Annotated in this window: 60 protein-coding genes, 1 tRNA gene and 2 pseudogenes (1 of these 63 only partly in view); 51 read left to right on the top strand and 12 right to left on the bottom strand. The window is 59.1% G+C overall.

Features of this window, described 5'->3' with window-relative positions:
* The 40 genes and pseudogenes from DTF_RS23260 to DTF_RS26125 all read left to right on the top strand — a co-directional run.
* Positions 1 to 343: the 3' portion of an ABC transporter permease gene (locus DTF_RS23260; protein WP_051361253.1), read on the top strand. Its footprint begins 458 nt before the window's first position; 343 of the gene's 801 nt are visible here — the last part of the coding sequence; its start codon lies off the left edge, out of view; the stop codon is at positions 341 to 343.
* A gap of 16 nt (positions 344 to 359) precedes the next feature.
* Entirely contained in the window at positions 360 to 1358 is a 999-nt protein-coding gene (locus DTF_RS0111810; protein WP_155890803.1) for an MlaD family protein, read from the top strand.
* 4 nt (positions 1359 to 1362) lie between these two features.
* Positions 1363 to 1992 carry an ABC-type transport auxiliary lipoprotein family protein gene (locus tag DTF_RS0111805; RefSeq protein WP_027715492.1) on the top strand — a complete coding sequence of 210 codons (630 nt, stop codon included), beginning with the start codon at positions 1363 to 1365 and terminating at the stop codon, positions 1990 to 1992.
* 126 nt (positions 1993 to 2118) lie between these two features.
* The gene (locus DTF_RS0111800) at positions 2119 to 3135 is read left to right on the top strand and encodes a fatty acid desaturase (RefSeq protein ID WP_027715491.1); all 1017 of its coding nucleotides are present in this window, start codon (positions 2119 to 2121) and stop codon (positions 3133 to 3135) included.
* A 147-nt stretch (positions 3136 to 3282) separates the two neighbouring features.
* Positions 3283 to 5934, top strand: a complete 2652-nt coding sequence (locus tag DTF_RS0111795) for a chemotaxis protein CheB (protein ID WP_027715490.1) — start codon at positions 3283 to 3285, stop codon at positions 5932 to 5934.
* Between the two features lie 23 nt (positions 5935 to 5957).
* On the top strand, positions 5958 to 7682 hold the full coding sequence (locus DTF_RS0111790; protein ID WP_035056948.1) for a sigma-54-dependent Fis family transcriptional regulator: 1725 nt from the start codon (positions 5958 to 5960) through the stop codon (positions 7680 to 7682).
* A 359-nt stretch (positions 7683 to 8041) separates the two neighbouring features.
* Positions 8042 to 8680, top strand: coding sequence for a hypothetical protein (locus tag DTF_RS0111785; RefSeq protein WP_027715488.1), 639 nt, complete (start codon positions 8042 to 8044; stop codon positions 8678 to 8680).
* Positions 8681 to 8701: 21 nt separating this feature from the next.
* Positions 8702 to 8914, top strand: coding sequence for a CsbD family protein (locus DTF_RS23255; RefSeq protein WP_051361340.1), 213 nt, complete (start codon positions 8702 to 8704; stop codon positions 8912 to 8914).
* Between the two features lie 62 nt (positions 8915 to 8976).
* Positions 8977 to 9198, top strand: coding sequence for a hypothetical protein (locus tag DTF_RS0111775; RefSeq protein ID WP_027715487.1), 222 nt, complete (start codon positions 8977 to 8979; stop codon positions 9196 to 9198).
* Between the two features lie 148 nt (positions 9199 to 9346).
* The gene (locus tag DTF_RS26580) at positions 9347 to 9493 is read left to right on the top strand and encodes a lmo0937 family membrane protein (RefSeq protein WP_155890802.1); all 147 of its coding nucleotides are present in this window, start codon (positions 9347 to 9349) and stop codon (positions 9491 to 9493) included.
* A 223-nt stretch (positions 9494 to 9716) separates the two neighbouring features.
* Complete coding sequence (locus DTF_RS26135; protein ID WP_035056945.1) at positions 9717 to 9872, top strand: DUF3309 family protein; 156 nt, start codon at positions 9717 to 9719, stop codon at positions 9870 to 9872.
* Between the two features lie 138 nt (positions 9873 to 10010).
* A complete protein-coding gene (locus DTF_RS0111760; protein ID WP_027715486.1) occupies positions 10011 to 10202 on the top strand; it encodes a Thivi_2564 family membrane protein in 192 nt (63 codons plus the stop codon).
* A 32-nt stretch (positions 10203 to 10234) separates the two neighbouring features.
* Positions 10235 to 10558: a putative quinol monooxygenase gene (locus DTF_RS0111755; protein WP_027715485.1), complete on the top strand. Its 324-nt coding sequence runs from the start codon at positions 10235 to 10237 to the stop codon at positions 10556 to 10558.
* A gap of 142 nt (positions 10559 to 10700) precedes the next feature.
* A complete protein-coding gene (locus DTF_RS0111750; protein WP_027715484.1) occupies positions 10701 to 11015 on the top strand; it encodes a BON domain-containing protein in 315 nt (104 codons plus the stop codon).
* A gap of 173 nt (positions 11016 to 11188) precedes the next feature.
* The gene (locus DTF_RS26945) at positions 11189 to 11512 is read left to right on the top strand and encodes a hypothetical protein (RefSeq protein WP_027715483.1); all 324 of its coding nucleotides are present in this window, start codon (positions 11189 to 11191) and stop codon (positions 11510 to 11512) included.
* Positions 11513 to 11647: 135 nt separating this feature from the next.
* On the top strand, positions 11648 to 12391 hold the full coding sequence (locus DTF_RS23245) for a PAS domain-containing protein (protein WP_051361252.1): 744 nt from the start codon (positions 11648 to 11650) through the stop codon (positions 12389 to 12391).
* Positions 12388 to 12879, top strand: coding sequence for an ATP-binding protein (locus DTF_RS23240; RefSeq protein WP_051361251.1), 492 nt, complete (start codon positions 12388 to 12390; stop codon positions 12877 to 12879). Before DTF_RS23245 ends, DTF_RS23240 begins: the two co-directional genes overlap by 4 nt.
* A complete protein-coding gene (locus tag DTF_RS0111730) occupies positions 12876 to 13166 on the top strand; it encodes a hypothetical protein (RefSeq protein WP_027715482.1) in 291 nt (96 codons plus the stop codon). Before DTF_RS23240 ends, DTF_RS0111730 begins: the two co-directional genes overlap by 4 nt.
* Positions 13167 to 13266: 100 nt before the next feature.
* Entirely contained in the window at positions 13267 to 13500 is a 234-nt protein-coding gene (locus DTF_RS0111725) for a hypothetical protein (RefSeq protein ID WP_027715481.1), read from the top strand.
* A 323-nt stretch (positions 13501 to 13823) separates the two neighbouring features.
* Positions 13824 to 15008 carry a class I SAM-dependent methyltransferase gene (locus DTF_RS0111720; protein WP_027715480.1) on the top strand — a complete coding sequence of 395 codons (1185 nt, stop codon included), beginning with the start codon at positions 13824 to 13826 and terminating at the stop codon, positions 15006 to 15008.
* 42 nt (positions 15009 to 15050) lie between these two features.
* A pseudogene (locus tag DTF_RS0111715) lies at positions 15051 to 15350 on the top strand (amino acid permease); the annotation flags it as partial.
* A 250-nt stretch (positions 15351 to 15600) separates the two neighbouring features.
* Positions 15601 to 17064: a TrkH family potassium uptake protein gene (locus tag DTF_RS0111710; RefSeq protein ID WP_027715478.1), complete on the top strand. Its 1464-nt coding sequence runs from the start codon at positions 15601 to 15603 to the stop codon at positions 17062 to 17064.
* A complete protein-coding gene (locus tag DTF_RS0111705; protein ID WP_027715477.1) occupies positions 17061 to 17753 on the top strand; it encodes a TrkA family potassium uptake protein in 693 nt (230 codons plus the stop codon). Before DTF_RS0111710 ends, DTF_RS0111705 begins: the two co-directional genes overlap by 4 nt.
* 36 nt (positions 17754 to 17789) lie before the next feature.
* A pseudogene (locus DTF_RS26130) lies at positions 17790 to 17999 on the top strand (hypothetical protein); the annotation flags it as partial.
* 326 nt (positions 18000 to 18325) lie between these two features.
* The gene (locus DTF_RS0111700) at positions 18326 to 18961 is read left to right on the top strand and encodes a hypothetical protein (protein ID WP_027715476.1); all 636 of its coding nucleotides are present in this window, start codon (positions 18326 to 18328) and stop codon (positions 18959 to 18961) included.
* 58 nt (positions 18962 to 19019) lie between these two features.
* Positions 19020 to 19199 carry a CsbD family protein gene (locus DTF_RS0111695; protein ID WP_027715475.1) on the top strand — a complete coding sequence of 60 codons (180 nt, stop codon included), beginning with the start codon at positions 19020 to 19022 and terminating at the stop codon, positions 19197 to 19199.
* A 6-nt stretch (positions 19200 to 19205) separates the two neighbouring features.
* Complete coding sequence (locus DTF_RS0111690) at positions 19206 to 19580, top strand: putative quinol monooxygenase (protein WP_226989309.1); 375 nt, start codon at positions 19206 to 19208, stop codon at positions 19578 to 19580.
* 86 nt (positions 19581 to 19666) lie between these two features.
* A complete protein-coding gene (locus tag DTF_RS23235; protein ID WP_051361250.1) occupies positions 19667 to 19909 on the top strand; it encodes a helix-hairpin-helix domain-containing protein in 243 nt (80 codons plus the stop codon).
* 78 nt (positions 19910 to 19987) lie between these two features.
* Positions 19988 to 21265 carry an ATP-binding protein gene (locus tag DTF_RS25510; protein WP_051361249.1) on the top strand — a complete coding sequence of 426 codons (1278 nt, stop codon included), beginning with the start codon at positions 19988 to 19990 and terminating at the stop codon, positions 21263 to 21265.
* 214 nt (positions 21266 to 21479) lie between these two features.
* Positions 21480 to 22571: an ATP-binding protein gene (locus tag DTF_RS0111675; protein ID WP_162148635.1), complete on the top strand. Its 1092-nt coding sequence runs from the start codon at positions 21480 to 21482 to the stop codon at positions 22569 to 22571.
* A gap of 76 nt (positions 22572 to 22647) precedes the next feature.
* The gene (locus DTF_RS0111670) at positions 22648 to 24126 is read left to right on the top strand and encodes a B12-binding domain-containing radical SAM protein (RefSeq protein ID WP_027715472.1); all 1479 of its coding nucleotides are present in this window, start codon (positions 22648 to 22650) and stop codon (positions 24124 to 24126) included.
* A 49-nt stretch (positions 24127 to 24175) separates the two neighbouring features.
* A complete protein-coding gene (locus tag DTF_RS0111665; RefSeq protein ID WP_027715471.1) occupies positions 24176 to 24412 on the top strand; it encodes a DUF1049 domain-containing protein in 237 nt (78 codons plus the stop codon).
* A 439-nt stretch (positions 24413 to 24851) separates the two neighbouring features.
* Positions 24852 to 24927: transfer RNA gene (locus tag DTF_RS0111655), tRNA-Asn, on the top strand.
* Between the two features lie 578 nt (positions 24928 to 25505).
* Positions 25506 to 26141, top strand: a complete 636-nt coding sequence (locus tag DTF_RS0111650) for a PHP domain-containing protein (RefSeq protein WP_027715470.1) — start codon at positions 25506 to 25508, stop codon at positions 26139 to 26141.
* A gap of 108 nt (positions 26142 to 26249) precedes the next feature.
* Positions 26250 to 27560, top strand: coding sequence for an alkaline phosphatase family protein (gene apgM / locus DTF_RS0111645; protein ID WP_027715469.1), 1311 nt, complete (start codon positions 26250 to 26252; stop codon positions 27558 to 27560).
* A 5-nt stretch (positions 27561 to 27565) separates the two neighbouring features.
* Positions 27566 to 28123: a nicotinate-nucleotide adenylyltransferase gene (locus DTF_RS0111640; RefSeq protein WP_155890801.1), complete on the top strand. Its 558-nt coding sequence runs from the start codon at positions 27566 to 27568 to the stop codon at positions 28121 to 28123.
* A 314-nt stretch (positions 28124 to 28437) separates the two neighbouring features.
* Positions 28438 to 30417, top strand: coding sequence for a sulfurtransferase (locus tag DTF_RS0111635; RefSeq protein WP_027715467.1), 1980 nt, complete (start codon positions 28438 to 28440; stop codon positions 30415 to 30417).
* 93 nt (positions 30418 to 30510) lie between these two features.
* Complete coding sequence (locus DTF_RS0111630; protein WP_027715466.1) at positions 30511 to 31347, top strand: hypothetical protein; 837 nt, start codon at positions 30511 to 30513, stop codon at positions 31345 to 31347.
* A gap of 15 nt (positions 31348 to 31362) precedes the next feature.
* Positions 31363 to 33177, top strand: a complete 1815-nt coding sequence (locus DTF_RS23225; RefSeq protein ID WP_155890800.1) for a VTT domain-containing protein — start codon at positions 31363 to 31365, stop codon at positions 33175 to 33177.
* The gene (locus DTF_RS26125; RefSeq protein WP_081702934.1) at positions 33174 to 33917 is read left to right on the top strand and encodes a glycosyltransferase family 2 protein; all 744 of its coding nucleotides are present in this window, start codon (positions 33174 to 33176) and stop codon (positions 33915 to 33917) included. The genes DTF_RS23225 and DTF_RS26125 overlap by 4 nt, the downstream gene beginning before the upstream one ends.
* Here the strand turns inward: DTF_RS26125 and DTF_RS25505 are convergent.
* The gene (locus DTF_RS25505; RefSeq protein ID WP_162148634.1) at positions 33808 to 35226 is read right to left on the bottom strand and encodes a glycosyltransferase 87 family protein; all 1419 of its coding nucleotides are present in this window, start codon (positions 35224 to 35226) and stop codon (positions 33808 to 33810) included. The genes DTF_RS26125 and DTF_RS25505 overlap by 110 nt on opposite strands.
* Here DTF_RS25505 and DTF_RS0111615 point away from each other — a divergent pair.
* From DTF_RS0111615 to DTF_RS0111605, 3 genes are read left to right on the top strand one after another with little or no spacing between them, the layout of a single operon-like run.
* On the top strand, positions 35177 to 35992 hold the full coding sequence (locus DTF_RS0111615; protein WP_027715464.1) for a sulfurtransferase: 816 nt from the start codon (positions 35177 to 35179) through the stop codon (positions 35990 to 35992). The two genes, DTF_RS25505 and DTF_RS0111615, sit on opposite strands and share 50 nt — an antisense overlap.
* Positions 35989 to 36459 (top strand): hypothetical protein, encoded by a 471-nt coding sequence (locus tag DTF_RS0111610; RefSeq protein WP_035056936.1) that lies wholly within the window; start codon positions 35989 to 35991, stop codon positions 36457 to 36459. Before DTF_RS0111615 ends, DTF_RS0111610 begins: the two co-directional genes overlap by 4 nt.
* A gap of 48 nt (positions 36460 to 36507) precedes the next feature.
* Positions 36508 to 37956 (top strand): glycosyltransferase, encoded by a 1449-nt coding sequence (locus DTF_RS0111605; protein WP_051361247.1) that lies wholly within the window; start codon positions 36508 to 36510, stop codon positions 37954 to 37956.
* 355 nt (positions 37957 to 38311) lie between these two features.
* Here the strand turns inward: DTF_RS0111605 and DTF_RS0111600 are convergent, their stop codons facing one another.
* The 6 genes from DTF_RS0111600 to DTF_RS0111575 form a co-directional block, all read right to left on the bottom strand.
* On the bottom strand, positions 38312 to 38815 hold the full coding sequence (locus DTF_RS0111600) for a rhodanese-like domain-containing protein (protein WP_027715461.1): 504 nt from the start codon (positions 38813 to 38815) through the stop codon (positions 38312 to 38314).
* A gap of 60 nt (positions 38816 to 38875) precedes the next feature.
* Positions 38876 to 39328 carry a DoxX family protein gene (locus DTF_RS0111595; protein WP_035056933.1) on the bottom strand — a complete coding sequence of 151 codons (453 nt, stop codon included), beginning with the start codon at positions 39326 to 39328 and terminating at the stop codon, positions 38876 to 38878.
* Positions 39329 to 40200: 872 nt separating this feature from the next.
* A complete protein-coding gene (locus DTF_RS0111590) occupies positions 40201 to 41520 on the bottom strand; it encodes a type II toxin-antitoxin system HipA family toxin (protein ID WP_027715459.1) in 1320 nt (439 codons plus the stop codon).
* Entirely contained in the window at positions 41520 to 41771 is a 252-nt protein-coding gene (locus DTF_RS0111585; RefSeq protein ID WP_027715458.1) for a helix-turn-helix transcriptional regulator, read from the bottom strand. The genes DTF_RS0111590 and DTF_RS0111585 overlap by 1 nt, the downstream gene beginning before the upstream one ends.
* Before the next feature lie 423 nt (positions 41772 to 42194).
* Entirely contained in the window at positions 42195 to 43751 is a 1557-nt protein-coding gene (locus DTF_RS0111580) for a Ppx/GppA phosphatase family protein (protein WP_027715457.1), read from the bottom strand.
* A 43-nt stretch (positions 43752 to 43794) separates the two neighbouring features.
* Positions 43795 to 44316 (bottom strand): helix-hairpin-helix domain-containing protein, encoded by a 522-nt coding sequence (locus tag DTF_RS0111575; protein ID WP_027715456.1) that lies wholly within the window; start codon positions 44314 to 44316, stop codon positions 43795 to 43797.
* A gap of 280 nt (positions 44317 to 44596) precedes the next feature.
* On the opposite strand from DTF_RS0111575, the gene ppk1 reads away from it, so the two are divergent.
* Genes ppk1 through DTF_RS0111550 form a run of 5 tightly spaced genes read left to right on the top strand, consistent with a single transcriptional unit; the run spans position 44597 to position 49528 of the window.
* Complete coding sequence (ppk1, locus tag DTF_RS0111570) at positions 44597 to 46867, top strand: polyphosphate kinase 1 (RefSeq protein WP_081702931.1); 2271 nt, start codon at positions 44597 to 44599, stop codon at positions 46865 to 46867.
* 12 nt (positions 46868 to 46879) lie between these two features.
* Positions 46880 to 48034, top strand: a complete 1155-nt coding sequence (locus tag DTF_RS23215; protein ID WP_051361246.1) for a CHAD domain-containing protein — start codon at positions 46880 to 46882, stop codon at positions 48032 to 48034.
* A gap of 42 nt (positions 48035 to 48076) precedes the next feature.
* A complete protein-coding gene (locus tag DTF_RS0111560) occupies positions 48077 to 48556 on the top strand; it encodes a CYTH domain-containing protein (RefSeq protein ID WP_027715454.1) in 480 nt (159 codons plus the stop codon).
* Between the two features lie 4 nt (positions 48557 to 48560).
* On the top strand, positions 48561 to 49034 hold the full coding sequence (locus DTF_RS23210) for an NUDIX hydrolase (RefSeq protein WP_051361245.1): 474 nt from the start codon (positions 48561 to 48563) through the stop codon (positions 49032 to 49034).
* Positions 49031 to 49528: a histidine phosphatase family protein gene (locus DTF_RS0111550; protein WP_027715453.1), complete on the top strand. Its 498-nt coding sequence runs from the start codon at positions 49031 to 49033 to the stop codon at positions 49526 to 49528. The genes DTF_RS23210 and DTF_RS0111550 overlap by 4 nt, the downstream gene beginning before the upstream one ends.
* An 83-nt stretch (positions 49529 to 49611) precedes the next feature.
* Here the strand turns inward: DTF_RS0111550 and DTF_RS0111545 are convergent, their stop codons facing one another.
* Positions 49612 to 49788: a MarR family transcriptional regulator gene (locus DTF_RS0111545; RefSeq protein WP_027715452.1), complete on the bottom strand. Its 177-nt coding sequence runs from the start codon at positions 49786 to 49788 to the stop codon at positions 49612 to 49614.
* 56 nt (positions 49789 to 49844) lie between these two features.
* Positions 49845 to 50216, bottom strand: coding sequence for a pyridoxamine 5'-phosphate oxidase family protein (locus tag DTF_RS0111540; RefSeq protein ID WP_027715451.1), 372 nt, complete (start codon positions 50214 to 50216; stop codon positions 49845 to 49847).
* A 161-nt stretch (positions 50217 to 50377) separates the two neighbouring features.
* Between DTF_RS0111540 and DTF_RS0111535 the strand changes: the two genes are divergently transcribed.
* Together DTF_RS0111535 and DTF_RS0111530 are read left to right on the top strand one after the other, a co-directional pair.
* Positions 50378 to 51769 carry a PLP-dependent aminotransferase family protein gene (locus tag DTF_RS0111535; RefSeq protein ID WP_027715450.1) on the top strand — a complete coding sequence of 464 codons (1392 nt, stop codon included), beginning with the start codon at positions 50378 to 50380 and terminating at the stop codon, positions 51767 to 51769.
* Between the two features lie 126 nt (positions 51770 to 51895).
* Positions 51896 to 52225: a winged helix-turn-helix domain-containing protein gene (locus DTF_RS0111530; RefSeq protein WP_027715449.1), complete on the top strand. Its 330-nt coding sequence runs from the start codon at positions 51896 to 51898 to the stop codon at positions 52223 to 52225.
* A gap of 217 nt (positions 52226 to 52442) precedes the next feature.
* Here DTF_RS0111530 and DTF_RS0111525 read toward each other — a convergent pair whose 3' ends face one another.
* The 3 genes from DTF_RS0111525 to DTF_RS0111515 all read right to left on the bottom strand — a co-directional run bounded on the left by DTF_RS0111525 (position 52443) and on the right by DTF_RS0111515 (position 54354).
* A complete protein-coding gene (locus DTF_RS0111525) occupies positions 52443 to 52928 on the bottom strand; it encodes a VOC family protein (protein WP_027715448.1) in 486 nt (161 codons plus the stop codon).
* A 328-nt stretch (positions 52929 to 53256) separates the two neighbouring features.
* Positions 53257 to 53724, bottom strand: a complete 468-nt coding sequence (locus DTF_RS23205) for a VOC family protein (RefSeq protein WP_051361244.1) — start codon at positions 53722 to 53724, stop codon at positions 53257 to 53259.
* A gap of 33 nt (positions 53725 to 53757) precedes the next feature.
* A complete protein-coding gene (locus DTF_RS0111515) occupies positions 53758 to 54354 on the bottom strand; it encodes a YceI family protein (RefSeq protein WP_027715447.1) in 597 nt (198 codons plus the stop codon).
* A gap of 133 nt (positions 54355 to 54487) precedes the next feature.
* Here DTF_RS0111515 and DTF_RS23200 point away from each other — a divergent pair, with 133 nt between their 5' ends.
* Complete coding sequence (locus DTF_RS23200; RefSeq protein WP_051361243.1) at positions 54488 to 55396, top strand: LysR family transcriptional regulator; 909 nt, start codon at positions 54488 to 54490, stop codon at positions 55394 to 55396.
* Positions 55397 to 55640: the final 244 nt, after the last annotated feature.

The raw sequence follows: 55640 nt of genomic DNA, 5'->3' as shown, positions 1-55640 counted from the left end.
TCCGCGGGTACTCGCCCTTATGCTCGCCGGCCCCCTCCTCGCGATGATCACCATCGCCTCTTCCATTCTGGGAGGGATGGTCATCACCCTCTGGATTCCGCAGCTTTCTCCCCATGGTTATCTCAGAGGGGCGGCGGACGCCATGAACACGGGGTTTTTCTTCTTCGGGCTGGCCAAAATCGTCGTCTTTGCCGGCCTGGTCGGGCTCATCGGCTGCTTTCAGGGGATGCGCATCACGGGCCCCGGCGCTGTTGGGAAAGGGGCGACCTCTTCGTTCGTCGGCTCCCTGTTGCTCATCGGTCTGGTCGACGCCCTTTTCAATTTCATCTATCACATCTACTAGGCAGAGGGGTGGAACCGTGACGCCGGGGCGGGCAGGTGAGAAGATGGGAGATGGCCGGATTGCCCCCTTCAGGCTCGGCGTTTTCGTCCTTCTCGGTCTTGGACTAGGAATCATCGCCCTGGTCTTCGTGGGAATCATCGAACCTTCCAAAGCAAGACAGACTTACGTCAGCTTCTTCAACACCCCGATCGAGGGGTTGGAAAAAGGGTCGGCGGTCCGGTATCTGGGGGTCCAGGTCGGGAAAGTGGGGGAGATCGATCTCGCTCCCGGCGACCGGATGGTGAGAGTCCAGGTGAAAATCAGGAAGGATTTTCAGATGGATGATGCCATGTACCTGCAGGTCTCGCGGCAACTGGTCGCAGGACTGACCACCCTCACTCTGAGGCGCGCGAAGGACGCAGAAGCGTTGAAAAGTTCGGAACTTCCCTTCGACCCGGAGTATCCGGTTCTCCCCAACCGCCCCAGCGACATGGATCAACTCCTCGAAACGGCACGGCTGATGGCGGAGAAGGTGGGAGATGCTGATCTTGACGCCATCGGGGATGTGACGAAAGGGTGGAGCCTGGCCGGAAACCGACTTGCCGACCTTCTCGCCGATCCCGATCTGCGGCAGACCCTCGAAAACGTGCATGAAGCCTCCGCCGACCTGCAGGCGATCCTCCAGGCCCTCGGCGACGAAGGCGCTCCCGGCGAGTGGCGAAAGATCCTCCGAGACCTTTCCGCAACAGCCGGGGATCTGCGCCGCGCCAGCGAGACGCTGGCGGCTCAGTTGGACGGGATGCCGCCCGGGACCCTTGCGGAGATCTCCGGACGCCTGGAGGGCTTGGCTGCGACCGGAGAAGAGACGGTGCGCTCGTGGGACCTCCAGGTCGGCCGGTCCATGTCCCTTCTGGAGCGCAATCTTCAACAGTTCAATCGCCTGATGACCGAATTCGACCGGCTGATCCGTTCCCTGCGACGGGAACCCGGACAGATCCTCGAACGCCGCAAGGAGGATGATCCATTCGCGAGGTGATTCGATGCGCCGATCCGCTCGTTTTGTTCTTCTTTTCCTTGTCGTCGCCCTCTCGGCCGGAGGCTGCGGCGGGATCCTCCCTGAACCGGGGCCGGCACCGGTTTTTTACCGCCTCGACTACGACCCGCCGCCCGTCGATTGTCCCCGCCCCTTTGACAAGAGGGTGCGGGTCCGGGAATTCTCGGCCGCCAGCCCCTACGACCAGACGGAAATGACTGTTCTGGGGCCGGGAGGGGAAGTGAGCTTTTCGGGGACGTACCAATGGGTCGCCCCTCCCGGAAGGATGGTGGCGGAATCCCTGGGACGGGACCTGAGCGCGGGGGACCTCTTCCCGGCGGTATCCATGGACGCGGACCCCTCTTTCCCGCCGTTGGAGTTGACCGGGAGAATCCATGCCTTCGCCTGGGAACGGAACGGCGTGGAGGAGCGGGCGGTGCTGACGGTGGGAGTTTCGCTGACGGACACCGCTGGGGAATCCGGGATCCTCTTTAACAGGATCTATAGGTTCAGGAGTCCTCCCTGCCCTGAGGGGAAAGCGTCCTTGTTCGCATCGGCCATGAGCACGCTTGTCAAGAATCTGTCGGTCAGGCTTCGGCAGGATCTCTGTTCTCTGGGGAAGGCCGCGGAAGATTAGACCTTTGTCGACGACTTGACCTTTTGACTTGGGAATCCATCCGGGCTAAAATCGGCTTTGTCTTTTATAATGTGACCGTTGTTTCAACGGGTTGAACATCCCTTTTCAGACCTCGAGGGGGCCTGCATGTCCTTCAATCCAGTCGTTGTCGTCGCGAAAGCAGAAAAACCCCAGTGGTACCAGGCCACCGCCCCATTCGCCCAAAGGGACACCCGAACCGCGCTTCGCCAACTTCTCACCACGGTCTTGCCATATCTCCTTCTGCTAGCCCTGATGGCCTGGACCGTCCGCGACGGCTACCCTTACGGAATCACCCTGGCCCTCGGCTCTGTCGCGGCCGCACTTTTGATTCGCCTCTTCATCCTTTTTCACGATTGTACCCACGGATCATTCCTCCCCTCGCCTCGGTGGAACAGGAACGTAGGGTATCTCTGCGGCATTCTGGCCTTCACGGCGTTTCACGACTGGCGGCGCAGTCATGCCGGACACCACATCACGGCCGGCGATCTGGACCGGCGCGGGATGGGCGATATCTCGACCATGACCGTCGAGGAGTATCTGGCCGCACCGCCGCTGCGGCGGCTCGTCTACCGGCTGTACCGGCATCCCCTGATCCTGCTCGGCGCCGGTCCGCTCTATTATTTCCTTCTGCGAAACCGCTATCCGTCACCCGGGGCGAAGAAGATGGACTTTGTCAGCGTGGTCGTCACCAACCTGGTGATTGCGGGCATTGTCGCAGCGGCAAGCCTGACGGTCGGCTTCAAAACCTATCTCCTGGTCCAGTTGCCGGTTCTGTGGACAGCCGCGACGGGCGGGGTCTGGCTGTTTTATATCCAGCATCAGTTCGAGAGGGTCTACTGGGCGCGCCATGACGCGTGGGATCCGTGGCGGGTTCCTCTGGAGGGCGCTTCATATTATCAGTTGCCAAAGCTTTTGCAGTGGGTTACGGGCAACGTCGGCTTTCATCATGTCCACCATTCGCGCCCGGGTATCCCGAACTACCGCCTGCAGGAGTGCCACGAGGCCGTCCCGGAGCTGCGGGCGGTCAAACCGTTTACCCTTCGAAAGAGCTTGGGAACCCTGCGGTTGAACCTGTATGATGAACGCCGGCGCAGGATGGTCAGCTTCCGGTCGTTGAGTTGAAACAACACGCTTGAAATCACTGCGCTTGTTTAAGGGATAAGACCGCGATATATTAGTAACTCAGACACAACCCGGCCCATGCTCGGTCCATGAAAAAGCCGCCGAGTCGATCGACATCTTGTTTTTTTTAATCGGCGGAGAAAAAACGTGCCCACCAAAAAACAGAGAACGCAAAAGCCGGCGCCGACCGATCCGACCCTGAAAACTGCCGGTCCTCCCCCCGAGCCCGCAAAAGCTCCACCCTGCCCCATCGCCGGCATCGGAGCCTCCGCCGGCGGGCTGGAGGCGCTGGAGCAGTTTCTCCGGCACGTCCCCGAGAAGTGCGGAGTCGCCTTCGTCGTGGTCCAGCACCTGGACCCGACCCACAAGGGGATCATGCCCGAGCTGCTGCAGCGGGCGACAACCATGGAAGTCTTCCAGGCCCGGGACCGGATGCCGGTCCGGCCCGACTGCGTCTATGTGATCCCCCCAAACAAGGACATGTCCATCCTGCACGGCGCGCTGCACCTGTTCGAGCCGGCGGCTCCGCGCGGCCTGCGCCTCCCCATCGATTTTTTCCTGCGTTCCCTGGCCGAGGACTGTCAGGAGCGCGGCATCGGGGTCATCCTCTCGGGGATGGGCTCGGACGGCACCATGGGTTTGCGGGCGATCAAGGAGAAAGCCGGCGTGACATTGGTGCAGGAGCCGGCCTCGGCCAGATTCGACAGCATGCCCCGAAGCGCCATCGATGCCGGATTGGCCGACCTGGTGGCGCCGGCGTCGGAGCTGCCGGAGAAGATGATGGCCTATCTGCGGCACGCCCCCCGTATCGCCAAAGCCGAATCCTCCCTGGATGAAAAGGATCGAAGCGCCCTGGAAAAGGTGATCATCCTGCTTCGGGCGCACACCGGCAACGACTTCTCCCTGTACAAAAAGGCCACCATCTGCCGCCGCATCGAGCGGCGCATGGGGATCCACCAGATCGATGGAATGAACACCTATGTCCGGTACCTGCGGGAGAATTCCCAGGAAGTGGGGCTTCTTTTCAAGGAGCTGCTGATCGGGGTGACGAGTTTTTTCCGGGATCCGGAGGTTTGGGATCATTTGCGGGATGTGGTTCTGCCGGAGTTTCTCGTTCAATTCCCGCCCGGCCGGGTGCTGCGGGCCTGGGTGCCCGGCTGCTCGACGGGGGAAGAAGCCTATTCCCTGGCCATCGTCTGCAAAGAGGCGTTGGAGAAGCTCAATCGCAAGGAGGGGCTGCCGGTGCAGATCTTCGCCACCGATCTCGACGCGGACGCCATCGAAAAAGCCCGACAGGGGATTTTTCCCGCCAACATCGCCGCGGACGTGACGCCCGAGCGCCTGAGCCGGTTTTTCGTGCAGGCGGAGAACGGCTACCGTGTGGGCAAGGGGATTCGGGATCTGGTGACCTTTGCCCCGCAGAACCTCATCATGGATCCTCCCTTTACCAAGCTCGACCTCCTCAGCTGCCGCAACCTGCTGATCTACCTGGCGCCGGAGCTGCAGAAAAAACTTCTGCCGCTCTTTCACTACAGCCTGAATCCGGGCGGGCTTCTGGTTCTCGGCAGCTCCGAGTCGATCGGCGCTCACACCCGGCTCTTCGCCGCGCAGAACGGCAAATCGCGCATCTACCGTCGGCGCCAGGCGGCGGAGGGAGAAGTCGCGGTCGAGTTTCCGACCGCGTTCGCCGCCGTGGCAGGGGGGGCGGAATCGACGCCGATACCCCGGAAAGCTCCCGAAAGCCTTCAGTCTCAGGCGGACCGGCTGCTGCTGCAACGCTATTCCCCGGCCGCCGTGCTGACCAGCGAGCAGGGGGACATCCTCTACATCAGCGGGCGTACGGGCAAGTACCTGGAGCCCGCCGCCGGCAAGGCCAACTGGAACGTCTTCGCCATGGCCCGCGAGGGGCTGCGTTACGAGCTGACCAGCGCTTTCCAGAAGGCTGTGCGGCAGAAGGAGGAGGCCACCGTCCGCGGGATCAAGATCCAAGGCGAAGGCGCGGCGCAGACGGTGGATCTCACGGTTCAGGCCGTCACCGAACCGGAGGCGCTGCGGGGGATGGTGATGTTCGTCTTTCGCGACGTGGCCACCCCCCCGGAGGAGAAGGCGGCCGGCCGCGGCAGATCCCCCTCGATTCCGGGCGGCGAAGCGGCCGAGCTGAGGGAGGAAGTCCGGCGCGCCCAGGAGGAGGCCAGGGTGCTGCGCGAGGAGATGCAGACCTCGCAGGAAGAATTCCGGGCCGTCAACGAGGAGCTGCAGTCCGCCAACGAGGAACTGCAGTCCACCAACGAGGAGTTGACCACCTCCCGGGAAGAGATGCAGTCGATGAACGAAGAGCTGCAGACGGTCAACGCCGAGCAGCTCGCCCGCCTGGACGAACTCGCCTGGGCGACCAGCGACATGAACAATCTGCTCAACAGCACCGAGATCGCCACCGTCTTTCTGGACAAGGGGCTGCGCGTGCGGCGCTTTACCATCGGCTCGGAAAGGATTTTCAAGCTGATCCCGGCGGATGTGGGGCGCTCGCTCACCGACATCTCTTCGATCCTGCTCTATCCGGAGCTGGCCGACGATGCGCGCGAAGTGCTTCGGACCCTGACCTTCTCCGAGAGGCAGATCGCCAGCCGGGACGACGGCTGGTTCAGGGTGCGCATCATGCCCTACCGCACCCAGGAGGATGTGATCGACGGGGTGGTGATGACCTTTACCGACATCACCGCGACCAAGAAGCTGGAGGCGGAGCTGCGCGAGGAGATTGCAAGGCTCCAGGGGCTGCTGGAGGCGCAGGCGGAACGGTAACCGCCGCCCTTGACGAGGTGACCATGGGGAAAGACCAGGAGAAGCGCTTCTTCAGGGCAGCGGCCGAGCTGCGCCGCCAGGCGGAGGAACGGCTGCGTGCGAGAGCCGCGCAAGGCCCCGTTCCCATGGAGGAGATCGAAACGCAGCGGCTCCTTCATGAGCTTGAAGTCCATCAGGTCGAGCTGGAGATGCAGAATGAAGAGCTGCGCCAGACCCGGCGGGAGCTGGAGCTTTCGCTGCACAAGTATTCGGAGCTCTATGATTTTGCGCCCGTCGGCTATGTCGTCTTCGATCCGGGCGGGCTGATCTGCGAGATCAATCTGGCCGGCGCCCAGCTGCTGGGAGCCGAGCGGCAACGACTGGCCCACGCTCCCTTTCCCCCGTTCATCGCGGATGCCGAAGGGCGGAAGATTTTTTCCCGCCATCTCAGGGCGGTCCTGGAGCAGCAGACCGTGCTGCGATGCGAGCTCAGGCTCACTGCCAGAGACGGAGGGGTGATCTACGGGCAATTGCAGAGCGTCGCGGTCACGGACGGAAGCGGCGCGGGTCGCGTCCTGACCTCGATCGTCGACGTCACGGGGCGCAGGCGGCTGGAAGAGAAGCTGCAGCAGGGCCATGACCGGATGGAGGCAACCGTCCAGGAGAGGACAGCGGAGCTAACCCGGGCGAACGCGCATCTCCTGGAGGAAATCGAAGAGCGCAAGAAGGCGGAAGCCGCCCTGCGGGATGCGCTGGCGAAAATCAAGCAGTTGACCGACAAGCTCCAGGCCGAGAACGTCCATCTGCAGCAGGAACTTGCCCGGGAAGAGCGCTTCGGCGAGATCGTCGGCCAGAGCCCGGCCATCAGCTATGTCTTCTTCCGAATCGATCAGGTGGCGCCCCAGGATGCGACCGTTCTGCTGCTGGGCGAGACCGGCACCGGCAAGGGGATGGCGGCGCGCGAAATCCACCGCCGCAGCTCCCGCAGCAGCCGGCCCTTGATTACCGTCAATTGCACGGCGCTCCCCGCGAACCTCATCGAAAGCGAACTCTTCGGGCGTGAGAAGGGCGCCTTTACCGGGGCGCATGCGCGCCAGATTGGACGCTTCGAACTGGCCGACGGCGGCACCATCTTCCTCGACGAAATCGGAGAGATGCCGCTGGAGCTGCAGGTCAAGCTGCTGCGGGTCATCCAGGACGGCGAGTTCGAGCGGCTGGGCAGCCCCCGCACGCTCAAGGTCGATGTCCGCATCATCGCGGCCAGCAACCGGAACCTGGAAGAGGAGATCCGCGCCAGCCGGTTCCGCGAAGACCTCTTCTATCGGCTCAGCGTCTTCCCCATCACCATCCCCCCCCTGCGGCAGCGCAAGGAAGACATCCCGCTGCTCGTCGATTATTTTGTCGGCAAATTCAACAAGAAAACGGGCAAGAAGATCGGGAGCGTTTCGCAAGAAACCCTGAACGCCCTCCAGAATTACCACTGGCCCGGCAACGTCCGCGAACTGGAGAGCGTCATCGAGCGGGCGGTCATCACCAGCCAGGGCGCCACACTACAGGTCCTGGACCGGTTCGAGATCTTCCACAAGAGCGTGGAGGATAGCGAACAGGAGGTCAAGGTCCTCGCCGACCTGGAACGCGACCATATCCTCCAGGTGCTGCATAAAACCAACTGGCGCGTCGATGGAAAAAGCGGCGCGGCACTCCTCCTCGGCCTCAATCCCAGCACCCTGCGCGCCCGGATGCGCAAGTACGGCCTCCGCCGGCAATAACAAACCTCCCCGTTCAGCCATTCAAAGCGGTCGAAGGGAGCCGTCATACTTTATCTTGCCCAGTCCTTTTCTCCTGCAGTATTCCCGTGTATTACCGGCCTCTTGCATTCGTAGCAGCTAACGGTCATTTTCGGCACGCAAGTCTGTCCATGAAGGGCGGCCGTCGTATTTGACAATAATGTTAAATATAACGGATTCCGTTGAAGATCTCTTCTCACCCTGTCCCCTTTACTCTTGAATTTTCCCATTTTTATCAATTGCTTACCACTTTCGGCGCCTATCGTCCCCGCTGGCATGTTAGTTGCGATCTAGGAAGACAGGTTGTGCGATTACATCCATCACCTGAAAAGGAGAAAACAGTGAATCTGAAATGTCGCCTTTCCGTCTTCTTCCCTGCGGTGCTGCTCGGAGGCATTGTCTGCTTGAGCGGTTGTGCGACTACCGGCAGGGAGAGGGCCGCGGAAACCACAAGCTCGATGCGGGTCGTGGAAGAAGATTATCAAAAAGCCCTTGTGCAGATCGATGAGACCAACGCCTCGCTGGAGGAGCTTGTCAGAGCTCAGCAGGACGACACGAAAAAGGCCTTTGACGTCTACACTAAAAATGTCCGCAAGATGGAGAAGCTGGGAGAACAGCTGACCATGCATTCCGAAAAGATGTCGACCCAGGGCGACGCCTACCTGTCGGAGTGGGGACATTCCTACACGAACCCCGAAATCCGGGCGCTCAGCGAACAAAGGCGTCTCGAGGTGAGGGCGCTCTACGCAAAAATACCCGAGGCCAGCGTAGGGGTTAAGGGCGCTCTGCAATCCTATCTGACCGATGTCAGGGAAATTCAGATGTACCTCTCCAACGACCTGACGCCTCGTGGGGTCGACGCCATCAGGCCGGTCGCCCGGAAGGCCGTCGTGGATGGCGACAGCCTGAAAGAAGCCATCAGACCCGTGCTCATCGCCTTTGACCGGATCAGGACCGCGACTGCCGCGAAGGAGCAGTAACCGGAAGCTTTGCGTCCGGCGGTGGCCGAACGAGACAATCAGGGGAGGAAGACCAAGAAATCCAGCATAAAGGATAAAGCGGAAGGAACCTTCCACGAGGTGAAAGGCAGGCTCAAGGAGTCCGCCGGAAAACTGAGTCACAACAAAAACCTGAAAGCCGAAGGTACGATCGAAAAGGTCGCCGGCAAAGCGCAGAAAAAGATCGGTAAGGTCAAGAAGGTTTTGGGGAAGTAGAGTAATCCCGGGACCGGGGTGACGGATCATGCATCACACCGGGAACCCTGAGGAGGAACACCATGAAACCCTATACGTTGATCGGCATCATCCTGATTGTCATCGCGGTCGCGGCCTTTGCCTACCAGGGCATCAGCTACACGACCCGGGAGAAAGTCGTCGATATCGGGCCCTTGCACATGACGGCCGAAAAGACCAGAACGCTGCCGCTGCCTCCGATTGTGGGGGGAGTCGCCCTGATAGGCGGCATCGCACTGCTGGTCATGGGAAGCACAAAGAGCTGAGAGGAGTCAAGACGGCTGCGGGAGTCGCCTGCTTCAAGGGGACGACCACATTCCCTGGCACGATGTTGAGATTCAAAAATTTCCTTCCGGTTGGCGTGGCGTTGCAAGAGCCGGTCGCCGGAAACAACAATCGAAAAGGAGAATTACCATGTTGTGGACCATAGCCGTGATACTGATCATTCTGTGGGCCCTGGGACTGGTGAGCAGTTACACCCTGGGCGGCTTCATTCATGTCTTGCTGGTCGTTGCCCTTATTGTCGTGGTTGTCGGGTTCCTGCAGGGGCGAAGAGCATGACCAGACATAAACGGACTCGGGGATCCCACGCGGACCGTCCGTCACATATGGAATTTCAGTTAAATATGATGGACCGCGCTGACGGATTTCTCTTCGCCGCACCCTCCCACCCTTTCGTTTCACTAATTACATCGGGTGGTTGCGCACATGGCGCCGGCAGGTCTTCGCTGGCACGTTCGTTGCGCATTGGCTTTGCAGAAACCCTCATTTAAGGAGCAGAAGCATGTTAGGAACAATCTTGATCGTCGTCATCATTCTGCTGCTGCTGGGCGCCCTGCCCACCTGGCCCCACAGCCGGCAATGGGGTTACCTGCCGAGTGGCGGGCTGGGGTTGATCCTGTTGATTCTCCTTATCCTGATGCTGATGGGCCGGATTTAAGTCCGCTGTCACAAGAAAGCGGTTTTTAAGGAACGGTGGCAAGTCCGAACCTTAAAATCCGCCACACCTGACAGTGCATAAACGGGAGAGGACCGATGAGGCCGTTTTCCAAAAGCGAAAGAGGGAGGTGAAAAGGTCATGCCGTTAATTCAAGTGGTCATAGTCCTTGTCGTGGTTGGCGTTCTTCTCTGGCTCGTCAACCGATTCATCCCGATGGCGGGATCCATAAAGACGATTTTGAATGCCGTTGTGGTCATTGCGGTGATTCTGTGGCTCCTGAACGTTTTTGGACTTTTAAGCTCCCTTTCCACGATCCGCGTGGGGAAGTGAGCCGTCAACTTTATGTTTCAAGGTGAAAGCCCATGATCGTTGCCACGATCAATCTGACGGTGCCACCCGAAAAACGAAAAGAGGTCCTGCAAACCTTCAAGGCGATGCTCAGACTGATTCGGCGCGAGCAGGGCTGCCTGGGCTGCAATTGCTACGTGGACATCGAAGCTGAAAACAATATTTTCTTCAGGGCGGAGTGGAAGACCCGTGAGGACTTGAACTCCCATCTGGGGTCCAACCATTTCGGCGTACTGGTCGGAGCCATGAAGCTGCTCACCAAGGAACCGGAAATCAGGTTCAACACCATCGCCTCGACGGCGGGAGCGGAGGATGTAAAAGCGGCGCGAGCGCAATGAAAATTCGCACCTATGGCCGCTGCGCAAGGAATAACCGGGCGTTCCGGGGAAGCAGTTCTCAGGGGGGTTAGAGGCATCAATGTTACATCCCGGGAATGCTTCCGAACACTAACAATGGTCCACGAACAGAGAGGAGCGCATTATGTTAAAACTGCATCGCATTATGAAGTTCCTGGTTTGTGTTGTCCTGGTTACTTCATTCCTGGGGTGTGCATCGACGCAAAAAAGCTCAAGCGCAGGCGAGTATGTCGATGACACCGTCATCACAACCAAGGTAAAAACCGCAATCCTGGGAGATCCGGCGCTGAAGGTCTTTCAGATCAATGTCGAAACCTTCAAGGGCGAAGTTCAGTTGAGTGGTTTTGTTGATTCGCCGCAGGCCGTCACCAAGGCAGGAGAGGTAGCCCGCAGCGTCAAGGGGGTCGTAAAGGTAAAAAACGACCTGATTGTAAAATAGCCGCGGCAACTTGTCCGGTCATCCGGCTCCGATGCCCCGGTCAAGGAGCCGGATGACCGCCAGGGAGTCTCCGCAGGCTGCGTGTTCGCTGCCGGCTGGCGTAAGCATAAAGCAGCCGCCAGCCGACTTGATTTGCCCGGTCTGAAACAACATTCGACTGGGGGCGGAACATTATGACAATCGTCAAGCCTTCCCTGACGTCCCTTCTGTACATATCCATTTTGCGTCTCATCAATGGATGTGCGGTCTTGCCGAAGGGTTCCGGATGGATGAGGCCCCGACGGCGCAGGAACCCCGTCAAATCGTTCCGTTACGACAGCCTGGGCGGCATGAAAACCCGTCTGCTTTTTTCCAGCGCCTGCGCGACGGCGGAATACTTTGGCGAGTCCTTCATGAATACGTTGCGCTCTCCCGAAGAGAGTCGTTTCCGCAGGAGAATCGGCGAGTGGTACACTCTTATAAATCGCTGCCGGCAACAGCTAGATAACAGCGCATGAGAACCAGGTGATTCTCCAGCGGGGGATCGGAACGGCTCTTCAGTGAGAGCCCGGGCACTCCGGCCCTATGGAGCGTGGGGTGAAAGGGAGTAGATATGAATTTTCGTCAAATCCGGCGCAGAAGAGAGGTTGTCAATGGGAGTCGACAAGGACAAGAGCGTTTCAACTGACGCCGCCGAACTGCGCCGCCAAGCCGAAGAGCGGATGGGTGCAAGCACGCCAAAGGTGCATCCACCCCGGACCGAGGCAGCGACGCAGGGGCTCGTCCATGAACTCGAGGTCCACCAGGTCGAGCTGGAGATGCAGAATGACGAACTGCGCCAGGCCAGGGATGATGCGGAAAAGGCGCTGGAAAAGTACGCCGACCTCTACGATTTCGCCCCGGTCGGATACTTCACCCTCGACCGCGACGGGATTATCGGCGCCGCGAACATCACGGGCGCCACTCTCCTCGGAATTGAGCGCTCCCGCCTGATCGGCCGGCGTTTCGGGCTCTTTGTCGCGGCTGAAGCCCGTCCGGCCTTCACCGACTTTCTCGGCAAGGTCTTTACGAACCCGTCCAAAGAGGCCTGCGAGGTGCCGCTTCTCAGCGAAGGGGAACGTTCGCTCTTCGTACAGATCGAAGCCGTGGCCGGCGCTTCCGGGCACGAGTGCCGCGTTGCGATCATCGATATTTCCGCACGCAGGCAACTGGAAGAGGGACTCGAAGTTCTGCACACCGAACTGGAAGCCTTCAACTACAGCATCTCCCACGACCTGCGCATTCCGCTGACGGTCATCAACGCTACTGCCAGATGGTCAAGGAATTGTGCGGCGACAAAATCGATGCGCAGAGCCGAGGATGTCTCCAGGAAATATATGAAGGCACCCTGCGCATGAAACGGCTCATCGAAACCCTGCTCGATTTTTCGCGCCTCACTCACGTTGAAATTCGCCATGAAAAGGTTGACCTGAGCAAAGTGGCGCAGCCCGAGCGCGGGGTCGCCCTCCGGATCGCCGCAGGGGTAGTGGCCGACGGTGATCCGGACCTGTTACCGGTGGTCCTGGATAATTTTATCGGCAATGCCTGGAAGTATGCCGGCAGTCGGGAGGGTGCGGTCATTGAATTCGGCGTGACGGAGGTTGGCGGAAAGCCGGCCTTTTTTGTCCGGGACAACGGGCCGGGCTTCGACATGGCGCTGGCCGACAAGCTGTTCCGTCCTTTCCAGCGACTTCCCGGAACCAACGTCGAAGGGCATGGCATCGGCCTGGCTACGGTCGACCGGATCGTCCGGCGCCATGGCGGCCGGGTGTGGGCCGAAAGCGCCCCGGGCAAGGGAACGACTTTCTTTTTCACCCTGGAGCAAACGGTACGGAGGTTGCCATGAAGGACAAGAGAACAGAGTACGTCGAAAAACTCTCGGCACAGATTGTCGAATGGGATGTGCAGATCGAGCGTCTCAAGGAAAAAGCGGAAAGCGCCACGGCCGAAGAAAGGTCTGAATATTCCAAAACGATCTCGGCCCTGCAGCTGAAGCGGGACCAGGGTGCGGAAAAGCTGCAGGGGATTGCGATGGCCACCGATGACGAATGGGAAGACATGAAAACCGGAGCGGAACAGATCTGGAACGAGGTCAAGACTCTCCTCAGAGACGCTATCAAAAAGACCGGCTGAACTGGTCAGGCGCAGGTAACGACCTGGACAATTGTGACGGCCGACGAATCTTTTGCCGCCGCGGGTTGCTCCGGGGCGACCAAACCCTGTCGGGCAGGTCATGAAGATTTTCGAGATTACCGCTCTGTTGATGGTGCTGACGGCGCTGTTCAGCTTCATCAACTACCAGGCACTGCGCATGCCGACCACCGTGGGGGTGATGGTCATCGCCCTGGCGGTCTCGCTGGGGATTGTGGCCTTGGGCTGGATCGTGTTGAATTTCCCGAAGGCTTACGACACCGTTGGCAATGCCAGGAGGAAACGCGCCCTGAGCGTGACGATCACAAATGATTAGCAGGCCCGGCTGCGGGCGGACGAACCACAGCGTAACACTGCCGCGGTTCCAATTGGCGAGATTTGACGCATACCATACTGAGCGCCATCCCAAGAGCTTGGATCACACCATCCAAAGAGGGACTTTTTCGCCCCCTCCTTCCTCAAGAAACCCCTGGCGGGAGCGCCGGGCGAAGCGTTGTTCTTCGAACTTTTTTTGTTACGATTTAAATGGCTCCCGGGTGACGCGAGTGCGGTATCGGGCCAAACGGGGCAGCGCTGACGAAACTCAATCCGGCATTGGATTGAAGTGAACGCTTTCATTTTGGGAGGGAGGGATAATCGATGAAACAAGGTGCCCAGGCTTTATCGACAACGCGTTACGACAGACTCTTTCGGCTGATTCAAAAACGGGTCGCCGATCGGCTTAAGCACCCCATCGAGATCCAGCTCTGGGGAGATCACGTCTATCGGTTGGGGAAAGGCGACCCCACCATCAAAATCCTGGTGAAGGACCGGCAGGGGATGGCGGCACTGCTGAGACTGGATGAGGTGAAAATCTGTGAAGCCTATATGTCCGGCAGTCTGGATGTGAAGGGTGACATGCTGGGGTTCGCCAGTCTCCGCGGACTCTTGAGCGACCATCATCCCCTGCACTCTCTGTGGAGTCGCATAGCACCCTTGTTCAAAGGCCGGGTGCAGACCGACCGGCAGGCGATTGCGGGTCATTATGACTACAGCAACGAGTTTTATCTCAGCTTCATGGACCCGACCCGCTGCTATTCGCACGCCGTCTTCAAACGGGACGACGAGCCTCTGGAAACCGCCCAACGCCGCAAACTGAACTTTGCCATCAACGCCTGCCGGCTCAAGCCGGGAGACCGCGTTCTGGATGTCGGTGGCGGCTGGGGAAGCTTCACCGAGCACGCCGGACGACGCGGCATTCAGGTCACATCCCTGACGATTTCTCAACAATCCGAGGCCTTTCTGGCGAAATTGATCGAGCAGCAAGAAATCCCCTGCAAGGTACTGAACCAGGACTTTTGGGAGCACACCTCCCCTGACCCTTATGATGCGATTGTCATTCTTGGGGTGATGGAGCACCTGCCCGACTACCCGGCCGTATTGCGGCATCTTCAAGGCCTGCTAAAACCCGGCGGCCGGGTCTATCTCGATGCCAGCGCCTTCCGCGAAAAGTATTCCAAGCCCACCTTCGTCTCCCGCTACATCTTTCCGGGCGACCATGCCTACTTCTGTCTGCATGCTTTTCTGGCCGAAGTGGCCAAAAGCTCGCTGGAGGTACTGGAAGTCTATAACGATCGGCATAACTACTACCTCACCTGCAAGGCCTGGGCGGAGAATCTGGAGGCCGCGCAGGAGGATATTGTCAATTGCTGGGGAGAGATGCTCTATCGGCGGTTTCGGCTCTATCTCTGGGGTTCGGCCCAGGCTTTTATCAGCCGCGGCATGGAGGCGTACCGGGTCGTTCTGGAATATCCGGGCATTAACCCAGAGATCGGGAACGCGTAGATTCTGCTATGATCGACGGGTATTGGGCGACGGTACCGGCCGATGAACAAAGCAGACAACGGTAAAATCGGGTTTTGGGCGGTGGTGGCCATCGGCATCGGCGGAATGGTCGGAGGCGGGATTTTTTGCGGTGATGGGTCTGGCGGTGCAGCTGGCACACGGCGGCACACCAGTGGCCTTTGCGCTTTGGCGGGCGGCGTGGCGCTGACGACATATTCGTACGCGAAGCTTTCCGTCGCTTACCCGAGTCGCGGTGGAACGGTCACTTTCCTCGACCGCGCCTTTGGTGCAGGCATGTTCACCGGCAGTCTGAACCTGTTGTTGTGGCTCGGCCACGCGGTTCAGGACTGGCTCCAGGCAGAGCGTGAGGTTAGCGAACATAAAGCTCGGAAATGAGCCGCCGCCCGCAGAGTCCGACAATCTGCTGTCGCCGTTTTGCGATTGGGCGCGCAATGATTTTCATCGCCGATGGTATATTTAATTAATGAGTCAGGCTGAAACTCGAAGAAAAATTCGGCCATCCCGGGAGCAAATCTCAAGAAGTCGGCGGAATGATCGGTTCCCCCCTTGTAAAAGATGGGAAAATTCGTTCGTGGCTAAACAGGCAACCGAACTTCGCTACGCGGTCCGTTTTCGCGTGGTCTTCAAGTATTTCGGACAACTGTGTCTGGTCCTCGCCGTCCTGACCATGGTGCCTCTGGTGATGTCGCTGATTTTCGGCGAGAGGACCATCACGCTGAGATATGCCGTGGTGGTCTGTGGACTCGCAAGCCTGGGTTGGGGAACGTCCCGGCTGCGGGCGCCTTCCCGCGTGCAGGCCAACGAGGGGATGGTGCTGGTGGGCATCATGTTTCTCTTTACTCCGCTCGTCATGTGCTATCCGATGATGAGTTCGGGACTGAGCTTCCCGGATGCTCTCTTCGAAGCCGTCTCCGCGGTGACCACCACGGGCCTGAGCACCAAGGCGACGCTCGTCGGCGCTCCGAAGACCTTTCTTTTTGCGCGCGCCTGGATGCAGTGGTACGGAGGGCTGGGCATTGTCGTCCTCTCCCTGGCGCTTGTCATGGAGCCGGGACTGCTGGCAAAGGGCCTGGCCGTCGCCGAAGCGGAAAGCGACGATCTGGCTGGCGGCACGCGGGCTTATGCCCGGAGCGTCCTGAAAGTCTACGGCATCCTGACCGCCCTGGGCGTCATCGGTTCATTGGCGGTGGGCGTCGGGTTTTTCGATTCCCTGCTGTATACCTTTGCGGCAGTCTCGACCGGGGGCTTCGCCCCCCATGACGACAGCCTCGGGAGCCTGGGCTGGCTCGCGCAGGGGTGGATCACGCTGCTTTGCCTCGCGGGCGCGGTCCCGCTGCTGTTCTATCATCAAAGGTTCAAGAAGCAGCGGCGCGTTGCCGTGGGCAATCTGCAACCCAAGGCCGTCGTCATCGCGTGCGTGGTCGCTTCCCTCGCGGTGGGCGCCTCCATGCGGCTGAGTGGCGGGATGGCTTGGCCGCAAGTCCTCCATCACGCCCCCCTGCTGGCCTTTTCCGCGCAGACCACCGCGGGTTTTGCTTCGCTGCCCTGTGCGCATCTCGATGCCGGCTCGAAACTCATCCTGATCTTCTCGATGCTCGCGGGCGGCGGCATGGGATCAACTGCCGGCGGATTCAAACTACTGCGGCTGTTGATGGCCGTAAGCGTGTTCCGGGTGATCCTCCTGCGAACCTGCCTGCCGAAACATGCCGTCATCGAGCCTCGGCTGGCAGGCCGCCGGCTGCACGATGACGAGCTCCGCGCGGCCCTGCTGCTCATCCTGTTGTTCGTCGTCGTCGCATCCTTGTCCTGGCTGCCGTTTGTCGCCATGGGATATGGCCCGCTCGACTCCTTGTTTGAAGTGGGGTCGGCACTGGGGACGGCGGGCCTTTCAGTGGGGGTGGCGAGCGCAGGTTTGCCCGCACTGCTCAAGGGGATCTTATGCGTCGACATGCTGATGGGCAGGCTTGAAATCATCGCCTGGCTGGTGATGCTTTATCCCGGGACCTGGTTCGGCCGGAGAATGGAGGACACATGAGAACGGTTTTTATCGGCGCCGGAAAGGTGAGTATCGGAACCGCCAAGGCACTCATCAAAAAAGGTCACGAAGTGGTCATCATCGAGACCGACAAGGCCAGGATCGAAGAATTGTCCGAAGAGATGGACTGCAGCTTCCTGCAGGGCGATGGCAGCCAGCCGAACATCCTGCGCGAAGTCAATCCGGCCCAGACCGATATCCTCTATTGCCTTGCCGACAGCGACCAGGCCAACGTCATTGCCAGTCTCGTCGGCCGTTCCCTCGGTTTCAAGCGGATCGTGACAAGCATCGGTGATCCGCAGTTCGAGGGCATCTGCCGTGAGCTGGGGCTGGAGGACACGATCATCCCCTCCCGCACCATCAGCCGTTACCTGGAGGACATGGTCGGGGGCACGGAAAACGTGGATCTTTCCGCTGTCATCAAGGACGAGGCCAGGTTTTTCACCTTCACCGCCGGACAAGAAGACGCGGTCCCGATCAAAGAGCTGAAGCTGCCCGCCGAGGCCCGTGCCGTCTGCTACTACCGTGAGGGCCGGTTCGCGCTCGCCGACGAGGAGGCGAAACTGTTAGAAGACGATGAGGTCGTGGTACTCACGCACAGCAAGAATATGGCCTCTTTGCAGGAGCGTTGGCTGCCGAAGCCGGAGCAAGAAAAGTCGAATGATTCGGTTGCCATAAAAGACAAGTAAGACCCGCTGGGCGGCCTTCTGCCGCCTTGGGGCAGCGGACTCAACCTCTCGGTACTGGATGGCTGGTGGGCGGAGGCTTATACCCCTGAAGTGGGGTGGGCGTTGGGGGGCGGTCAGGAGCATGGCGATGATCCGGCCTGGGACGTAGCGGAAGCCGTAGCCCTTTACGAGCGGCTCGAACGTGAGGTGATCCCCGAGTTTTATGCCCGTAACGACCAGGGCATCCCCACCGCCTGGGTGGCGCGTAGTGGCGATTTCTCTCGAAGAGTCTCATATCCTCTGGCAGCGGTGACTGGGCGGTCATGGCGCATCTAGCCTCAACGTGATCCGTCAGATGTGACAGTAACGTCATATATGACGGACGCCTAGGGCGGATTGCCTTTACCCACCCCCCGCTCCACCTCTCTTTTTCCCGCAAAATCAATACCCTGCGCTCGCGGTATCTTCTCCCGCTCTCTGGCACGTTCGTTGCGATTTAAACTGGTTGGCGAAGAAGCGGGGACATCTTTGCTTTCGAGCGGTCCCCGCAGCCGGAAAAGATCCATCACCCTCTTGGGAAAGGAAACACAGCCGTGAAACTTGAATTTCGCCCTTCCAGCATTCTCCACACCGTGGTTCTCGTAACCATCCTCTTTCTGAGCGGCTGTGCAACTACCGGCAGGGAGCGGGCCACAGAGACCACCACCTCGATGCGGGCCGTGGAAAAAGATTACCAACAGGCCCTTGTGCAGATCGATGCGACCAACGCCTCATTGGAGGATCTCGTCAAGCCGCAGCAGGACGACACAAAAAAGGCCTTTGACGCCTACACTAAAGATGTCACCAAGATGGAGAAGCTGGGCGAACAGCTGGCCATGCATACCGAAAAGATGACGACCCAGGGCGACGCCTACCTGGCGGAGTGGGAAAATTCGTACACAAATCCGGAAATCCAGGCGCTCAGCGAACAACGGCGCATCGAGGTGAGGGAGATCTACGCAAGAATACCCGAGGCCAGTGTAGGAATTAAGGGCGCTCTACAATCCTATTTGACGGATATCAAGGAAATTCAACAGTACCTTTCCAACGACCTTACGCCTCGGGGGATCGATGCCATCAGACCGGTCGCCCGGAAGGCTGTCGTGGATGGCGACAACCTGAAGGAAACCATCAAGCCCGTGCTCAGCGCCTTTGCCAGGATCAGGGCCACGACCGCCGCGAAGGAATAATAACCGGAAGCTTTCACTCGGGCGGGGGGCCGAACGAGACAATCAGAGGAGGAAGACCATGAAATCCAGCATAAAGGATAAAGCGGAAGGAACCTTCCACGAAGTGAAAGGCAAGCTCAAAGAGACCGCCGGAAAACTGAGTCACAACGAGAAGCTTAAGGCCGAAGGGACCACCGAAAAGGTCGCCGGCAAAGCGCAGAGAAAGATCGGCCAGACCAAGAAGGTTTTTGGGAAGTAGCCTGAGATGGAGCCCATGGTTGACGTTACGATCAGGATGTCGGTGCCTTCTGACAAGCGCATGGAAGTTTTACAGACCATCAAGTCCCTGCTCGATCCGATTCGGAGCGAGCAGGGGTGCCTGAGCTGCTATTGCTGTGTGGATTCGGAGGCGGAAAACATCCTTGTCTTCAAGCAGGAGTGGAAAACCAATGAAGACCTGGCCGCCCATCTCAGGTCCGACCACTTCAGTATCCTGCTCGGAGCGATGAAACTGCTCAGCACCGAACCGGAGGTCAGGTTCAACACCATTGCCTCCACGGCGGGAGAAGAGGCAATAACAGCCGTACGGACGCCGATGAAACCCGGCTCGATGACCGCCAGAGGACAAAAAAAGCTATAATGATCGTGAAAGCCTGCTGACCTTAAAAAGAGGTTCACGAATCCCGCAGAAAGCACAAAATGCATATTCCTTGAAAGGGAATTACCATGAAAAAACAAACGAAAGAGTTGCAAAAACTAAAAGGGATAGGGGAAGTCCTGTCCCGGCGTCTGCTAGAAGCAAGCTATGACACGATTGCGAAGGTCGCTGCCGCAGAAGAAAAAGGGTTAGCGAGAATAGAAGGTATGAATCCCAAAAAGGTACGGTCTATCGTCACTCAGGCCAGGAAGATGACGGGGGAGGCCGAGAAAAGTCGACATACCTGGCTGGAGGAAAGGCATATCAGGTAAAGTCCATCAATCATTGGGTTCAGGGCATCATCCCGCCCGCGGTCCGTTGGTCGAAACCTTGGAAACGTAGGTCATGGAATGAAAAAGGATAAGAGATCGCTTGAACCGGCCGAACTGCGGCGCCGCGCGGAAGAGGCTCTGCGCGAGAAAGCGCCTGCCCGCCTCCTGCGAGCCGGTGATGATCCGGAGAAGCTCCTGCACGAACTGCAGGTTCACCAGATCGAGCTGGAAATGCAGAACCATGACCTGCGTCACGCCCGGGACGAGATGGAGGTTGCGCTGGAGAAGTATACCGACCTGTACGATTTCGCGCCTGTCGGCTACGCCACCCTCGATGATGCCGGGATCATCCGCGGCATCAACCTGACCGGAGCCGACCTTCTGGGGATGGAGCGGTCCCTGTTGATCGGCCGCCCTTTCGCCCTTTTTTTCGCTGCCGAGAGTCTCTCCGACTTCAAGGCCTTTCTCGGGCGGATAATGACGGGGCAGGGGAAGGAAGTCTGCGAGGGGGCGTTGGCCGGCAACGGCAAGGCGCCGCTCATCGTCCGGATTGAGGCGGTGGCCGGCGCGTCAGGTCAGGAGCACCGGATGGCATTCTTTGATATCACCGAGCGCAAAAGGATCGAGAAGGAAGTCCTGAGGCTGCACGAAAAACTTGAGCGCCGCGCCTATGAACTCGAAGCCGCCAACCTGGAGCTTGAGGCTTTCAGCCATACCGTTGCCCACGACCTGCGCAGTCCCCTGACGGTGATCGGAGGCTACTGCCAGGTGATCCAGGAATTAGGCGGGGAGAGCCTGGATGAGCGGTGCAGGGGATATCTGCGCAAGGTCGGACAGGGAGTCCAGCGCATGAGCGAACTGATCGATACCCTGTTGAATTTTTCCCGTCTGACGCACAGCAAACTGCGCCCGGAGACGGTGGATCTCAGCGAAATGGCCCGGTCGGTCGCCTCTGAACTCGGTAAGGAGCACCCCGATCGCCTAGTGGCCTTCCGCATCGAACCAGGGGTGAGCGTTCAAGGCGATCCGAAACTGTTGCAGGTCGTTCTGAATAATCTTCTCGGCAACGCCTGGAAGTACACCGGCAAGAAGGACGATGCGGTTATCGAATTCGGCGCTACGGAAGCGGCGGGGAAGAGCCGCGTCTGTTTCGTCCGGGACAACGGACCGGGTTTCGACATCGCGCACGTCGACCTGCTGTTCAGGGCGTTCGAGCGGCTTCCCGGCAGCCAGGAATTCCAGGGCTTCGGTCTCGGCCTCGCGACGGTGCAGCGGATCGTCCAGATGCATGGCGGCCGGGTCTGGGCCGAGGGGGAGGTGGAGAAGGGCGCCACCTTCTACTTTACCCTGGACTGATTTCCATATCTTTTATGCAAAAGCTGGCACTAAGAAGCGATTTGATGCTGCGCCGCAAACTGGTCAATCCTCCCCGATGCTGACCATTCAACGGCCATCACCTTCTCACACAGGGGCTTCGAATTGAACAAACCCTCTTCTTTGATAATGTTGAATATCTCTCAGTGAGATGCCCAGGCGTTCCGCCTGGCAGACCGACGCCGTGAGGTTCGAGATGTCGAATTCTGAAACGACCAGCGAGGCACTCCGTTCCAGCAGATTCGAAAGGATTCTGGAAGCGGCCACCGACGGAATTGTCATGTTGGACAAGGAGGGGAGGTATATCTACGCCAATCCCGCGGCCGAGAAAATCCTGGGCGTATCCCGGGAGTCGATCCTCCAGCGAACGTTCGACCAGACTGAATGGAGGCTCTCCACCGTGAGGGGCGCACCCCTTCCCGGTGAGGAAACCCCGTTCAAGCGGGTTCTGCATGAGAAAAAGGGGGTATATGGCCTGAAGGCGGTCATCGAGCGGCCTGATGGAGAGAAAATCGTGATTTCCACCAGTGCGGCGCCTTTGTACGATGCGGCGGGGCAATTCGACGGGATGGTGGGAGTATTCACTGATGTTACCGAACTGCATGAACTGCAGGAGCAAAATACAGCCTTTCACCATACCATCGCCCACGACCTTCGTACCCCGCTTACAACGGTAATCGGACATGCAGAAATGCTGAAGGAAGCCTTTCGAAAAGGCGGCGTCGAGGGTACCGTCTGGGAGAATGTGGAAGCGATCCTGGAGGGGGCCGGGAAAATGGAGAGCATGATCCATGATCTGGTGGATAGCGCCCGCATAGAAGGCGGTCATGTTCCCCTGGAGAAAAAACCGCTCGCCTTGGAAGACTTCATTTGGTCTCTTCTCCGGAGTTTCGAGGAGACCTTGGACCCGAACCGTGTGGCAACCCGGATCCCCCAGGGTCTGCCTCCCCTGATGGCAGATCCTGAGCGCCTGGAGCGCATACTGATAAACCTTCTCAGCAACGCCCTCAAATTTTCACCGCTCGATCGCAAGGTGATTCTCCAGGCTCGCCAGACGGATGGCGAGATCATGATCTCCGTCATCGACCAGGGAGTGGGAATCGCTCCCGAAGACTGTTCACGCCTTTTCAAGCGATTCTTTCAAGTCAGTGGACGCCAGCCTTCCGGAGGGGTCGGCCTGGGCCTGTATATCTCCCGGTTGCTGGTGGAGGCGCATGGCGGACGGATATGGGTGGTGAGCAAGTTGGGCGAGGGGAGCACGTTCTATTTCACCTTGCCGACGAAATGACGCTGTGTTTAGTGCCAGATCCCGCTCTCGCGCGGAAATTTTCGATATCGGTCATCTGGCTGTCTGGAGTCGATAGATGAAGGTTCTTCTGATTTACCCCGAGTTCCCGGACACCTTCTGGAGTTTCAAGCACGCGCTGAAGCTCGCCCATAAAAGAGCGTCCTCCCCGCCGCTGGGCCTGCTGACGGTGGCGGCCATGCTGCCCCCGGAATGGGAGAGGCGCCTGGTCGACCTGAATGTAACCAAACTCTCAGACCGGGACCTGGCCTGGGCCGACATCGCCTTCGTCAGTGCCATGCTGGTGCAGGGGGGGGCGGCCCGTCAGGTCATCTCCCGCTGCCGGCAGGCGGGCCTGAAGATCATCGCCGGCGGTCCGCTCTTTACCAGCGAGTACGAGCAGTTCGACGAGGTCGATCATTTCGTGCTGAACGAGGGGGAGCTGACCCTTCCGCCGTTTCTGGCCGATCTTGCGCAGGGGAGGGCCGGACGCCTCTATGCGACCTCTGAATTCGCCGATATCGAAAAATCACCCCTCCCATCGTGGGAACTGCTGGAGATGAAGCGATATGCCGCCATGAGCCTCCAGTATTCGCGGGGCTGTCCCTTCCACTGTGAATTCTGCAATGTGACGGCCCTCTTCGGTCATCAGCCGCGCACCAAGAGCACTGCCCAGGTGCTTGCCGAGCTGGATGGTCTCTACACGCAGGGGTGGCGGGGGAGCGTCTTCTTCGTCGACGACAACTTCATCGGCAACAAGAGGCATCTCAAGAGCGATCTCCTTCCCGCCCTCATCGACTGGCAGAAGAGCAGGGGCGGATTATCCTTTTACACCGAAGCCTCCATCAACCTTGCGGATGACGAAGAGCTTGTGGCCATGATGGTCGAGGCTGGCTTCGACACGGTCTTCATCGGCATCGAAACCCCCGATGAGGCGGGCCTGGCCGAATCGGGGAAGCTCCAGAACCAGAGCCGCAACCTGGTGGAAGACGTCAAGCGGCTGCAGCGGGCGGGGTTGCAGGTACAGGGCGGGTTCATCGTCGGCTTCGACAGCGACACGCCCGCCATCTTCCAGAGCCAGATCGAGTTCATCCAGAAAAGCGGAATCGTCACGGCGATGGTCGGCCTGCTGCAAGCCCTGCCGGGGACGGGGCTCTACGAGCGGATGAAAGGGGAGAATCGATTGCTCTCCGATTCCACAGGGGATAACGTCAGCGCCTCGACCAACATCGTGCCGCGCATGGGCCTGGAGACTCTGCAGGAGGGTTACAAGCTCATCCTGCGGACCATCTACTCCCCCGAAAACTACTACCGGCGCATGAAGGCCTTCCTGCAGGACTATCGCCCGGGGCGGGCACGATCCGCTCTGAGCTTCCGCTACAAGCTGGCGGGTTTCCACTCTCTTTATCGCCTCGGGATACTAGGCAGGGAGCGTCTGCAGTTCTGGAGGGTCATTCTCTGGACCCTCTTCCACCGTCCCCGCCTGATCCGCCAGGCGATCACCCTGGCGATTTACGGATATCACTTCCGGACCATCTGCCGGCGGTACATTCTGTGATGGAGCCCGATGCGGACAAACAAAGGACACGACTGAGTGAGATCTTGAGATGGGAAGAGCTAACCTGATCGCCGCCTTCGTATTGGTTCTCGCAGGTCTCATCGTCGTTCTCCAGAACACGCAACACATCGAGGCTAGGATCCTTTTCATGGCGGTGACGATGCCGTTAGCCGCCCTTGTGACCCTTACGATGCTCGTCGGCATGGCCGTTGGAATACCCGTCGCACTTGCCTTATCCGGCAAAAAATCCAAGAAGACGGAAAACGCCCACCGCCCCGGGCACTGACCGCCAGCGGCAGTGATAAAAGCGCAACGAAAGGAGCTTGAGGATGGAAGGCGGAATTGTATTGTGGACGGTGATCGGCATAGTGGTGGGGGTCGTGCTGATCCTTGTGATCAGCAGGAGGTTCAAGAAATAATCGTGAGTCCATTCTTTTTCCTTAAGAACTTGTCCTGCTTTGTTCGAGAGCCCAAAGCCCCTCCTCTCTTCTGGACATGTGGAATGCGGGGCGGAATGGCCTCTATTACTGGTGAGACACTGCCTTGGAAAGAGGTTTTCCAGCCAATAGAGGTTGCTAAAAAAGGTACTTGACATCTATTTCCCTCCATTGTATAAGTTCACCTCGTCTCTGAAACACATGGTCTTCGAGGGGTAAACCCCCGGTTATGTTGCCGATTACAAGGCAAAAGACTCAAGAAGCCAAGGTGTGGAGACGAAATTCCGATCCCCGGTAGCTCAGTCGGTAGAGCAGGTGGCTGTTAACCACCCTGTCGCTGGTTCGAATCCGGCCCGGGGAGCCAGCAAATTAAGCGGCCGATTTCCCATGTGAAATCGGCCGCTTACATTTTTGCTTCTCTCGACTTCCAATCGTTGGCCTACAAACCCCTCAAAAATCAAACACTTGAAAGTTCGAGTCCGGCTTGGGCATCAGCGTGAGGAAAAAACGCTGCTGGTATAGGCGGCTCTACCGCCAACTCCGCTCCTCACCGGTTCAAGTTTAAACCTCAGCTTCTTGACGTCAGAACTGAGCGCGAGAGTCCAGTTACCGGATCTTATCGATGCCATAGTTGTTCTCCTCTTAGCGTGCGGGCGGTACCTCCGATGGCCTGCCAAGGAGTTTCACCCACGGCATGTTCGCCGTGAGCGCCTCAGGGGTGAAGCGCCGGGTTGGAGACTCGCCCTTAGCCCTCTCCCATTGGCACCGTTGATAGAGGACAAAGTTCTCATCAATTTTTCATATTTGTATATCAATATCAAAACGTTTATCCTGATGTTCATCTTTTCCTTCAGCTCTCAGCAGACATTCTGCAGAATACAACCTTCTCCGGAGGCCCGCTTAAACCGTTGTGTTCTCGCTGACCGTTCTTGGATTTGCACCATGCGCTTTGACCTTCATGTCCATACCGCACTATCTCCCTGCAGCACCCTTGGCATCGGTGAGATTCTTCTACACGCCCGGGCAAGAGGTCTGGACGGTGTCTGCATAACCGACCACGACACCATGGAGATCAGGAATTCTCTTCGGGAGGGGATGCAATCGGACGGGCTCTGCGTCATCTTCGGCATGGAATACGCCACTCCCCAGGGGGACTTCCTCCTTTTTGGTCCTTTCGAGTCACTTCCTCCCTGCATGGAGGCGACCACACTCCTGCATACAGTCACCCTTAAGGGTGGAGCGGCCATTGCCGCTCACCCTTTTCGAACGGCGCGATCGGTCGACGAAGAGATTATACGAAAGGGGCTCTGCCGAACCATCGAAGGGATTAATGGCCGCAACCAGGCTTTCGAGAATCGTAAGATAGAAAACTGGCGAACCCGCTATTTTCTCAATGAGTGTGGCGGCAGCGATGCACATACCCTTGAGGAGTTGGGCCGAGTGGTCACCACTTTTCGAGATCCAGTGCGGTCCCGGGACGAACTCATACAAGCTCTGAATGGTGGCGACTATCGACCGGCATGGAACAAGACCCTCCATTACTTACCTGCGCATCTTCCTGCCGCTGCCTTTGCTTGATTCGAAAAGTCGTCATTCTCCCTCCAAAGAACAAAAATCCATTTCAACAAGACCTGCGTCGTCTATAATTTGACTATCCGATAGCCATCTGACTGGAGCGAGGTTTCTTTGCCCGACAAATGTCTCCTGATACTTCTGGACGGGCTTGGGGATCGTTCCATCGAGGCCTTCGGCTGGCAGACTCCCTTGCAGGCGGCCCGCACCCCGCATCTCGACCGGCTTGCAGAAGAAGGGGCCAGTGGCCTTTACCATTCCGGCGCCATGGGGCAGGCCCTGTCCAGCGAAAACGCCCACTTCCTCATGTTCGGTTTCGACTCGAAGGACTTTCCCGGTCGGGGTCCGCTGGAGGCCTTGGGGGTCGGCATTTCCTTGGGCCCCAACGATGTGGCCGTCCTGACGCATTTTGCCCGCGTCCACGAGTCCGAAGACCGCCTGATCCTTGACCGGGGAGAACCGACCGCCTCGACTGAAGAGGCGGAGGCCCTTTTTGCTGCCGTCAGCCAATTCGAAGTCGACGGCATCTCAATCCGTTTGGAGAGGACCAAGGGGCTCTCCGGAATCCTGGTGATGGAAGGCAATGTCTCCCCCTTCATCACCGATACGGACCCGATTCGGGAAGGAAGTCCCCTGGCGGCGCTTCACCCCTGGCGGGAACATGCCGACGACCCCGCAGCGCAAAGAACGGCCGCTGCGCTTCGCGCTTATCTGATCTGGGCGCATCACCGGCTGAAGACTCATCCGGTGAACCAGGCGCGGCAAAGCCGGGGCATGCTCCCCATCGAGGGACTGGTGACCCAGCGCGCTGGCCGTCTGAAGGCAATCCCAAACTTCCGGGAACAAAACGGCCTGCGGGGCCTTTCTATCTCCTCGGGAATCATTTACTGGGGCTTGAGCGCCTTTCTCGGACTCGACTGCCTGCGCGACAGAGATACCGGAGATCCGGCCGAAGACCTCGCCAGACGTCTGACCAAAGCCCGGGAATCCTTTGATCACTACGACTTCATCCACGTTCACACCAAGGCCCCAGATGAGGCCGGACACAGCCGCGATCCTCTAGCCAAGAAGGCGGTCATCGAAGCACTCGATGAGGGCCTTGGCCGCGTACTCGGCCCACTGCGCGAAGAACCTGGCCTCCTGCTCATCGTCACCGCCGACCATTCAACCCCGAGTTGCGGCACCCTCATTCATTCGGGAGAGCCCGTTCCCTTGACCATTTGCGGCTCCGGTGTGCGCCGCGATGGGGTGAATCGCTTCGATGAGATCAACGCGGCTACAGGAGCATTGGGCTGCGTTCGCGGGAAGGAACTTATGTATCTGATTCTTAATTATCTTGACAGGGCCAAGTTGGGAGGGCTGATGGACACGCCTGTGGACCAGGCGTACTGGCCGGGCGACTACGAGCCATTTCGCCTGCGATGAGAGGCATGATGGTTTTTGATGTGGGGGTCATCCATGGACGATTCCAGGTACTGCATAAAGATCACCTGCGCTACCTGCTGGCGGGAAAGGCTCTCTGCAGCCACCTGGTCGTGGGAATCACCAACCCCGACCCCCACCTGACCCGGGAAGACCCTGCGGACAAAAATCGCCATGCCCGCCTAGCCAACCCCCTCACCTACTGGGAGCGCTACCTCATGGTCCGCCAGGCCCTTGAAGATACCGGGGTAGCGTCTGAGGCATTTTCCATCGTTCCTTTTCCCGTCAATCTGCCGGAACTTTACCGCTACTACGTACCCCTCGATGCCGTGTTTTTTCTCAGCATCTATGACGATTGGAGCCGGAAAAAGCTCTCCATGTTTCGTTCCCTGGCCCTGAAAACCCACATTCTCTGGGAGGTCCCGCCGGAGGAAAAGGGAATCAGCGGAAGCAACGTAAGAGACCTCATGCTCCACGACGGTCCCTGGGAGGGGATGCTTCCGGAGGGCGTCGTGCGTCTGATGAAAAAATGGGACATTCCCGACCGCCTAAAAAAGCTAGAGTAGGGGCTTAACCTTACCCTGGCTGCCAACTCTGCCGTAATCGTCCGATACCCAGCATCGCTCAGGTCCGAAGCGCCGTCCATCGCTTTGAGTCGGCCAGCAGGTCGATAGCTGCTAGGATGTTCGGGACCACGTTACCAGCCGCAGGATGGTTTCGATGCCTGCTCTTCAGTGTGGACTCCTCTCCCCGAGATCAATAGAAATTTATGATAAATCAAATAGGATCTATCAATATTTATTGTTGGATCTTGAATATGTGGATTTGATATGGTGCTTCGGCAAACATCCGATCTCATCAAGCAAAGGAGCAGCACAAAATGAAAAAGTGGACGTTGCCGATCATTGCGGCACTATGTACGTTGCTACTGGGAGGCTGCGGAAGCAGCAGTGACGAGAAGGCTCCGCAAACAACGGCCTCGGTCGATCTCACGGCGGCCTCGCCGGAATTCCCGAACGCCGACCTGCTTGTTTCGGCGGAGTCGCTTCAGGCAAACATCGCCGCAGGCGCAGTGTCCGCGGCAGCCGCGAGCCAGGCGGGCGGGAAACTGGTCATCATCGACGCCCGTTCGCCCGCCGCCTACTCGGCTGGCCATATCCCCGGCGCCGTAAACCTTCAGCACAACGCCTTCTGGACGGGGGGCGCGGGGCTCAAGGAGACCGCGACCGTCGCCGCCTCGCTGGGTGAGGCAGGCGTCGCCCGAGACACGAAGATCGTCATTTACGACAACACCTCGGCCTCCTTCGGGGCGGCCGGACGGCTCTTCTGGATGCTCGAATATCTGGGGAGCACCGATGTCCACCTTCTCGACGGCGGGTGGGACAAATGGGCTGCCGACGGTCGTCCTACCGAGACCACCTCCAGGACCCTGCCGGCGGCGACCTTCGTCCCCGAGGTCAACAGCGGTGCCAAGACAGACTCCGCGCGTATCGCCAAGCGGCTCTACGATCCGGATTTCGTGGTCGTCGACGCCCGTACCGACGAGGAGTTCATGGGCTGGCAGTTTTACGGGGAAGCCCGCGGCGGGCACATTCCGGGCGCCGTTAACCTCCCCTATGCCTGGTTTTTCAACAGCGACAAGACCATCCTCGGCTACCAGGACCTGAAGACGCTCTTCGAATCGCGCGGCGTTACCCCGGACAAGGAGGTCGCCGCGCACTGCACGGTCGGCATCCGCAGCGGCTACGTGTATTTCCTGTTGCGTCTGATGGGCTACCCCCAGGCCTCCAATTACGATGCATCAATCGTGGAGTGGGCCAACGCCGACTATCCGATGGAAAAAGCGCCGAATTATGCCTCCGTGGTCAATCCGGCCTGGATCAAGAAGCTGATCGACTACCACGCGCCAGGCAGCGCCAGCGCAGCCCCGCCTGAGTATCCCTATGGCCGGGAACACAAGTACCTGATTTTTGAAACCCACTGGGGCAGCTTCGACGACATGCGGCAGGGATGGGCCGACGACTCCTACCTGCGGGGGCACATCCCCGGGGCCATCCACTCCAACTCCGACACGTATGAGAATGGTTTCCCCCGCTGGTTCCTCCTCCCCGATGACGAGCTGAAGGCGGCCGTGGGGAGCATGGGCATCACCCCTGATACGACAGTGGTCGTCTACAGCAACAGCAACATTTTCGCCGCCCGCCTCTGGTGGATTCTGAAATATGCCGGCGTCGCGGACGTGCGGGTTCTGAATGGAGGATATGCCGCCTGGCAGGCCAGCGGCTATCCCACCGAAACGACGATCAACAACCCCGTGGCAACGGTCTACGAGGGAGTTATCGATTCGGCGGTCAGGGCCACCACCGACTACACGGCCGCCAACTATGACTCCGCGACTGTCCAGATGGTGGACGTGCGCTCCGGCGGCGAGTACGCCGGGCTTATCAGCGGGTACGGCTATCTGGTGAACAAGGGTCGGATTCCCGGCGCCGTCTGGGCCTATGACGCCGATGATCTCTCACCCGTCTATAACGACAGGGACGGCACGCTGCGCAGCTATTCGGAGGTCAGGGATTTCTGGCGCGGCATCGGCATCCGCTCAACTGCCACCCCCGACCTTCTCGACAAGGAAGCCATCTTCTATTGTGGCGGCGGCTACCGCTCCGCCCTGGCCTTCTTCTACGCCCACCTCATGGGCTACACCAACATCCGAAACTACTCGGACGGCTGGGCCGGTTGGAGCACCACCTATACGGAGGACCCCACCTACCAGAGCGACCCCGATATCTCGGGGAGCACGGACGGATGGCGGCAGGACCCCTCAGGGCGTCCATTTTCCACTGGTGGCACTCTGGATTGACCTGCCGAAGAAAGTGTTCAATAACCTGAAATGTGTTCGGAGGGCGCCGGCAACACGGCGCTCTTCCGAATTGCATCACCGGAGGACCCTCCCATGCGTACCATCCTGCAGCGATCGCTGGTGGCGATCGCGCTTCTTGCCGCTTCGGTCACGGCCGGCCACGCCGGCGCCTGGACCCAGAAGAAACACCACCTCTACGACCGTCTGGCCTTCAATTACTATTTCGCCGACCGCAACTTCGATCGGGACGGCGATCGGGTCGATTTCGCCAACGACGGCGAGTTCACCGACTACAATCTCAGCAACTATTTCGAGTACGGCCTCACCGATTCCCTGACCGTCCTTGGCTCTCTGACCTACAAGCGCATCGAAAAGGACGACGACCTGAGAAGGGACACCACCTGGGGGGTCGGCGATATCGAACTCGGGCTGCGCCGCCGTCTGGTGGAGAACCCTATCGGCGTCTTCTCGGTACAGACTCTGGTGAAGATCCCCGAGACCTACGACGAAGACGACCCCCTGCCTCTGGGGAACGGGCAGTACGACGTCGAAGGGAAGCTTCTCTACGGCCGCTCGCTCTGGCCCCTTCTTCCCGGCTACACCAACCTGGAGCTGGGTTACCGCTGGCGGGACGAGGACCCTTCCGATGAGATCCGCTACCTGGTCGAGGTCGGCTTCGACCTGTCGCCGAAGGTTTTCACCCGGGCCAAACTCGACGGCATTTTCAGCGTCGACAACGGCAGACGCCGCGACAGCAGCGGCAATCCCACGACGACCAACAACTTCGATCTTGCCAAACTCGACCTGACCGTCGGCTATAAACTCACGAAGGCCTGGGGGATCGAGGCGGCCTGGACTCCGGCGGTGTACGGTCAGAACACCGCGGCCGGCGCCACCTATACCCTGGCGATCTATTACTCCACCCCCTAAGCGATGAGTCGCCCGATGTCTACGGCCGATACCGAACTGCGCCCTCGCCTCCGGGCTCTGCAAGCGGACATACAGAGGGACTGCACCGAGTGCGGGCGCTGCGTCGGCGAGTGCGGCTTTCTGCAGCGCCACGGCAATCCGCGCCAGATCGTCGCCCGCCTGGATGGAAACAGCCCGGAGCCGCTGAACTGCGCCTTTGAATGCACCCTCTGCGGGCTGTGCACGGCGGTCTGCCCGGAGCGACTGCGCCTCGATGCGTTCTTTCTGGAGATGCGCCGCGAGGCGGTGGACCGCAACTGCGGAGAGTTTGCCGCCCATCGCCCGCTGAAAACCTATGAGAAGTTGGGCACCTCCCGCCGCTTCACCCTCTACCGGCTGCCGGAAGGCTGTACGACCATTTTTTTTCCCGGCTGCTCCCTCTCCGGCACCCGGCCTAAGGGGGTCAAAGAGGTCTTCACCCAACTGCAGCGGATCGATCCGCAGCTCGGCATCGTATTCGACTGCTGCCTGAAGCCGTCCCACTCCCTGGGGCGTGAAGCGTATGTCGCCGGAATGTTCTCCAAGATGACCGCCCGGCTGCGGGAGCAGGGGGTGGAGGAGGTGCTGGTCGCCTGCCCCAATTGCCATGTGATGTTCGCCGGTTTCGGCGACGGTCTGAAGGTCCGCACCGTCTGGGAGGCCCTGGCCGATGCGGACCTGCAGCCGCCGGCAGCCAGCGGCACCGTCACCGTGCATGACCCCTGCGTGATCCGTCACGCCGAAGCGGCCCAGACGGCGGTCAGAACTCTGCTTCGGCGCCAGGGGCTCAGGGTGGAGGAGATGGCTCATTCGCGCGGCACCACCGTCTGTTGCGGGAAGGGGGGCGGGGTCGACCTGCTCCATCCCGAAATGGCGGCGGGGTGGAGAAATCTGCGAGAGACGGAGGCGGCCGGAGGCAGAATGATCAGTTACTGCGCCGCTTGTGTTCAGGCCCTGGGCCGACAGACACCGACCAACCATCTGGTCGATGTCCTGTTTGATCCACAACAGACCTTTACGGGGAAAAAGCAGGGCGCCAGAGCGCCGGTTACCTATCTAAATCGCCTCCTGCTCAAGAGAGCTTTTCAACGCAAGGAGGGCTTTGCCGTGACACGCGAGCGCACATCCGGCCAGATGCAGGAAAATTCCAGAAAACGTTTCCGGAAGCCGCTGATCCTGCTCGCCATTTTGGTGGCCGCTGCCTCCGCCATGCAGGTATCGGACGCACCCCGGTTCCAACCGGAACGATTGCAGGAGTTGATTGCTGGCTCCGAGGGGCTGGCTCCGGCTCTCTACATGCTGATCTACGCCCTGGCGCCGGTACTTTTCCTGCCGGCTCTCCCTCTGACCATTGTCGGCGGGTTGCTCTTTGGCCCCGTCTGGGGAGTGGTCTATACGATGATCGGCGCCACCACAGGCGCGTCCCTGGCCTTTCTCTGCGCCCGCTACCTGGCCCGCGACTGGGTCTCGGCCAAACTGACCGGCTCCAAATTGGAACGACTGGATCGCGAGGTGGCCGAGCACGGGTGGAAGGTTGTAGCCTTCACCAGGCTGATTCCGGCTTTTCCATTCAATCTGCTCAATTACGCTCTAGGCCTGACCAAAATTCCCTTTTCTCATTATTTTGTGACTACTTTCGTCTGCATGCTGCCGGCCTGCATAGCCTTTATCGTCTTCTCTAGTTCACTGTTCGATCTGGTCCATGGCAGCCTGTCGCCCAGGGCCTTGCTTGGAATCAGCCTGGTGGCGCTGGTCTCGTTGCTGCCGGTTGGCTATCGTTGCCTCCAGAACCGAAGGAAAGGGGTCGCATGATCGCCGGGCCGGTGACGGACACCGTCGTCCTGATCATCCCCGCGCGAAACGAAGAACTCTCCCTGCCTGCGGTTCTTGCGCGCATTCCGGCTGCCGTGACGCGCGTGCTGGTGATCGACAATGGTTCAACCGATGCGACCGCCAGCGTGGCACGGTGCGCTGGGGCCGAGGTGGTCTACGAGCCGGCCCCCGGGTACGGCGCCGCATGCCTGGCCGGACTTGCCGTCCTGCGCAAAGATCCCCCCGCCGTCATCGCCTTTGCCGACGCCGACGGCAGCGATGGGGTGGAAAATCTTCCGCTGTTGCTCGATATGCTCGGTGAGGGAAATCTCGACCTTGCCCTAGCGCGGCGTATGCCGGAAAATGCCGAAGCCTTGAGCGTCCAGCAGCGATTCGGCAACTGGCTCGCCACCCGGCTGATCCGCCTGTTTTGGGGGCACGCCTACGAGGACCTGGGGCCGCTGCGAGCCATCTCCTGGGAATCGCTGGAGAGGCTGAACATGTCGGATCGGACGTTCGGCTGGACGGTGGAGATGCAGATTCGGGCGCTGAAGGCCGGATTGCGGGTGGCGGAGTTGCCGCTTCCCTACCGGTCGAGAATCACCGGAAGATCCAAGATCAGCCGGACCCTCAGCGGGGTGATGCGGGCAGGGTGGAAGATTCTCTGGGTGATCGGCCGTGAAGCCCTGAGCGCGCACCCCGGGTCGCCAGCCAGGCAAGGACCGGAGCAAGGAAAATGACGGCCGCCACCCACCCCTGCTCGGACCATTGTCCGAGGATGGCATAAGGGATCAGGACCTGGTAGGCAAGCAGGACGCTCCAGCAAAGAACCAACCCGCTCACCCCGGCGGCGAAGGGGAGAAGCGCCGCAAGGTAAAGGGCATACCAGGGGTGGAGGGTCGTGGTGAGGACGAGAAAAGCGAGGGCGACTCCATACATCGCTGCGACGGTGCCGATGGCGCTCCGTCGTCTCGCGGCCCGCGTGTAGATGTGCGTCATCGCGGCCAGAAAGACGATCCCCAGAACGATCCGGGCGGTCGGACCTGAAGTCAGGTCGCGCAGGATGCGGAAGACGAACCCGGCGAACTCCCAGTTTCTTAAATAGACATCGAGCGTCGCAAAGGCATTGCCGATCTCCGGCATGAACGGGAGAATGAGCCCTGCCGCGATGAGGCAGAAGCCCACCAGGAAGTAACGGACCGCTCCCCGGCAAAGGAAAAAGAGCGCAGGGAGGAAGACCAGGGGGAAGAGCTTGACCAGAACGGACGCGGCGAAGAAGCCGCCCGCCGCCGCGATGCGAAAGGGTGAAAACGGTTTATCACGGGATCTGAGCAGAAAGAAAAGGGCCGCAAAGAGAAACAGCGCGGCCGCCCCGTCGATGTGGCCTGAAGAGGCGATCTCCAGCACCGGCAAAGGGTTCCAGGCGTAGAGGACCGCCCGCCAGGGGGGAAGATCGAGACGGGTCAGCAGGCGCAGAATGATGAAGCAGAGGACCAGGTCGAGCAGGGCCAGAAACGACTTCATCCCTGTCACACCCCCGAAAGAGGCTCCGACGGCAAAGACAACCTGGGCAGCCGGGGGGTAGATGGTGACGAGGTCGGGATGGTTGATGGCTTCACGAAGGTCCTGCATGCCCGGCACGGGAGGGGTGGACGAGGGGGAGAGAGCGTAGGGGTTGGTTCCTCCAAGGATGTTCAGGCCGTCCCACACATAGCGGTGAATATCGTCGGAAAGCGTGGGGGGGCTGGCGACGAATAAAAGGCGCAGGATCAGAGCGACGAGAAGGATGAATACAGGCGACCAGGTTATCCCTCTCCGCTCACCTTGAAAGAGAATACAGGCCAGAGAAATGAAGGTCATCGCAGAAACGCCGACCAGCAGAGGGACCCCCAGACGCAGGTCCGGCTGGAGGGAGAGGCACGAAAAGGAGCCGAAGATGATGACAGGCAAAAAAACAAGGGGTACTATTTTCCGCTCCTTACTGGCGGCGGCCTTCGCCATGGCGATTTCACTGTCGCCCGCCTCGGCTGCAGGGGAGCTGCAACTCATCACTCCGGAACTCCTGCAGAGGGAGAAAAGTCGATGGATCATTCTCGATGCCCGGCCGAAAACCGAGTGGAGCGTTGGACACATTCCAGAAGCCCGCTCGTTTTCCTGGGAAGACTACACCAGAACCGATGAGCTGGGAATCCCTTTTCGCCCCCTGCCGCCGGCGGAACTGGCCGCTGCGCTGGGAAGCCTGGGAATCGATGAACGAAGCCACGTCGTCGTCTACGGCGATGCCGACAGCAGTTGGGGGGGAGAAGGCTGGACGATCTGGATACTGTCATGGCTTGGGCATCAGGGCCCGATTCGGCTCCTCGACGGCGGTATCCAGGGGTGGCGGCAAGGCGGTTTCCCCTTGAGCGTGGGCGACACAGAGCCCGCGGCATCCCTGACGTATGCCCTCTCTCTGCAGCCGCAGCACGACATCACCACTGAAGATCTCATGGCCCGACAGGAGTCACTGACTCTCGTCGATGTGCGCTCCCCACTGGAATGGCTCAAGGAACGCATCCCGGGGGCGGTCCGCATCCCGTGGAGTGATTTCTACGAGGGCCCCTGTCGGTCCCCCCTTTCACCGGAGAAGATGAAGAGGCTTATGGCCGACAAGGGAATCGACCCCGGCAAGCCGGTCGTCTTCTACTGCACGGGCGGGGTGCGCTCGGCCTATGCCTGGATGGTCCACCAGCTCGCTGGGTTCACCGGCGGGATAAATTACGAAGGCGGCATGGAGGACTGGCTCCGACGTCCCGGCGGTGACGGCAGCCGATGATGCTCAAGGGAATTCTACTGGCAGCCGTCCTGATGGCGGTTTCGGCCTCCGTCGTCCTGCCTGCCGTCGCAAGGGGGGCCTCTGGTGAAAAGACGCTCATGCTCCATGCCAAGGACCCGGGAACCTGGCAGATTATCGAAGGGGGTGCTGCGGGCCGATTGATTTATGACGTGGACAATGGCAACTTCTCTTTCAGTGCCTGGGGGCTGGGTGCCGAAACGGCGTACGCCCTGGTCCGCCATGCCAACGACCCAGCCGAGGGCCGGATTCTCGCGCAAGGCGTCAGTGGCCAAGAGGGGGCGCTGGAGCTGTCAGGCTCCTGGCAGAGCTGGACGATGAAAATCTGCCTGGTACCCGCCTCCGATCTGTCTATTGATGGAGACCAAGCACGACTGACCGACTGGCACCCCGAGCGCTACCTTTTCGAATACAAGATCCTGGGAGTGCCCTGTGACTGCGATGAGTAAGACGGTTGCCGTCCCTGAAAATGGGACTGCCACAGAAATGCCTCGAACATGCTGATGCAACTGTGCGCCGTTTTCTATTTTGCTTCCCTCGGCCTGCTGGCGCTTTACGGTCTGCATCGTCTGTGGCTGCTTCTCTGCTGGAGCCGGGGGCGGCATTCCCCCGACCCTCTTCCACCGCCGCCGGACGAACGGGAGGAGAGTCCGATCGTGACGGTGCAGTTGCCGATCTTCAATGAACGCTTCGTCGTCGCCCGACTCCTCGACGCCGCCGCCGCCCTCGATTGGCCTGCGGACCGACTCGAAATCCAGGTGCTGGACGATTCGGACGACGACACCCGCGCCATCGTCGATGAACGGGTGGCCTATTGGCGGGCCAAGGGGATCGACATGCTCCTGGTACGCCGGAAGCATCGACGGGGGTACAAGGCGGGCGCCCTGGCCCTCGGTTTGGGCAGAGCGAAGGGGGAGCTGATTGCCGTTTTCGACGCAGACTTCATTCCGGCTTCTGATTTCCTGCGGCAGACCGTGCCTCATTTCCGCTCCCCGGAGGTGGGTATGGTCCAGGCACGATGGGGGTTCTGCAACACCGATCATTCCTGGTTGACCCGCCTGCAGGCGTTGCTGCTCGAACCCCATTTCCGCATCGAGCACCGGGTCCGCTGTCGCCGGGGGCTCTTCTTCAACTTCAACGGTACCGCCGGCCTCTGGCGGAGGGGGGCCATCGAGTCGGCCGGAGGATGGCAGTCAGATACGGTCACCGAGGACCTCGATCTGAGCTACCGGGCCCAGCTAGCCGGCTGGCGTTTCATCTATCTTGACGAGGTGGTCGTCGACTCGGAACTTCCCGCCACCGTTTCCGCCTTCCGCAGCCAGCAGCAGCGCTGGGCCAAGGGATCGATCCAGACGGCCCGCAAACTCCTCCCGCGGCTGCTGACTGCGCCACTCCCGCGCTCAGTCAAAGCCGAGGCGGCCATTCACCTTCTGTCCAACCTCGGCTGGCTTTTCGGGACCATCGTCACTCTCACCCTCTATCCAGTCATCACTTGGCGCATCGGTGTCGGGCCGTACCAGTTGCTCCGTTACGACCTGCCGCTCTTTTTCGGAGCGAGCGGCGCTCTGGCCCTTTTTTTCCTGATTCACCTGCTGGCTCATCGCAATTTTTCCGGTCTGCTTTATTTCCCACTCCTCCCTGCTCTTACCGTAGGTCTGGCGCCGACTCTGGCTGGGTCAGTCATCGCGGGGGCGGTAAAGCGCGGCGGAATATTCGAGCGCACTCCCAAGTACGGTATCCGTGGTCGTCAGCGTAGCCCCGGTCTCATGCATCACTACAGAAGACCAGTCTGGTTGTATTTGGCCATTGAACTCTTCCTCTTCGGCTACACCCTTCTGCCACTGATCTTCGCCTGGCAGCGGGAGGTCTGGCCTGCTCTGCCCCTGGCAGCGCTCTTTCCGGCGGGTTTTCTCCTCCTGGTCTTTCGGGACGCCCGGGAACTATAATCCCCGATCTCATTTGTCATGAGATCCCGGACGAGCCTCCGCCTCTCATCTTCGTTCAGGATCGGCTACATGTAAGCAACATTCATGCTCTCTTAAAATTTTTGTCACTTGGCAGCTTCGTTCACTTTTGCAAAGCCGATTTCCCCATGTAAGAGGTTGGTCTCCGTCTCAGCGATAATCTGTTCCTTTCGCTCTTTCCTTTCGGACCTCCTTGTCTACCGTCCCGCTACCGAGACTGCGGGGGGAAGGTGTTCCGGCACCGCTGCCCAATGAGAAAGGGCCATCCGATCCGGCGATCATGATGGCCATGGCAGGTGTTATAAATGCAGCAAGGGGTTTCCCCCCTTTGCGCTGTCTATTTCACGCTTTTTACCGGATAGCCTGCCTGTTTCCAGGCGAGGATGCCGCCCGGGTGCCGGTAGACGTTAGTATATCCCAGGTTTTTCGCCCACATGGCGCCGTTGTGGCTGCGGGTACACTTGGTAAAGCCGCAGTAAAAAACGATCTGTCGGTTTTTGTCTGGGCCAAGGAGTTCCAGGAATTTCACCTTGGTGGAATCGTCTATTTCGGCCATTTCGGGAATGGGAAACTCAAAGGGAACCGCGCCTGGAATGTGGTTCTTTTTATAGCTGGCCTCATAGGGCATGGTATCGATGATGAGCATCGGCTTGCCGGTGTCGATCCAGTCTTTCAGCTCTTCGGTCGTCACGATTTGATAGCCCCCGCGCTCGACTTCCCGAGTGAAGGTGACAGCGGCCTTTTCCACCGTCAGGTTGTCTTTGAACCAGTCATTGGCGAAGGCGCCGGTCGCCGAAAACGCCACTAGCAGAACTGCAATAATCAGCATGATTTTCTTCATCGAAATATCCTCCTTGAATGGATGGTTAGGCCGTACCCGTTGGCACGGCAGGCAGCCGGATCACGGAAAAGAGATGCGCTGCCGCCAGAAGAGAAAAGCGGCGCCGGCAAGCATGAACAGATCGCGGACGATGGCAACCAGGATTCCATATCGATGGTGCACATCCTCCAGGGAGAAACAACCGCAGGGAACATCCATGCCGCTCCACCATACATAGCCAAGGACCGCCAGAAACACCAGCAGCAGCAGGCCGATGGTTTCAACACCGCCCCGAAGACCGAGCAGGGTGACAAGCCCGGCAAGAATCTCAATGATCGGCAGCAGCAAGGCTACCGGGTCGAGCCAGTTTGGCGGCAAAAGGCCGAACTTCTCGATCTGAATGGCAAAGGCGAGAGGATCGCTGAGCTTGAGAGCGCCCGCATACAAAAAAAGTCCGCCCAGTCCCCACCGCAAAAGGTGATAAAACCGCCTTGAGAAGACGATTCTCCTGATTTCGAATGGGTTCTTTTTCATGAGTTCTCCAGTAATCTGCCGAGAAAACTATAGGGGATTCTGCGTCGTTGGTCCAATAGAAAGATTTGAATTTGTTTATACATTGCATCGGAATTGCCGATGGGAGAGTCATTTTTCAACAGTAAAACAATGTGACTTATATTCTTCTCGCGGCAATCTTCAGAGTCTATGGCTCACGAAGGGCAAATGCAGTACCCTCTCCCCCTTATGTTTCCACTGTCCGGAAATTCTTGTCGCATTGGCTTCGGGCGGAAACCTGTACCTGTCAGTTCTCACATCTACTACTAAAAAGGACGCATTCGCGAACCGAGAAAGTGCCAAAGGAGCTGTTAGGGGTGATAAATTGATGGCTTACTGCTTTTATCCATTTTTGTTACTAACATTTTTAGATAAAGCCTGACCGCCTGCAATATCGTGGCAGACTGGGTTCGCGCACTCCTGCTTAGAGGATTTTGTGTTTTCAGCCCGACCTTTTCCTGTACTGCTACACGAGCGTTACATATGTAACGGGCAAAACCCAGCGACAGCAGAACCCAGGAGGCAGAAACGGGGGAAGGCACAAGAATTCATCCGCCAGAGGGGGGGAATGGACATCGTCCAGCGGAGTGGCACTTAGAGGCAGGAAGACGATCACTCAGAACATCAGCTTTTCGCCTGTGGAAGAGTAAAAAAAGTTCGAATAACGTCCAACGTGGGGAGCCAGCAAATTAAGCGGCCGATTTCCCATGTGAAATCGGCCGCTTTGCTATGCTCGGCTTTTCTCCGGGAAAACCGCCGGAACTAAATCTGAATAAAATTAAAGAACTTGAAAGTTCGAGTCCGACTTAGATGGTGTCATGAACTCCAGAGGCTTCTTCTCATCCGAAGCTCATCTAATGGCGGGAGCGGACGAGGCGGTCCCGCGCCTCCCTCATGCCATCCAGGATCGGTCCAGCCACATCGTCGGGGAAAGAACAGGGTAGCTGGTTCGTTGCTGTCTGGACCACTCCGTCCATCTTGTCCAGTAGGTCGCCGATGATGACCTCCATCTCTTCCTCGGGAAAGCGGTAGGCTTGAGCCGTCTCCAGCCAGTGACGATGCAGGATTCTGGCCCAGGCATAGTGCCGGTTCTTTCCCTTCAAGGCCATAGCCATCCTGAGATTGGCCTGGTCCAATTGCCGCTTGGCGACGAGGGGGTAGGCGGACACGATGTCATAGGCGGGAGTGAGCCGGAAGCCTCCCCTCGGAAGCAGGAAGATGCTGAAGTTCTTCGCGTGGCCGTCGATGGCGCCGAGCAGCCAGAACACGACCTGCGTGGCCATGAAGGTGCGCCGGTCGGCAAGTCCCTCACTGGACCCGAAGAGGAGTTCCATGATCCTCTCGATGCCGGGTCCGCCATCGCTTTCATATTTCAGGCCGGGGGGTACGCCCAGCGCCTGGCACATGTCCTCCTGGGGCAGGCGGATGATCCAGGAACGATCTTCGGCCCAGCGACGGTCGAACCGCTCTACCACCAACGCCTTGACGGTGTCGAAAATGGCGATCTCGGCGCTTGCAACCGGAATCCCGAAGGCCTTCAGGATCAGGTGGCAGAGCCACTCGTTCTCGACACTATCGCTCAGATCCATGTTGCTGTGTTCGATGCGGCCGATCGGCAGCTTGAAGATGTGGGTGGTCGGGGTGGCCCCCCGCGGCCGATGCCACCCCCCGTCCAGACGGAGCAGGGCCGTCTTCTCCTGCGCCCCCGCGATCGAGATGCGAAACTCGGTGTCCGCTCTCATGCCCAGGGGCATGGTCCTGTAGTTGCGCAACGTCTCTCCGATCTGCGCCTCCGTGAGCGGCTCCGCATCCACTCTGCGGACATCCATGGCGGCATCTTCCGGAAAGAGCTGTAGCGCGCCGACGCAGTCTCGGCCTATGTGCCACAAGAGATCGAAGCTCCTGTTCGTTCTCACGCCGAACCGGGCCTGGATGCGGTTCCTGATCGGCTGGCTGTCCGGCAGCAGGTTGTCGAAGAAGTTCTCGACCACCTCACCCGAGTGTTTCTGGCTGCTCAACGGCAAGGAGAGGGAGAGCGGGCGGCGGGCTTCGGAACCCAGCCACTCCTCGGCATAGGTCATCTCCAGCTTGCCGGCCGCATTCTGGAACAGTCTGCCCACCTTTTGGCCATTCATGTAGATGAGCATCTCTGCCGCCATCCGTTTGCGCCCCATTACCAGCGGTCTCCTTCGCTCTCGTCCAGCGGCTTCTGCCGCGGCTGAAGGATCAGCTCAAGGTCCAGGGTCGCCAACAGCCGGAAAAGCGTGTCTATGCGGGCGCTCGATTTCCCCCGCTCAATCTTCGACATCGAAGGCTGATCCAGACCCACCGACTTGGCCGCCTGCTGTTGGGTCATCCCCTTTTTTTTCCGGGCAGCCCGGAGCGCCTCCCCGAGGTGTTGGGTTGAAATGATCCTTTGATCCATATCGCCTCCTGTTGCGTGTATAGGTATTTAGCTATAAAACAGAAATATAGTCAATAGCCAATATGAATAAAAATAGGCCAAGGGCTATAAAAACGCAATATAGCCTTTAGCCTATAAGAAGCAAGCAGGTCTGGTAGCGAGAGATAAATGGCACTTGTCCCCAATGCGGGGCGCTCGCCTAAACCTCCTCTAGTGGGATACAGTCAGGCGGTGTCGCCCTGCGAGGGGTATTGTTCGGCCACAATAGAGTCGCCGAGCCGGGCGACAGCGGCTTTCTGCGAGTCTTCGTTTACATGTAGGTACCGGACGGTCATGGCAAGGGTCTTGTGGCCCAGCACTGGCCGGAGCTCTCGCTCTGCCTGCTGAATTGACGCAGGTCCGGATCATCGATGGTTAGGACGGTTTAGGTTTGCTGCGGCGGGTTCAAGGTTTACCCAAAGAGTCTTTCGCCGGCTCCTCCGTCAGCACGAGCTCGCAGCCGAAAGCGGCCTCGAACAGGTCGCCCTTGGCATGCCCGCCGTAAATCTCCACCGAGAGATCTTCGTCGCCGTGCAGGCGGATGGTGAAGCGGCCTTTGTCGAGAACGCACTCCAGATCCCGGACCTGGCCGCCGCGCCGGCGGTCGAGTCCGTCCGCCAGGCGCAGAATTCCCCCCAGTTTTTTCACCAGGTTCTGGTCCTCCGGGCTGAGATTGGCGAAATTCTCGTGCTTCTTCTTGGGCAGGCCCTTGCGGTGGTAGCGGGCCAGATTGGCGATCAACTCCTTTTCCCGGGGGGTGAAATCAAACAGGCTGGCATAGCGGATCAGATGGTAGGAGTGCTTGTGATGCATGGAATAGCTGATGAAATATCCGACATCATGCAGCACGCAGGCCGCCTCCAGCAGCTGCCGGGACCGCTCGTCCAGGGCGTGGGGCCCGGCCAGCCCGTCGAAGATGCGCAGGGCGAGCCTGGCGACCTGTTCGCCGTGATTCTCGTCCACATGACATGAGCGGGCGAAATCGCCCACCGAGGTCAGCCAGTCTCGCGGCTTGCGACGCCAGTTGAGAAACCCATGTTTGCGCAGGCTGCGCAGAATCAGCCCTTCGCGGATGCCGCGCTCGTTGACCTTGAGCACATTGGTGCCGGACAGACGCATCAACTCGGCCACCACCGCCACCCCGGCGACGATGATGTCGGCCCTGTCGGGACTGAGGCCCGGGACCGCCCGGCGCTCCTTGCAGCTCTTGCGCTGCAGCATGGCGAGCAGGTGGACCACCTCGGAATGGAGCACCTCGTAGCCGTGAACCGAGTCGTAGCGTTCCTTGCGCATGGCCATGGCCATGCCGCCGATGGAGGTCATGGTTCCGCCCGAGCCGATCAGGTACTGAACCGGAAATTCCCTCTCCCCCAGGGACCGCCCCATCTCCCGACGGATGTGCTTGCGCATCCTCGCGAAATCCTTGTCGGGGATGGGGTCCTTGGAAAGGAATTTCTCCGTGAGAAACACCGCCCCCAGTTCCAGCGAGGTGATCTCCTCGATATGACTCCCTACCGCCGAAACCACCTCAACACTGCCGCCGCCGATGTCAACCAGCAGGTAGCGGGCATTGGCCATGTCGAAATGATGCCAGGCGCTCAGAGCGGCCAGCTCGGCTTCTTCTGCGCCGTCGATGATCCGCACCCGCAGCCCGGTCTCGCTCTCGATGCCTGCAAGAAACTCCCGGCCGTTGCTCGCCTTGCGCACGGCGCTGGTGGCCACCGCTTCCACCACCTCCACCCCGAGGCCGGCGATGATCTTGCTCATGCGCGCCAGCGCCTCCCTGCCCCGTTCGGCCGCAGCCGGGGAGATGGCGCCGGTGCCTGAAAGCCCCTCGCCCAGGCGGACCATCGCCTTCTCGTCGTCGAGCACGCGGAAATCGCCGGTTTCAGTCACCTCGACAATGATGCAGCGGATGGAGTTGGTGCCGATGTCGATGGCCGCCAGGCGTTTGTTTTTCACGATCCCATCCTGTTTCCTGACCCATGAGAGGTGAGGGTAGAACTTAAATCCGCTTGAGGGGCTTGCGCGCCTTCTTGAGGCCCCGGGTCAGGCCCTTGATGCCGCCTTCCGCCATCCCGTCAAGCCTCTTGCCGGTCTTTGCGAGACTCTTCCGGGCCCGTTTGAAGTGGATCCCCTGAGCCTTATGCACTTTCTCAAGCCCCTTGAGCAGCTTGCCCGCTTCCATTTCGAGCCGATCTCCTTTTTTTCCGGAGAGCTTGTCCGATTTTCGCTCACGGATGTCCGCAACCAGTTCCTGAACCCGCTTCTGCAGGCGTTCCGAGGTCTCCCGCAGGGCGCGAAGCCGCTCATCGGGGCCTTCCTGGACTTCGCCGGCCAGTTCCCTCGCCTGTTCGAGAATCGAGGGGATCGCCCGCGGATTGAGCCCACGAATATTCCTCAAGCCTTCCTCACCCGCCTCAAGCACCTTGGCGAAGCTGTCCATCCCTCCCTCGACCAGGCGCTGTGCCAGGACCGAGCCCACCCCCTTGATCTGCTCCAGATTATTCTGAGCCGCTTTTTCCATGATCCTCTCCTCTCGGGCATTGGTCCGCCTGATGCTTTCCCTAATTATAGCGCAGGGATTCCTTTTATCGGTTTTAATCACGCCCCATAGTGCACGTTATCCATCCCATGTTAGATCCTTGTTAGTTTTCGAGACATCCGATCCTCAATGACCGATCCCGACCTAAACCTCACACAACCCTAACCGAAGCATCAAAGAATGTTTTTTTATCGTGAACAAAATAGCTTCATTATTTTTGTACTGAACAATCAGGAGAATAGCAGCAGGGGCGAATGCACAGATGACGAAAGTTGGATACAATATTTTAGATAACCTGGAGTCACACGAAAACGTCTCCCCCGGGGAGACGTTCCAGCAGTCTGATGCCGGAGTGCCGAAAAGCGCAAAAGGGAAGCCTGTGAAAACGGCCCGAAAAGAACCCGCACCGCCACCCACAGATCTTTCGTCCCCCGATCTCTACCTCAACCGGGAGCTGACCTGGCTGGCCTTCAACCAGCGCGTGCTTCATGAGGCTCTCGACGAACGCACCCCCCTGCTGGAAAGGATCAAGTTCACCGCCATTACCGGATCGAACCTGGACGAATTCTTCATGAAGCGCATCGGCGGCCTCAAGCAGCAGCAAGGGGCCAGGGTTCTGGAGCGGACCGTGGACGGCCGCACCCCCCAGGAGCAGATCGAGCAGTGCTATGCGATCATCCGCGAGCACCAGCGGGAAAAGCAGCGTCTGCTCAACCAACTCAAGAAGCAGCTGAAGAAGGAAGGGATCGCCATCCTCCCCTTTGAAGAACTCTCCGAGAAGGAGCGAAGACAGATTCGCGAGGACTATTCCCGGAACATCTTTCCACTGGTAACCCCCCAATCGATCGATCCGGCCCATCCCTTCCCCTTCATCTCCAACCTCTCCCTGAACCTGCTGGTGGCCCTGTGCTACCCGGAGGACAGGGAACTCTCGCTGGCCCGGGTCAAGGTGCCGATCAGTGCCGGAGCCCCGCGGCTGATGCGGATCGGTGAGGTGGACAGCTTCGTTCTGCTCGAGGAGGTCATGGCCAACAATCTGGACATGCTCTTTCCCGGTATGGAGGTGATCGGCTGGGAGCTGTTCCGGGTCACCCGCAACGCCAACACGGAGAGAAGTCAAGAGCACGCCGACGATCTGCTGGCACTGATCGAATCGGCCCTCCAGGAACGGAAGTTTGCTCCGATCGTCCGGCTGGAGGTCCAACCGGGAATGGATCCGGTGCGCCGTGGCCGGCTGGCCGCGGAACTCGAGTTGAACGAGGAACAGGATGTCTTCGAGGTCGAAGGGATGATGGGGATGCGCGACCTGCTTGAAATCGTCTCCCTCGACTATCCGCATCTCAGGTACCCCCCCCATCATCCCATCGACCACCCGGCCCTGCAGAGCGAACGGAGCATCTTTCATATCATCCGTGAAGCCGGCTCCATCCTGCTGCAGCACCCCTACGAGTCTTTCGCCACCTCGGTGGAGCGCTTTCTCCAGGAAGCGGCCACCGACCCGAAGGTGCGCGGCATCAAGATGACCCTATACCGGACATCGAGCCGAAGCCGCATCGTCGAAACCTTGATCCGCGCCGCCCAGAACGGCAAACAGGTGGCGGTGGTGGTGGAGCTGAAGGCGCGTTTCGACGAAGAGGCCAACATCCGGCTGGCGAGCCTCATGGAGGAAGCGGGGATCCACGTCACCTACGGCGTGATCGGCCTCAAGACCCACGCCAAGGTCATCCTGGTCCTCCGCCAGGACTACAACGGGCTGCGCCGTTACATGCATTTCGGCACCGGCAATTACAACAGCCTGACTTCACGGATCTACAGCGACATGGGGCTTTTGACCTGCGACGATGAGCTCGGCAACGACGCCACCGAACTGTTCAACTACCTGACCACCGGCTACACTCCCAAGCGCAACTATCGCAAGCTGCTTCCGGCGCCCAAGATTCTGAAGAAGGCGCTTCTGGAGAAGATCCAGAGGGAGACGGAACTGCACGGCGAAAAACAGCCCGGCCACATCCAGTTCAAGATGAACGCCCTCGAGGACGCCGACATCACACTCGCCCTTTACCAGGCCTCCATGGCCGGGGTCCGGGTGGACCTCCTCGTCCGCGACACCTGCCGGCTTCGTCCGGGTCTGCCCGGGCTGTCGGAAAACGTCCGGGTGATTTCCACCGTCGGACGGTTCCTGGAGCACTCCCGCCTCTTCTACTTCCGCAACGGCGGAAAGGAAGACTACCTGATAGGCTCGGCCGACGCCATGCAGCGCAATCTCGAGCACCGGGTCGAAGTGGTTGTGCCGGTGGAAGATCAGGTTCTGCGCCAGGATCTGAGGGCCTTTCTCGATATCCAGTGGAACGACTGCCGCAGCGCCTGGGAAATGCAGGCCGACGGCAGCTATATCCAGCGTCGTCCGGCGGAGAATCAGGAGGAGCGAACCTGCCACCAGCTGCTGGTGGAGCTGGCCGAAAAACGGAACAAGGACGTCACCCGGCTGAAAAAGCGCAAGGCCAAGGGTTTTGGCGGCCGCAACCTGCGCTGACGGTGAGTCGCCATGAACCATCCCCACCGATCCGTGAAGCACGAGCTGCAGCTGCATCCGGACGCGCCCGCGGGGGAAGCCGTCCGCCTCATCCTGCAGAACCTTCTGGAAGTGATGGAAGCCAACGAAGAGGGAACACTGTCCGCCGGCGATCCGGAGTTCCTGCATGATTTCCGGGTGGCGGTACGACGCACCCGGTCGGCCCTGAGCCAGATCAAGGAGGTGCTGTCCGGCCCGGTCCTGGAGCGCTTCCGCCCGGAGTTCGCCTGGCTCGGGGAGATCACCGGGCCGACTCGCGACCTGGACGTCTTCCTGCTTCGCCTGGACGCCTACCGGGGGAGTCTTCCGGCGGAGTTCCGCGATGCGCTGCAACCGCTCGGCCGCTTCCTGGAAGTCCGCCAGAGGGCGGAACAGAGCCGGCTCGCGGGGGAGCTGGGTTCCCTCCGCTACCGGCAGCTGAAGAAGGACTGGGCGAGCTTCCTCGCCGGGGCCGGCGCGCAGGAGGATCCGCCTGCGGCCGTGCGGCCGGTGGCCGAGATTGCCGCCAGGCGCATCAGCAAGGTCCTGCGCCGCGCCCTCCGGGAGGGCCGAGATATCGCAGAGGACTCCCCTCCGGAGGATCTGCACGAGCTGCGCAAGACCTGCAAAAAGCTCCGCTATCTGCTGGAGTTCTTTCAGAGCCTTTATCCGCCGCGGAAGATTGCCCCTCCGATCAGGGCCCTGAAGGGGCTGCAGGACAACCTGGGCGACTTCCAGGACCTCCAGGTGCAGTCAGGGGCGCTGGAAAGATTTGCCGAGCAGATGGCGGCGGAAGAAGAGGTCCCCCCCCGGACCCTGCTGACGATGGGGATGCTGATCGAAGGTCTGCAACACCGTCAGAGGATGGCCAGGAAAGAGTTCACCGACCAGTTCGCCACGTTTTCCCGAAAGAAAAACCTCCGGCTTTTCGAGGAGCTTTTCGCTGGCGCCGAACCTTCTGCAAAGGAGAAGCCAATGGGTGATTGCCTGAAAGGAAAATCGGAAGACAAGCCCAAGGAAGGTGCATATCAGTGCGACAAATGCGGAGCGGTTTCCGAGAAGAAAAAGCACCTGTGCAACCCCGAAAAGATGTCCAGCAAGGATGTCAGGAAAATCGAGAAGAAGGGCAAGAAGGCCAAGGGAAAATAAAGGCCTGCCGGACCTTGACCTGATCGGGAGAATGCTCCGACCATGCCAACCGAAATCGAACGCAAATTCCTGGTCGTCGGCGACAGCTGGCGCCGGGGAGCCACGGGGACCTTGTTCCGACAGGGTTACCTCTGCACAGATCCGGAGCGGACCGTGCGGGTGCGCCTGGCCGTCGAAAGGGGAACAATGACCATCAAGGGGAAGACCGAGGGGATCAGCCGCGCCGAGTTCGAGTACCCGATCCCTGCGGCCGAGGCCGCCGAGATGCTCGAGCGGCTCTGCCTGCGTCCGCTGATCGAAAAGATGCGCTACCGGGTGGAACATGCCGGAACGGTCTGGGAAATAGATGAATTCTTCGGGGACAATGAAGGTCTGATCCTGGCGGAAGTGGAGCTCCAATCACCAGGAGCTCAGTTTGAGCTTCCCCCTTGGGCTGGTCGGGAGGTTTCGGACGATCCCCGCTATTACAACGCCAGCCTGGTGCGGTTCCCATTTTCGAAGTGGCCGAAGACCGCGGGGTGAGCCCATGGAAACCCGTCCCTCCTGGTTCTATCGCCAATCGGGAGTTATCCCCTTCCGGCAGTTCGACGGCCGCCTGGAGGTGTTGCTGGTCACCAACCGGCGACGCAGGCGCTGGATCATCCCCAAGGGGATTATCGAACCCGGCCTGTCGGCCACTGAGTCCGCGGCACGGGAAGCCTGGGAGGAAGCCGGAGTCCTCGGCGCCATCCGCTCGTTTCCGGTCGGTGAATACCGTTATGCGAAATGGGGGGGAATCTGCACCGTGCAGGTCTTTCTGCTGCGCGTCGATGAGGTGCTGGGGAGTTGGCCGGAAGGGACGATCCGCGGCCGGGTATGGTTAAGCCCCCGGGAAGCGGCTGATCGGGTGCGGGAGGAGGAGCTGCGGCCGATGTTGCTGCGCCTCCCGGATCTGTTGATCCATTCCGGTGTTGAGCAGGACTGGACGCTCTTCAATGTTTTAAAGGAGGCCCCGGAATGAAACGCCTGACCCTGGTACGACACGCCAAATCGAGCTGGAAGGACCCCGCGCTGGCGGATTTCGATCGGCCTCTCAACAAGCGCGGCAAACGTGACGTGCCGCTGACGGGGCAACGGCTGGCCGCCCTCGGCCGGCGCCCCGAGCTGATCGTCTCCAGCCCCGCCAGGCGGGCGCGCAAGACCGCCGAACTGATCGGGCGGGAGCTTGGACTCGCCGATGACCGGCTGGTCCTGGAGGCGGCAATCTATGAGGCGGAGCCCGAGGCTCTGCTGGAAGTGGTGCGCGGCCTCGACGAGCGCTGGGAGCACGTGATGCTGATCGGCCACAACCCGGGGCTCACCGAATTCGGCAATCTGCTCGCCGACTGCGGTATCGAGAACATTCCAACGTGCGGCGCGCTCTGCCTCGATTTCGACATCGGGGACTGGAAAAGCCTCGGACCCGAATCCGGAACCGTGGTTTTCTACGACACGCCGAAAAATCCCGCTGGCTGACAAGCCGGCATCCGGCATTTTCCCCCTCAAGGTCATGTATTTCGGGAACCTTCCGGAAGAAGGATGGGCCGAGATTTTCTCACCTAGGCCGGTGTCCAATAACACCTCTTTGGCGAAATGATCTTTTCTTCCTTTTTTAACTGCTCCATCGCCTTGTCGACCTCTTTCCGGTCCAGCCCCCCAAGCTCGGCGATTTTGCCCGCATTAAGGGGTTGGCCTTCGGCACGCATCACTTCGAGAACCTTTTCCTTGATATCCATTGTTTTGCTCCTTGTGTTCGGGGAGTTAATCTTTGACTCCGACGGCTGACAACCAATTACCACGTCTGGGTGGCGGAGTCGATTGTGACGGCGAGAGTTGCCCGCAGCCAGCTGAATTTCGATTTCAAGAGATCGTAGTCGGGGCCGGATGCCACAAAAGCCGCTTTCCCCTTGATCAAAAAACCGGCTCCAGGTCCATGCAGGCCTTTGACTTTACTGCTGCCGAGGGTGATCAGCACGTCAGGATTGTGCTTGATGTTTTCTTCCGTTTTGTGCATGTAGCCGGCAGGGATCAGCATGCGGCCTTCAGGTGAGATGCGGATGTAGCTGTTCCAGGTATTGACCATGTGTGGCCCATCCTTGCCCAAGGTGGCGATCGCGACAACACCGTCTGTTTGTAGAATTTCTTGCAATTTTTCCGGGATCATACCATCTCCTGTCGTTAATGGGTTTCGTGCTTGGCGGACAGTGCCAGAGTATTTGATCTCTGGCCCCATAAAAAGGTACAGTTTTAGAAAAAAACATGGGGACAGATGGGTTTCCCCCCCGCCCGCGGTTCGAACAGTTTACCTTTGATTGAGATGAAGCCATGTTTATCCTGAACACCAACGACTCCACGCCGCTCTACCGGCAGCTCTACCAGCAGATTCGTGACCAGGTCCTGGCAGGAGAACTCCCTGCCCATTCCAGGCTCCCCTCGATTCGCGACATGGCCGTGGAGTTGGCAGCAAGCCGCAATACGGTCGAGGGAGCTTATCAGGAATTGTGCGCTGAGGGGTATCTCTACGGCAAGTCACGGAGCGGATACTTTGTCTCCGACATCGATCCGGAACTCGTCTCATCGACACAGCTTGTTCCACCGCAACAGGACCTTCGTCCTGGGCCAGCGGAGAGTTATCGCTACGATTTTCATCCCGCGCGCCTCGACCCGCAGAGCTTTCCCTCGTCTGCCTGGCGTAAATGCCTCATCGAATGCCTTCGGTCAGACAGCGGGACATTTTCCCGGTATAGCGAACCGCAGGGCGAATGGGGGTTGCGTCGCACTCTTCAATATTATCTGGAACGCTCACGGGGCGTGCGCTGCTCTCCCGACCAGATCGTGATCTGTTCGGGTCTGCAGCAGGGCCTGGACGTGGTTGCCCAGCTCATCAGGGAGCGGCACGTCTCTGTGGCGACCGAGAATCCCGGATATCATCTTCCCCGTGACCTCTTCCGCAACCATGGGTTCAAGGTCGTCCCTATCGGTATCGGCCCCGATGGACTCGATCTGGATGCACTTACGTCGAGCGCATGCACCGTTGCTTACATTACCCCGTCGCACCAGATGCCGCTCGGCCAGGTGATGCCCGTGGCCAACCGGTTGGAACTGATCTCCTGGGCAAAGAAAATGGAAGGACTGATCATAGAAGATGATTACGACAGTGAGCTTCGCTATGTCGGGCGGCCGATCTCCTCTCTTCAGGGCTTGTATCCCCAAGGCGACATCATCTACCAGGGGACTTTCTCCAAGGTTTTCTCGCCTGCGCTGCGATTGAGCTACATGGTCCTGCCCCGCACGCTGCTGCATGACTACCATCGGCTTTTCCGCAATTATCTCTGCCCGGTACCGCTGCTCATCCAAAGGGCGATGATCCTGTTCATGGAGCGGGGACACTGGGAGCAGCACCTCCGTCGTTGTCGGATCTATTATCGGAAGAAGCATGGAGCGATGCTGAAGGCCATCGAGCAATCTTTCGGATCGAGCGCCAGGGTGATCGGCCAGGGAGCGGGCCTCCATGTCGTGCTTGAATTGACCGACGGCCTGATCGATGAAGCCGGGCTGGTAGAGCGAGCAAAGCAAAAGGGTTGTCGACTATTGCCCGTTTCCGATTTCTACGCTTCGGGAAGTCCCGAGACGAATAAACTGTTGTTAGGGTTCGGGGGAGTCGATATGGATGATATCCCGCATGGAGTTCAAATCCTCTCGACTCTCATCAAATAACGCCATTCGGGGCTGGCCTTACAGCAAACATTCTGTTGCACAATCGGTAGTTCGTTGTATGATGACATCAAAAATAGGTCAAGAGACATCGTTTATAGGTCAATTGATCTGCATGTGAGGTCGAAAATGCTTGAAGCGCTGCTGGGATCGGGCAACAAGGAAAGGGTTCTCTTTTTCATCTACGCCCGGGATGAGGGGTATGCGCGGGAGATTGCCCGCTTTTTTGCCACCGATCTTGCTCCTATCCAGAAGCAGCTCGAAGGTTTGGAAAAAGGGGGAATTCTCGCCAGCAGGCTGGCAGGGCGGACCCGCCTCTATACCTTCGATCCGCGTTACCCGTTTTTGGACGAACTCAAGGCGTTGCTTGCCAAAGCCATCACTTTTTATCCCCCGGAGGAGCAGGAACGGCTTCTGATGGCGCGCCAACGGCCGCGTCGGGCGGGTAAACCGTTATGAAAACCATCTCCCGGATGAGCCTGGGTGCGTTGGCGGCCTACGTCTGTTCCCACTTGACGAAATTCCGGGGACGAAATTCCGGGGACAGTTTACTTGACGAAATTCCGGGGACAGTTTACTTAATTCAAAACAAAAGGCGGCCAATTGGCCGCCTTTGTGAGTTCGGCCATCCCGCATAGAATGCCTGCTGCGAGGTGCACACTTCCAAAATGCAGTCTTAACCGCGACGCGCGGCCTCGATCGTAGCGATATCGATCTTTCGCATCTCCATCATCGCATCGAACGCGCGCTTGGCTGCAGCCTCATCGGGATCGGTGACCGCCTGCGTCAGGGCGATCGGCGTAATCTGCCAGGACACGCCCCATTTGTCCTTGCACCAGCCGCACGCACTCTCCTGGCCGCCGTTGTTGACGATCGCGTTCCAGTAACGATCGGTCTCGGCCTGGTCAACGGTTGCGACCTGAAAAGAGAAGGCTTCGTCGTGCTTGAACGCGGGGCCGCCGTTGAGCCCGAGACAGGGAATGCCCATCACGGTAAACCAAACCGTTAACACATCCCCTTTCTTCCCGGAAGGGAAGTCTCCCGGGGCGCGGTATACCGCGCCGACGGACGAATCGGGAAAGGTCTCGGCGTAAAAACGCGCCGCGTCCTCGGCGTCGCCATCGTACCAAAGGCAAATCGTGTTCTTTGCTGGCTTGACCATGTCACTTCTCCATCAAAATGAGCCATCCGGGGGTGAAGTCAACGATGCGCTCGCAGTCCGCGAGCATTGGCTCTGCTGACATTTCCCTGTTAACATACTACCACTCCCTGAACACGAAAACCCGCCTGGCGACCTGGGCGGGTTTTCTCTTGGGATGCAGGATATCCGAGATTTAAGACGGCCCAACACAGAACAGAATGCAAGACAGCCCAACTTGTTACTTCCACAGTCAGCTCGGCGAACTTCGGTACGATATCCCCAAACAACATCTGTGCTCGTGTCTTCCCTTCATCGTAGCGGGAAGGACGTCACGGGAAGAAGCTCGTCTTCATTCAGGTTCAGGGCCGCCCCGATGAGAGCAATTTCTCAGTTGATTCTCTGAGAGGGGACGATCGATCCCCTCCCAGATGTCAACGCCATGCTCTGTGCCCCGGGTGTCCCAGTATACTTCGATGCCGTTACCGTCGGGGTCGCTGAAATAGAGGGCCCAACTGATGCGGTGGTCTATAGGGTAGACCGCCACTCCATCCGCTTTAAGTCTTTGGTACGTCCGTATCAGAGCCCTTCTGTCAGGGACTTCAAAGGCGACATGGTACAGGCCGACATCTTGACGATTTGGAGTGGCCGCGCTTTTCCCGACCGCCTGGAGAGCCAGTTCGTGGTGCATCTCCCCGGCAGACATGAAAACCAGGGTATCTTCCAGCCTCTCCGTAATCTTCATGCCGAGATATTTTCGGTAGAAAGCGGCCGATTGTTCCATGTCGCTTATTTTCAGGTGAACGTGGCCGATCTTCATTTCGACGCCTTTCCCTTCGTTTCGGCGCGATCCTCACGTCTTCTTGAGAACACCTTGAATCTCCAGGGTGATCGTCACGTCGTCGCCCACGACAAAGCCTCCGGTTTCCAGGGCCTTGTTCCAGTTGAGACCATAATCATGGCGATTGATCACCGTGCTTGCGGAGAACCCGGCACGTACGTTGCCCCAGGGGTCGGTGTTTGCGCCGCGGAAGCGACCTTTCAGGGCGACCTCTCTGGTGGTCCCGCGGATCGTCAGATCGCCGAAGACGGTGATGTCGTCGCCTGAACCTTCAACCTTTCTGCTGACAAAGGTCATGATGGGATGATTGGCAGCGTCAAAGAAGTCGGCGCTGCGCAGGTGGTCGTCCCGTTTGGCTTCCCGAGTATCGATCGAGGCGACCTTGATCGATGCCTTGGCAGATTTGAGCGTCTTGCCCGAAGCATCCGCCTCGATTTCACCTTCATACTCATCGAACGTTCCGCTGACTTTGAAGACTACGAGATGGTCGACGCTGAACTGTACCTGGGAATGAACCGGGTCGACCCCGTAAGTTGCCGCCGATGCCGCCTGCGCCGTGAGAATGAATGCAGCGAAGACAGCGAAAATGGGGGATAGTTTCCTGAACATGTGAACTCTCCTTTGTGTCGGTTTATGGTGAACTCTGATCCGAGAATAACAAGCCATTGTATAGAATAATAATATTTTTTATCATTACAGAACATAGATGCAATCTATAATGTGAAAGGTGAGGCGGTCGCCCATGACTCTTGAACAATTGAAAACCCTGGTCACCATCGCCGATGCGGGAGGCGTCCTTGCCGCGTCCGAAATCCTCCATAAAACCCAGCCGACAGTCAGTGTCGCCATCAGGAAGCTGGAAGAGGAGCTGGGCGTGCAGATACTCTCCCGTGACAGCTACCGGGCGACGCTGACCCCTGCTGGCGAATCCTTGTGTCAACAGGCCCGTCTGGTTCTCATTCAGAGCGAGAAATTTTCAGAGCTGGCAAAACACCTTGCTCAGGGCAATGAACCGGAAGTCCGCATTGCCATAGAGGCCAGTTGTCCGATGCCGCTCGTTTTGGAAATACTTTCTCGATGTGAAAAGAAATTTCCCGGGACGCAATTCAACCTCATGGGGGATACGCTGTGGGGCGCGCTGGAGAGACTTGAATCGGGCGAGGCTGATCTGGCGATCAGCCCGTGGTTTGAAGAAAATCCGGCATTCGAGACGCGTCCTTTGAGCACTTCCAGGCTTATCACCGTGGCCGCCCCACAATTCCTTGAGCGATTCGGCAAAGAGGTCCTGGACCTTTCAGATTTAACAGAGTCGGTGCAGGTCGTCGTCAGGGACAGCAGCCGCAATCCTCGCGAACAGAGCTTTGGGTTTATGGCAGAGGGCCGGCACTGGTATGTGACAGATCACCTGACAAAGAAGGAAATCCTTTTAGCCGGAATGGGGTGGGGCCGATTGCACGCGCACCTGATCGAAGAGGATCTTCGGACAGGCCGGTTGGTGCCATTGGTGATCCGAAATTACGCAAGGGTCATGGAAATAAAAATTTGTGTCGCACGGATGAGGGAGAAGCTGGTCGGACCCGTCGCGCAGGCTCTCTGGGAAGACTTCTCAAACAGCCCGCCTGAAATATGGCGTGGGCCGTTTGTCTTGTAACGGAATCACTTCCAATCACCATGATTGGTTTAAATGTACGGCAACGACATGGAGCCAAGAAAATCAAGGGCTTGCGACTGAATCTCGCAAGCCCTTTTTCACTCCAACTTCTGCCGACAAAGATCGCGTTCTGACGTATGCGATTTGTCCTCGGGAGAATCAGGACCTCGTATGATCAGGCGAGGTCGAAGCGATCAAGGTTCATCACCTTGGTCCAGGCCGCCACAAAGTCCTGGACAAACTT

This window comes from Desulfuromonas sp. TF (assembly GCF_000472285.1).
Lineage (GTDB): Bacteria > Desulfobacterota > Desulfuromonadia > Desulfuromonadales > ATBO01 > ATBO01.
This window is presented reverse-complemented; position numbering and strand designations above follow the sequence as displayed.

What these genes read in the sequence shown, in the direction of transcription:
- DTF_RS0111805 (WP_027715492.1), top strand. Translation starts at nt 1,363, where the DNA reads ATGCGCCGATCCGCTCGTTTTGTTCTTCTTTTCCTTGTCGTCGCCCTC.
- DTF_RS0111800 (WP_027715491.1), top strand. Translation starts at nt 2,119, where the DNA reads ATGTCCTTCAATCCAGTCGTTGTCGTCGCGAAAGCAGAAAAACCCCAG.
- DTF_RS0111790 (WP_035056948.1), top strand. Translation starts at nt 5,958, where the DNA reads ATGGGGAAAGACCAGGAGAAGCGCTTCTTCAGGGCAGCGGCCGAGCTG.
- DTF_RS0111775 (WP_027715487.1), top strand. Translation starts at nt 8,977, where the DNA reads ATGAAACCCTATACGTTGATCGGCATCATCCTGATTGTCATCGCGGTC.
- DTF_RS26580 (WP_155890802.1), top strand. Translation starts at nt 9,347, where the DNA reads ATGTTGTGGACCATAGCCGTGATACTGATCATTCTGTGGGCCCTGGGA.
- DTF_RS26135 (WP_035056945.1), top strand. Translation starts at nt 9,717, where the DNA reads ATGTTAGGAACAATCTTGATCGTCGTCATCATTCTGCTGCTGCTGGGC.
- DTF_RS0111760 (WP_027715486.1), top strand. Translation starts at nt 10,011, where the DNA reads ATGCCGTTAATTCAAGTGGTCATAGTCCTTGTCGTGGTTGGCGTTCTT.
- DTF_RS0111755 (WP_027715485.1), top strand. Translation starts at nt 10,235, where the DNA reads ATGATCGTTGCCACGATCAATCTGACGGTGCCACCCGAAAAACGAAAA.
- DTF_RS0111750 (WP_027715484.1), top strand. Translation starts at nt 10,701, where the DNA reads ATGTTAAAACTGCATCGCATTATGAAGTTCCTGGTTTGTGTTGTCCTG.
- DTF_RS26945 (WP_027715483.1), top strand. Translation starts at nt 11,189, where the DNA reads ATGACAATCGTCAAGCCTTCCCTGACGTCCCTTCTGTACATATCCATT.
- DTF_RS23245 (WP_051361252.1), top strand. Translation starts at nt 11,648, where the DNA reads ATGGGAGTCGACAAGGACAAGAGCGTTTCAACTGACGCCGCCGAACTG.
- DTF_RS23240 (WP_051361251.1), top strand. Translation starts at nt 12,388, where the DNA reads ATGAAACGGCTCATCGAAACCCTGCTCGATTTTTCGCGCCTCACTCAC.
- DTF_RS0111730 (WP_027715482.1), top strand. Translation starts at nt 12,876, where the DNA reads ATGAAGGACAAGAGAACAGAGTACGTCGAAAAACTCTCGGCACAGATT.
- DTF_RS0111725 (WP_027715481.1), top strand. Translation starts at nt 13,267, where the DNA reads ATGAAGATTTTCGAGATTACCGCTCTGTTGATGGTGCTGACGGCGCTG.
- DTF_RS0111720 (WP_027715480.1), top strand. Translation starts at nt 13,824, where the DNA reads ATGAAACAAGGTGCCCAGGCTTTATCGACAACGCGTTACGACAGACTC.
- DTF_RS0111705 (WP_027715477.1), top strand. Translation starts at nt 17,061, where the DNA reads ATGAGAACGGTTTTTATCGGCGCCGGAAAGGTGAGTATCGGAACCGCC.
- DTF_RS0111695 (WP_027715475.1), top strand. Translation starts at nt 19,020, where the DNA reads ATGAAATCCAGCATAAAGGATAAAGCGGAAGGAACCTTCCACGAAGTG.
- DTF_RS0111690 (WP_226989309.1), top strand. Translation starts at nt 19,206, where the DNA reads ATGGAGCCCATGGTTGACGTTACGATCAGGATGTCGGTGCCTTCTGAC.
- DTF_RS23235 (WP_051361250.1), top strand. Translation starts at nt 19,667, where the DNA reads ATGAAAAAACAAACGAAAGAGTTGCAAAAACTAAAAGGGATAGGGGAA.
- DTF_RS25510 (WP_051361249.1), top strand. Translation starts at nt 19,988, where the DNA reads ATGAAAAAGGATAAGAGATCGCTTGAACCGGCCGAACTGCGGCGCCGC.
- DTF_RS0111675 (WP_162148635.1), top strand. Translation starts at nt 21,480, where the DNA reads ATGTCGAATTCTGAAACGACCAGCGAGGCACTCCGTTCCAGCAGATTC.
- DTF_RS0111670 (WP_027715472.1), top strand. Translation starts at nt 22,648, where the DNA reads ATGAAGGTTCTTCTGATTTACCCCGAGTTCCCGGACACCTTCTGGAGT.
- DTF_RS0111665 (WP_027715471.1), top strand. Translation starts at nt 24,176, where the DNA reads ATGGGAAGAGCTAACCTGATCGCCGCCTTCGTATTGGTTCTCGCAGGT.
- DTF_RS0111650 (WP_027715470.1), top strand. Translation starts at nt 25,506, where the DNA reads ATGCGCTTTGACCTTCATGTCCATACCGCACTATCTCCCTGCAGCACC.
- DTF_RS0111640 (WP_155890801.1), top strand. Translation starts at nt 27,566, where the DNA reads ATGATGGTTTTTGATGTGGGGGTCATCCATGGACGATTCCAGGTACTG.
- DTF_RS0111635 (WP_027715467.1), top strand. Translation starts at nt 28,438, where the DNA reads ATGAAAAAGTGGACGTTGCCGATCATTGCGGCACTATGTACGTTGCTA.
- DTF_RS0111630 (WP_027715466.1), top strand. Translation starts at nt 30,511, where the DNA reads ATGCGTACCATCCTGCAGCGATCGCTGGTGGCGATCGCGCTTCTTGCC.
- DTF_RS23225 (WP_155890800.1), top strand. Translation starts at nt 31,363, where the DNA reads ATGTCTACGGCCGATACCGAACTGCGCCCTCGCCTCCGGGCTCTGCAA.
- DTF_RS26125 (WP_081702934.1), top strand. Translation starts at nt 33,174, where the DNA reads ATGATCGCCGGGCCGGTGACGGACACCGTCGTCCTGATCATCCCCGCG.
- DTF_RS0111615 (WP_027715464.1), top strand. Translation starts at nt 35,177, where the DNA reads ATGGCGATTTCACTGTCGCCCGCCTCGGCTGCAGGGGAGCTGCAACTC.
- DTF_RS25505 (WP_162148634.1), bottom strand. Translation starts at nt 35,226, where the DNA reads ATGAGTTGCAGCTCCCCTGCAGCCGAGGCGGGCGACAGTGAAATCGCC.
- DTF_RS0111610 (WP_035056936.1), top strand. Translation starts at nt 35,989, where the DNA reads ATGATGCTCAAGGGAATTCTACTGGCAGCCGTCCTGATGGCGGTTTCG.
- DTF_RS0111605 (WP_051361247.1), top strand. Translation starts at nt 36,508, where the DNA reads ATGCTGATGCAACTGTGCGCCGTTTTCTATTTTGCTTCCCTCGGCCTG.
- DTF_RS0111600 (WP_027715461.1), bottom strand. Translation starts at nt 38,815, where the DNA reads ATGAAGAAAATCATGCTGATTATTGCAGTTCTGCTAGTGGCGTTTTCG.
- DTF_RS0111595 (WP_035056933.1), bottom strand. Translation starts at nt 39,328, where the DNA reads ATGAAAAAGAACCCATTCGAAATCAGGAGAATCGTCTTCTCAAGGCGG.
- DTF_RS0111590 (WP_027715459.1), bottom strand. Translation starts at nt 41,520, where the DNA reads ATGGGGCGCAAACGGATGGCGGCAGAGATGCTCATCTACATGAATGGC.
- DTF_RS0111585 (WP_027715458.1), bottom strand. Translation starts at nt 41,771, where the DNA reads ATGGATCAAAGGATCATTTCAACCCAACACCTCGGGGAGGCGCTCCGG.
- DTF_RS0111575 (WP_027715456.1), bottom strand. Translation starts at nt 44,316, where the DNA reads ATGGAAAAAGCGGCTCAGAATAATCTGGAGCAGATCAAGGGGGTGGGC.
- ppk1 (WP_081702931.1), top strand. Translation starts at nt 44,597, where the DNA reads ATGACGAAAGTTGGATACAATATTTTAGATAACCTGGAGTCACACGAA.
- DTF_RS23215 (WP_051361246.1), top strand. Translation starts at nt 46,880, where the DNA reads ATGAACCATCCCCACCGATCCGTGAAGCACGAGCTGCAGCTGCATCCG.
- DTF_RS0111560 (WP_027715454.1), top strand. Translation starts at nt 48,077, where the DNA reads ATGCCAACCGAAATCGAACGCAAATTCCTGGTCGTCGGCGACAGCTGG.
- DTF_RS23210 (WP_051361245.1), top strand. Translation starts at nt 48,561, where the DNA reads ATGGAAACCCGTCCCTCCTGGTTCTATCGCCAATCGGGAGTTATCCCC.
- DTF_RS0111550 (WP_027715453.1), top strand. Translation starts at nt 49,031, where the DNA reads ATGAAACGCCTGACCCTGGTACGACACGCCAAATCGAGCTGGAAGGAC.
- DTF_RS0111545 (WP_027715452.1), bottom strand. Translation starts at nt 49,788, where the DNA reads ATGGATATCAAGGAAAAGGTTCTCGAAGTGATGCGTGCCGAAGGCCAA.
- DTF_RS0111540 (WP_027715451.1), bottom strand. Translation starts at nt 50,216, where the DNA reads ATGATCCCGGAAAAATTGCAAGAAATTCTACAAACAGACGGTGTTGTC.
- DTF_RS0111535 (WP_027715450.1), top strand. Translation starts at nt 50,378, where the DNA reads ATGTTTATCCTGAACACCAACGACTCCACGCCGCTCTACCGGCAGCTC.
- DTF_RS0111530 (WP_027715449.1), top strand. Translation starts at nt 51,896, where the DNA reads ATGCTTGAAGCGCTGCTGGGATCGGGCAACAAGGAAAGGGTTCTCTTT.
- DTF_RS0111525 (WP_027715448.1), bottom strand. Translation starts at nt 52,928, where the DNA reads ATGGTCAAGCCAGCAAAGAACACGATTTGCCTTTGGTACGATGGCGAC.
- DTF_RS23205 (WP_051361244.1), bottom strand. Translation starts at nt 53,724, where the DNA reads ATGAAGATCGGCCACGTTCACCTGAAAATAAGCGACATGGAACAATCG.
- DTF_RS0111515 (WP_027715447.1), bottom strand. Translation starts at nt 54,354, where the DNA reads ATGTTCAGGAAACTATCCCCCATTTTCGCTGTCTTCGCTGCATTCATT.
- DTF_RS23200 (WP_051361243.1), top strand. Translation starts at nt 54,488, where the DNA reads ATGACTCTTGAACAATTGAAAACCCTGGTCACCATCGCCGATGCGGGA.